General features: G+C 36.2%; 54 protein-coding genes (2 of these 54 running past the window's edge). 39 read left to right on the top strand and 15 right to left on the bottom strand.

Annotation, left to right across the window (positions count from 1 at the left end):
• From RCJ93_RS04360 to RCJ93_RS04345, 4 genes are all read left to right on the top strand, one after another.
• A protein-coding gene (locus RCJ93_RS04360) for an acyl-CoA carboxylase subunit beta (RefSeq protein ID WP_446738482.1) crosses the window boundary here: on the top strand, window positions 1-1,159 show its 3' portion. It extends 398 nt beyond the left edge of the window; 1,159 of the gene's 1,557 nt are visible here — the last part of the coding sequence; its start codon lies beyond the left edge, outside the window; it ends in the stop codon at window positions 1,157-1,159.
• A 236-nt stretch (window positions 1,160-1,395) separates the two neighbouring features.
• The gene (locus RCJ93_RS04355; RefSeq protein WP_150284236.1) at window positions 1,396-2,517 is read left to right on the top strand and encodes a M20/M25/M40 family metallo-hydrolase; all 1,122 of its coding nucleotides are present in this window, start codon (window positions 1,396-1,398) and stop codon (window positions 2,515-2,517) included.
• Window positions 2,518-2,531: 14 nt separating this feature from the next.
• Complete coding sequence (locus RCJ93_RS04350) at window positions 2,532-3,002, top strand: chemotaxis protein CheW (RefSeq protein WP_150284237.1); 471 nt, start codon at window positions 2,532-2,534, stop codon at window positions 3,000-3,002.
• Between the two features lie 179 nt (window positions 3,003-3,181).
• Entirely contained in the window at window positions 3,182-4,558 is a 1,377-nt protein-coding gene (locus tag RCJ93_RS04345; RefSeq protein WP_190323403.1) for an amino acid permease, read from the top strand.
• Here RCJ93_RS04345 and RCJ93_RS04340 read toward each other — a convergent pair.
• Window positions 4,555-5,181 carry a LysE family transporter gene (locus RCJ93_RS04340; RefSeq protein WP_066786755.1) on the bottom strand — a complete coding sequence of 209 codons (627 nt, stop codon included), beginning with the start codon at window positions 5,179-5,181 and terminating at the stop codon, window positions 4,555-4,557. The two genes, RCJ93_RS04345 and RCJ93_RS04340, sit on opposite strands and share 4 nt — an antisense overlap.
• Window positions 5,182-5,295: 114 nt before the next feature.
• Between RCJ93_RS04340 and RCJ93_RS04335 the strand changes: the two genes are divergently transcribed.
• From RCJ93_RS04335 to rnz, 4 genes are all read left to right on the top strand, one after another.
• Entirely contained in the window at window positions 5,296-5,637 is a 342-nt protein-coding gene (locus tag RCJ93_RS04335) for a hypothetical protein (RefSeq protein ID WP_150284238.1), read from the top strand.
• Window positions 5,638-5,727: 90 nt separating this feature from the next.
• Window positions 5,728-6,558 (top strand): MBL fold metallo-hydrolase, encoded by an 831-nt coding sequence (locus RCJ93_RS04330; protein ID WP_446738481.1) that lies wholly within the window; start codon window positions 5,728-5,730, stop codon window positions 6,556-6,558.
• Between the two features lie 98 nt (window positions 6,559-6,656).
• Window positions 6,657-7,904 carry a DNA polymerase IV gene (locus tag RCJ93_RS04325; RefSeq protein WP_150284240.1) on the top strand — a complete coding sequence of 416 codons (1,248 nt, stop codon included), beginning with the start codon at window positions 6,657-6,659 and terminating at the stop codon, window positions 7,902-7,904.
• A gap of 3 nt (window positions 7,905-7,907) precedes the next feature.
• Window positions 7,908-8,855, top strand: coding sequence for a ribonuclease Z (rnz, locus tag RCJ93_RS04320; RefSeq protein WP_446738480.1), 948 nt, complete (start codon window positions 7,908-7,910; stop codon window positions 8,853-8,855).
• Between the two features lie 396 nt (window positions 8,856-9,251).
• Here the strand turns inward: rnz and RCJ93_RS04315 are convergent, their stop codons facing one another.
• Window positions 9,252-9,596, bottom strand: a complete 345-nt coding sequence (locus tag RCJ93_RS04315) for a hypothetical protein (RefSeq protein WP_066786769.1) — start codon at window positions 9,594-9,596, stop codon at window positions 9,252-9,254.
• 201 nt (window positions 9,597-9,797) lie between these two features.
• Here RCJ93_RS04315 and RCJ93_RS04310 point away from each other — a divergent pair, with 201 nt between their 5' ends.
• From RCJ93_RS04310 to RCJ93_RS04295, 4 genes are all read left to right on the top strand, one after another.
• Window positions 9,798-11,324 carry a DEAD/DEAH box helicase gene (locus RCJ93_RS04310; RefSeq protein WP_446738479.1) on the top strand — a complete coding sequence of 509 codons (1,527 nt, stop codon included), beginning with the start codon at window positions 9,798-9,800 and terminating at the stop codon, window positions 11,322-11,324.
• Window positions 11,325-11,355: 31 nt separating this feature from the next.
• Window positions 11,356-12,135, top strand: coding sequence for a YqhG family protein (locus RCJ93_RS04305; RefSeq protein WP_446738478.1), 780 nt, complete (start codon window positions 11,356-11,358; stop codon window positions 12,133-12,135).
• 147 nt (window positions 12,136-12,282) lie between these two features.
• On the top strand, window positions 12,283-12,780 hold the full coding sequence (locus tag RCJ93_RS04300; protein WP_446738477.1) for a DUF1648 domain-containing protein: 498 nt from the start codon (window positions 12,283-12,285) through the stop codon (window positions 12,778-12,780).
• A 27-nt stretch (window positions 12,781-12,807) separates the two neighbouring features.
• Window positions 12,808-13,083 (top strand): DUF2087 domain-containing protein, encoded by a 276-nt coding sequence (locus RCJ93_RS04295; RefSeq protein ID WP_446738476.1) that lies wholly within the window; start codon window positions 12,808-12,810, stop codon window positions 13,081-13,083.
• Window positions 13,084-13,114: 31 nt separating this feature from the next.
• Here RCJ93_RS04295 and RCJ93_RS04290 read toward each other — a convergent pair whose 3' ends face one another.
• Window positions 13,115-14,482 (bottom strand): amidase, encoded by a 1,368-nt coding sequence (locus RCJ93_RS04290; protein ID WP_446738475.1) that lies wholly within the window; start codon window positions 14,480-14,482, stop codon window positions 13,115-13,117.
• Window positions 14,461-14,664: a hypothetical protein gene (locus tag RCJ93_RS04285; RefSeq protein WP_446738474.1), complete on the bottom strand. Its 204-nt coding sequence runs from the start codon at window positions 14,662-14,664 to the stop codon at window positions 14,461-14,463. The genes RCJ93_RS04290 and RCJ93_RS04285 overlap by 22 nt, the downstream gene beginning before the upstream one ends.
• A gap of 278 nt (window positions 14,665-14,942) precedes the next feature.
• Here RCJ93_RS04285 and RCJ93_RS04280 point away from each other — a divergent pair, with 278 nt between their 5' ends.
• The 7 genes from RCJ93_RS04280 (at window position 14,943) to RCJ93_RS04250 (ending at window position 24,160) form a co-directional block, all read left to right on the top strand.
• On the top strand, window positions 14,943-17,015 hold the full coding sequence (locus RCJ93_RS04280) for a catalase (protein ID WP_446738473.1): 2,073 nt from the start codon (window positions 14,943-14,945) through the stop codon (window positions 17,013-17,015).
• Between the two features lie 154 nt (window positions 17,016-17,169).
• Entirely contained in the window at window positions 17,170-18,015 is an 846-nt protein-coding gene (locus tag RCJ93_RS04275) for an MBL fold metallo-hydrolase (protein ID WP_150284249.1), read from the top strand.
• A 99-nt stretch (window positions 18,016-18,114) separates the two neighbouring features.
• Entirely contained in the window at window positions 18,115-18,720 is a 606-nt protein-coding gene (locus tag RCJ93_RS04270; protein WP_150284250.1) for a hypothetical protein, read from the top strand.
• A 148-nt stretch (window positions 18,721-18,868) separates the two neighbouring features.
• The gene (locus tag RCJ93_RS04265; protein WP_150284251.1) at window positions 18,869-20,290 is read left to right on the top strand and encodes a polysaccharide pyruvyl transferase family protein; all 1,422 of its coding nucleotides are present in this window, start codon (window positions 18,869-18,871) and stop codon (window positions 20,288-20,290) included.
• Window positions 20,291-20,437: 147 nt separating this feature from the next.
• Complete coding sequence (locus RCJ93_RS04260; RefSeq protein WP_150284252.1) at window positions 20,438-21,250, top strand: metallophosphoesterase; 813 nt, start codon at window positions 20,438-20,440, stop codon at window positions 21,248-21,250.
• Between the two features lie 86 nt (window positions 21,251-21,336).
• The gene (locus RCJ93_RS04255) at window positions 21,337-22,236 is read left to right on the top strand and encodes a patatin-like phospholipase family protein (protein WP_150284253.1); all 900 of its coding nucleotides are present in this window, start codon (window positions 21,337-21,339) and stop codon (window positions 22,234-22,236) included.
• A gap of 211 nt (window positions 22,237-22,447) precedes the next feature.
• Entirely contained in the window at window positions 22,448-24,160 is a 1,713-nt protein-coding gene (locus tag RCJ93_RS04250; protein WP_446738472.1) for a methyl-accepting chemotaxis protein, read from the top strand.
• Window positions 24,161-24,219: 59 nt separating this feature from the next.
• Here RCJ93_RS04250 and RCJ93_RS04245 read toward each other — a convergent pair whose 3' ends face one another.
• Entirely contained in the window at window positions 24,220-24,438 is a 219-nt protein-coding gene (locus RCJ93_RS04245; RefSeq protein ID WP_446738471.1) for a hypothetical protein, read from the bottom strand.
• 129 nt (window positions 24,439-24,567) lie between these two features.
• Between RCJ93_RS04245 and RCJ93_RS04240 the strand changes: the two genes are divergently transcribed.
• The 8 genes from RCJ93_RS04240 (at window position 24,568) to RCJ93_RS04205 (ending at window position 36,076) form a co-directional block, all read left to right on the top strand.
• A complete protein-coding gene (locus RCJ93_RS04240) occupies window positions 24,568-24,807 on the top strand; it encodes a hypothetical protein (protein ID WP_147193571.1) in 240 nt (79 codons plus the stop codon).
• A 172-nt stretch (window positions 24,808-24,979) separates the two neighbouring features.
• Window positions 24,980-27,415: a bifunctional diguanylate cyclase/phosphodiesterase gene (locus RCJ93_RS04235; RefSeq protein WP_150284256.1), complete on the top strand. Its 2,436-nt coding sequence runs from the start codon at window positions 24,980-24,982 to the stop codon at window positions 27,413-27,415.
• A 168-nt stretch (window positions 27,416-27,583) separates the two neighbouring features.
• The gene (locus tag RCJ93_RS04230) at window positions 27,584-27,916 is read left to right on the top strand and encodes an antibiotic biosynthesis monooxygenase family protein (RefSeq protein ID WP_150284257.1); all 333 of its coding nucleotides are present in this window, start codon (window positions 27,584-27,586) and stop codon (window positions 27,914-27,916) included.
• Window positions 27,917-28,159: 243 nt separating this feature from the next.
• Entirely contained in the window at window positions 28,160-29,176 is a 1,017-nt protein-coding gene (locus tag RCJ93_RS04225) for an NADP-dependent oxidoreductase (RefSeq protein WP_190323404.1), read from the top strand.
• A gap of 203 nt (window positions 29,177-29,379) precedes the next feature.
• Window positions 29,380-30,054 (top strand): VOC family protein, encoded by a 675-nt coding sequence (locus RCJ93_RS04220; protein WP_150284259.1) that lies wholly within the window; start codon window positions 29,380-29,382, stop codon window positions 30,052-30,054.
• Window positions 30,055-30,340: 286 nt separating this feature from the next.
• Window positions 30,341-31,558, top strand: coding sequence for an MFS transporter (locus RCJ93_RS04215; RefSeq protein ID WP_150284260.1), 1,218 nt, complete (start codon window positions 30,341-30,343; stop codon window positions 31,556-31,558).
• A 471-nt stretch (window positions 31,559-32,029) separates the two neighbouring features.
• Window positions 32,030-34,003 (top strand): thioredoxin domain-containing protein, encoded by a 1,974-nt coding sequence (locus RCJ93_RS04210; RefSeq protein ID WP_150284261.1) that lies wholly within the window; start codon window positions 32,030-32,032, stop codon window positions 34,001-34,003.
• 213 nt (window positions 34,004-34,216) lie between these two features.
• Window positions 34,217-36,076 carry a dynamin family protein gene (locus RCJ93_RS04205; protein ID WP_446738470.1) on the top strand — a complete coding sequence of 620 codons (1,860 nt, stop codon included), beginning with the start codon at window positions 34,217-34,219 and terminating at the stop codon, window positions 36,074-36,076.
• Between the two features lie 14 nt (window positions 36,077-36,090).
• Here RCJ93_RS04205 and RCJ93_RS04200 read toward each other — a convergent pair whose 3' ends face one another.
• Both RCJ93_RS04200 and RCJ93_RS04195 read right to left on the bottom strand, forming a co-directional pair.
• Complete coding sequence (locus RCJ93_RS04200; RefSeq protein ID WP_446738469.1) at window positions 36,091-36,333, bottom strand: hypothetical protein; 243 nt, start codon at window positions 36,331-36,333, stop codon at window positions 36,091-36,093.
• A gap of 93 nt (window positions 36,334-36,426) precedes the next feature.
• A complete protein-coding gene (locus RCJ93_RS04195; protein ID WP_066786822.1) occupies window positions 36,427-36,798 on the bottom strand; it encodes a nucleotide excision repair endonuclease in 372 nt (123 codons plus the stop codon).
• Between the two features lie 149 nt (window positions 36,799-36,947).
• On the opposite strand from RCJ93_RS04195, the gene RCJ93_RS04190 reads away from it, so the two are divergent.
• The 3 genes from RCJ93_RS04190 (at window position 36,948) to RCJ93_RS04180 (ending at window position 39,234) form a co-directional block, all read left to right on the top strand.
• Window positions 36,948-38,405 carry an aldehyde dehydrogenase family protein gene (locus RCJ93_RS04190; RefSeq protein WP_446738468.1) on the top strand — a complete coding sequence of 486 codons (1,458 nt, stop codon included), beginning with the start codon at window positions 36,948-36,950 and terminating at the stop codon, window positions 38,403-38,405.
• 114 nt (window positions 38,406-38,519) lie between these two features.
• Window positions 38,520-38,984, top strand: a complete 465-nt coding sequence (locus RCJ93_RS04185; RefSeq protein WP_446738467.1) for a hypothetical protein — start codon at window positions 38,520-38,522, stop codon at window positions 38,982-38,984.
• A gap of 64 nt (window positions 38,985-39,048) precedes the next feature.
• A complete protein-coding gene (locus tag RCJ93_RS04180; RefSeq protein ID WP_066786829.1) occupies window positions 39,049-39,234 on the top strand; it encodes a hypothetical protein in 186 nt (61 codons plus the stop codon).
• Between the two features lie 97 nt (window positions 39,235-39,331).
• On the opposite strand, the gene RCJ93_RS04175 is transcribed toward RCJ93_RS04180, so the two are convergent.
• The 5 genes from RCJ93_RS04175 to RCJ93_RS04155 all read right to left on the bottom strand — a co-directional run bounded on the left by RCJ93_RS04175 (window position 39,332) and on the right by RCJ93_RS04155 (window position 42,420).
• The gene (locus RCJ93_RS04175) at window positions 39,332-40,492 is read right to left on the bottom strand and encodes a cation:proton antiporter (protein ID WP_150284266.1); all 1,161 of its coding nucleotides are present in this window, start codon (window positions 40,490-40,492) and stop codon (window positions 39,332-39,334) included.
• Between the two features lie 143 nt (window positions 40,493-40,635).
• The gene (locus RCJ93_RS04170; protein WP_446738466.1) at window positions 40,636-40,962 is read right to left on the bottom strand and encodes an AzlD domain-containing protein; all 327 of its coding nucleotides are present in this window, start codon (window positions 40,960-40,962) and stop codon (window positions 40,636-40,638) included.
• Entirely contained in the window at window positions 40,959-41,684 is a 726-nt protein-coding gene (locus tag RCJ93_RS04165) for an AzlC family ABC transporter permease (protein ID WP_150284267.1), read from the bottom strand. The genes RCJ93_RS04170 and RCJ93_RS04165 overlap by 4 nt, the downstream gene beginning before the upstream one ends.
• Before the next feature lie 229 nt (window positions 41,685-41,913).
• Complete coding sequence (locus RCJ93_RS04160) at window positions 41,914-42,009, bottom strand: YjcZ family sporulation protein (protein WP_084246876.1); 96 nt, start codon at window positions 42,007-42,009, stop codon at window positions 41,914-41,916.
• A 189-nt stretch (window positions 42,010-42,198) separates the two neighbouring features.
• Window positions 42,199-42,420 (bottom strand): KTSC domain-containing protein, encoded by a 222-nt coding sequence (locus tag RCJ93_RS04155; RefSeq protein WP_066786838.1) that lies wholly within the window; start codon window positions 42,418-42,420, stop codon window positions 42,199-42,201.
• 258 nt (window positions 42,421-42,678) lie between these two features.
• Here RCJ93_RS04155 and cyoE point away from each other — a divergent pair, with 258 nt between their 5' ends.
• The 4 genes from cyoE (at window position 42,679) to RCJ93_RS04135 (ending at window position 47,689) form a co-directional block, all read left to right on the top strand.
• Window positions 42,679-43,611: a heme o synthase gene (cyoE, locus tag RCJ93_RS04150; protein ID WP_150284269.1), complete on the top strand. Its 933-nt coding sequence runs from the start codon at window positions 42,679-42,681 to the stop codon at window positions 43,609-43,611.
• A 151-nt stretch (window positions 43,612-43,762) separates the two neighbouring features.
• Window positions 43,763-44,227 carry a MarR family winged helix-turn-helix transcriptional regulator gene (locus RCJ93_RS04145; protein WP_066786843.1) on the top strand — a complete coding sequence of 155 codons (465 nt, stop codon included), beginning with the start codon at window positions 43,763-43,765 and terminating at the stop codon, window positions 44,225-44,227.
• On the top strand, window positions 44,224-47,340 hold the full coding sequence (locus tag RCJ93_RS04140) for an MMPL family transporter (protein ID WP_446738465.1): 3,117 nt from the start codon (window positions 44,224-44,226) through the stop codon (window positions 47,338-47,340). The genes RCJ93_RS04145 and RCJ93_RS04140 overlap by 4 nt, the downstream gene beginning before the upstream one ends.
• A gap of 184 nt (window positions 47,341-47,524) precedes the next feature.
• Window positions 47,525-47,689 (top strand): hypothetical protein, encoded by a 165-nt coding sequence (locus RCJ93_RS04135; protein ID WP_158512568.1) that lies wholly within the window; start codon window positions 47,525-47,527, stop codon window positions 47,687-47,689.
• Window positions 47,690-47,743: 54 nt separating this feature from the next.
• On the opposite strand, the gene RCJ93_RS04130 is transcribed toward RCJ93_RS04135, so the two are convergent.
• A complete protein-coding gene (locus tag RCJ93_RS04130; protein ID WP_446738464.1) occupies window positions 47,744-49,006 on the bottom strand; it encodes a glycosyl hydrolase family 18 protein in 1,263 nt (420 codons plus the stop codon).
• A gap of 173 nt (window positions 49,007-49,179) precedes the next feature.
• On the opposite strand from RCJ93_RS04130, the gene RCJ93_RS04125 reads away from it, so the two are divergent.
• The 5 genes from RCJ93_RS04125 (at window position 49,180) to RCJ93_RS04105 (ending at window position 54,166) form a co-directional block, all read left to right on the top strand.
• Complete coding sequence (locus RCJ93_RS04125) at window positions 49,180-49,731, top strand: glycerol-3-phosphate acyltransferase (RefSeq protein ID WP_446738463.1); 552 nt, start codon at window positions 49,180-49,182, stop codon at window positions 49,729-49,731.
• A 2-nt stretch (window positions 49,732-49,733) separates the two neighbouring features.
• Window positions 49,734-51,290 (top strand): GNAT family N-acetyltransferase, encoded by a 1,557-nt coding sequence (locus RCJ93_RS04120; protein ID WP_446738462.1) that lies wholly within the window; start codon window positions 49,734-49,736, stop codon window positions 51,288-51,290.
• A 137-nt stretch (window positions 51,291-51,427) separates the two neighbouring features.
• Window positions 51,428-51,649 (top strand): hypothetical protein, encoded by a 222-nt coding sequence (locus tag RCJ93_RS04115; protein ID WP_150284274.1) that lies wholly within the window; start codon window positions 51,428-51,430, stop codon window positions 51,647-51,649.
• Window positions 51,650-51,771: 122 nt separating this feature from the next.
• Complete coding sequence (locus tag RCJ93_RS04110) at window positions 51,772-52,770, top strand: tetratricopeptide repeat protein (RefSeq protein WP_446738461.1); 999 nt, start codon at window positions 51,772-51,774, stop codon at window positions 52,768-52,770.
• 142 nt (window positions 52,771-52,912) lie between these two features.
• Entirely contained in the window at window positions 52,913-54,166 is a 1,254-nt protein-coding gene (locus RCJ93_RS04105) for a dicarboxylate/amino acid:cation symporter (protein WP_446738460.1), read from the top strand.
• A 224-nt stretch (window positions 54,167-54,390) separates the two neighbouring features.
• On the opposite strand, the gene RCJ93_RS04100 is transcribed toward RCJ93_RS04105, so the two are convergent.
• Window positions 54,391-55,692, bottom strand: coding sequence for an aminotransferase class I/II-fold pyridoxal phosphate-dependent enzyme (locus RCJ93_RS04100; protein WP_446738459.1), 1,302 nt, complete (start codon window positions 55,690-55,692; stop codon window positions 54,391-54,393).
• 230 nt (window positions 55,693-55,922) lie between these two features.
• Window positions 55,923-57,671, bottom strand: partial view of a methyl-accepting chemotaxis protein gene (locus RCJ93_RS04095; RefSeq protein ID WP_446738458.1) — the 3' portion only. 312 nt of this gene lie beyond the right edge of the window; only the last 1,749 of its 2,061 coding nucleotides appear in the window; the start codon falls outside the window, past its right edge; it ends in the stop codon at window positions 55,923-55,925.

The following is a 57,671-nucleotide window of genomic DNA, read 5'->3' as shown; positions in this document are numbered from 1 at the left end:
CCGCATTCAAGAAGGTGTGTTATCGCTTGATGGCTATGGACATATCTTCTATCGGAACTCTATTTATTCAGGCGTCATCCCACAAATTTCCGTTATTATGGGACCCTGTGCAGGGGGAGCGGTTTATTCACCTGCTATTACGGATTTTATATTTATGGTTGATAATACATCCCAAATGTTTATTACAGGACCGAAAGTTATTGAAACTGTGACAGGCGAAAAAATTACTTCAGAGGGACTCGGCGGTGCTAAAGTCCATAATACTATTAGCGGCAATGCTCATTTTCGAGCGTCTGAAGAACCGGATGCATTGGAACAGGTGAAACAGTTACTTAGTTATTTGCCGCAAAATAATAGAGAGAAAACGCCAACTCAACGACGGGAAGATTCTTCAAACGACGATAATTTCCGTTCAGAATTACTAGACATTGTACCAGTTGATCAAACAAAAGCTTATGACGTTAGGAAAGTTATTGAACAAGTGGTGGATGCAAATTCATTTATGGAAGTGCAAAAAGAATTTGCGAAAAATGTGGTTGTTGGTTTTGGACGAATTGATGGTGAATCAGTGGGCCTTGTATGCAATCAGCCTAAAGTACTTGCTGGCGGGCTTGATATCGACTCATCCGATAAGCTGGCACGTTTTGTTCGTACATGTGACTCTTTCAATATTCCGATCATTACATTTGAAGATGTATCTGGCTTTTTCCCTGGAGTCAAACAAGAGCACGGCGGCATCATTCGTCATGGAGCAAAAATTCTCTTTGCCTATTCAGAAGCGACGGTACCTAAAATAACTGTTATTCTAAGAAAAGCTTATGGTGGTGCTTATGTAGCGCTGAACTCTAAATCTATTGGAGCAGATATGGTATATGCATGGCCAAATGCTGAAATCGCAGTAATGGGAGCGTCTGGAGCAGCTAATATTATCCATGCCGCTGAAATTGCAGGTGCAAGTGACCCAGAAGCAATGCGTACGAAAAAAATAGAAGAATATAAAGAAAAGTTTGCCAATCCTTATGTGGCAGCATCACACGGCTTAGTAGACGATGTAATTGATCCGCGAGAAACACGTATAAAGCTTATGCAATCACTTGAAATGCTTCGCTCCAAGCAAGAAACACGGCCATATAAAAAGCATGGCAATATTCCTCTATAACAAATAATAATAAATGTTAATGTTGCCTCTTGAGGCAACTACATAGGTGTTTGGACTGAATTATGATAAACTATTTATTGAAACTTTACACAGTGGGAATATTATTTTTCCACTGTGCTTAAAGCATACCCATCCTAACAGTTAAGGCAGTTATTTTTCATTAGGAATTTTGACTTCGTAGTAAGTTAAGGGTTTAAAGTACCATTTTTATTACATAGATAAAGGAGTCTTGCAACATGCCAAGCCGTATTGTAGAAGAATTTATGGAATTAGTTCAAATCGATTCCGAAACATATCATGAGGAAAAAATCTCGCCTGTTTTGATTAGTAAATTAGAAGCATTAGGTTTTGATGTTTTTGAAGATGATTCAGCGAGCCGCAACGGCCATGCATCAGGAAACTTAATCGCAACATTAAAAGGCTCATTAACAGATGTTCAGCCGATTTACTTCACATGCCATATGGATACTGTTGTCCCTGGTGTAGGTATTAAACCAGTGATTAAAGAAGATGGATATATTTATTCAGATGGTACAACTATTCTTGGAGCAGATGATAAAGCAGGAATTGCTGGACTGCTTGAATTAGCTAAACGCTTAAAAGAAGAAAATATTGAGCATGGCGACATTGAATTCATCATTACAGCTGGTGAAGAATCAGGCCTTGAAGGAGCAAAAGAATTAGACCGTAACAAAATCACTGCAAAATATGGTTTTGCAGTAGATTCTGACGGTAAGGTAGGGGGCATTGTTACAGCAGCTCCATTCCAAACAAAAATCTTTGCTACATTAAAAGGAAAAACAGCGCACGCTGGTGTAGAACCTGAAAAAGGTGTATCTGCTATTACTATAGCAGCAAAAGCAATTGCCAAAATGAAGTTAGGCCGAATCGATTCTGAAACAACTGCAAATATAGGTCGTTTTGAAGGCGGTAAAGCTACAAATATTGTCTGTGATGAAGCATCTGTATTAGCAGAATGTCGTTCACTTGTAGAAGAAAAGTTAATTCAACAAGAAAATCATATGAAGGAAGCATTTGAAACAGCTGCAAAAGAATTGGGTGGCGAAGCAGAAGTAGAAGTTGCTCGTATGTATCCTGGCTTCAAATTTGGTCCGGATGATTTAGTTGTACAAATTGCACAAGAAGCTGCAAGCAATATTGGCCGTGAACCAAAATTAATGCAATCAGGTGGCGGCAGCGACGCCAATGTAATTGCAGGCTTTGGTATACCAACAGTTAACTTGGCATTGGGCTATGAAAATATTCACACAACATCCGAAAGAATGCCTATTGAAGAGCTAGAAAAATTGGCTGAGCTTCTTGTAGAAATCGTAAAATGTTCTGCTAAAGTGAAATAGAGGGAAAGCAAGCTATGAAAGTTATCGTTTTTTCATGTGGAAAAGAAGAATATGCAGTGCCGGTTGAACGTGTGGACGCAATAGAAAAGGCGGAACATATTACGCCTATTCCGCATCTTCCTGAGTATTTAGTTGGTTTTTCAAAGATTAGAGGCGAATTGCGTCCCATTTTAGATTGTGAGCGCATTTTATATCAGAGAAATGCCGATTTATCGACTGCGAAAGTGATAGTCATTCAATCAGACGAATTAATATTTGGTTTGATGGTGGCAGATGCTAAAGAAATTCTAGACATTGAAGAATCTGCTCTGAAACAAGTTGGACTTGTTAATTATGCCAAAACTCAATTCTTTGAGGCAGTAGCAAACCTAGATGATCGATTGATTACATTGATTTCGCCAGATGTGCTAGTTGATACATTGGAAGGAATTAAAGATATTAAAGCCTACTTGCAACACCTTAAAGACGAAGAAGTCCAAATATAAAACCATTATTATTTTGAGCCATAAGCTTCCATTGCTTATGGCTCTTTTTGTTTTTAGTTCATACAACTAATCGCGATGATATGAGCCAATCTGCTTCTTCTTCTATACTAACAAGAATAAAGCGTATAAATTTAAATATATTGCTTAAAATAGGCGTGATAAGAAAGGCAGGGATTCTGATGGAAATTCCTTCACGTATTGGGTCGCAAAGCAATGATAAAAAGGAAAAGAAGCTATCATGGTGGCAGCTATCACTTGTTGGAGTAGGAAGTATAATTGGGACCGGTTATTTTCTGGGTTCGGGAATAGGTATAACAAAAACAGGGCCGTCTATTATGATTGCTTTCATTTTAGCAGGCTTAGGTACTTATATTGTAATGGATGCTCTTGGTAAAATGTCTGCGCATAATCCACAAAAAGGTTCATTTCGCTCGTATGCTAAGATAGCTTACGGCAATTGGGCAGGATTTAGTAGCGGATGGGTATATTGGTTTTCAGAAATTCTTATTACCGGTAGTCAATTGACTGCCCTTTCATTACTTACTCGTTTTTGGTTTCCTTCTATCCCTTTATGGATTTTTGCTTCAATTTATGCAATTCTCGGTGTGCTAGTCGTAGTGATTGGTACGAAAGGTTTTGAAAAAATTGAAAATATATTTGCTGTCATTAAGGTAGCTGCGATTTTCATGTTTATTATTTTGGCCATCGCAGTTATATTCGGCTTATTTGGCGGCAGCAAAAATGATTTTAGCATGCCGAGTAATTTTAAAGAATTTTCTCCTTATGGGCTTATGGGGCTATGGGGTGCACTTATATTTGGCTTTTATGCATTTGGAGGTATTGAAATCATGGGTATCCTCTCCACAAGGCTAAAAAATAAGGAAGATGTTAAGAAATCAGGCAACGTGATGTTAGCTATACTTACAACTATATATTTAATATCCATTTTCCTCGCATCCTCGTTAGCGGCATTGGAAAAATTCAATGCAAAAGAAAGCCCATTTGCTATCGCATTGGATCCATACCAGTTATCTTTTTTTCCACATGTTTTTAACGGAGCTATTATTATTGCCGGTTTTTCAACAATGGCAGCATCATTATTTGCAGTAACAAGCATGTTAGTAACGATGTCTGAAGATTCAGATGCCCCAAAAATCTTTTCTAAACAAGGAAAACTGAAAGTGCCTCCATTTGCTCTTGGATTGACGATTTGTGGATTGATAGCTTCTATTATATTTTCAAGGATTATGCCAGACCGAGTATATGAATACATCACTACTGCCGCCGGTCTTATGCTTTTATACAATTGGCTCTTTATTTTAATTTCTTTGCCAAAGATCGTGAAAGCAACCAGTTTTGATCATATCAAACGCTTTGTTGGCATGGCGTTAATCCTTGTAGCAATAAGCGGGACATTGCTTCATAAGTCAACAAGAATGGGTTTTTATATGAGTTTATTATTTGTAGCTTTTGTTGCAATTGTGCTGATTATTCGCCATTTCACTCAGAAAAAAGGTACCAAAAAGAAAGTAAATAGTTATCCAAAAGGCATTTAGAAGAACATTAGTTTTATGGCTTGAATGCCAAAATAAAGACCGAATCCAATTAAAGATAATCCGGAAATGAAAGAAATGGCCACTAACAGCTTTCCAGCAACAAATTTTTTAAAGCTGCTAGCAGTCAAAGCCATTGTCACATCCCACAGCAATAATCCTAAAAAGATAGCGAAACTATAGAGGGCAATGTGCATATTATCATTTTCGGAAATGGTCTTTGCTAATATCGAACCATAAATACCTAACCAAAATAGGATTGTTAGTGGATTTGAGATGGACATAAAAAAGCCAGAGAAGAACGATTTTGACAATGAAGCGTTATTTTTTTTTGTTGTAACTTGTACATTACCAGCACTAACCATACTCTCAATGCCTGTATAAATAAGCACAAAACATCCAAAAGACCATAATAGAGTTTGCATAAAAGGCGTATCAAGAAATTGTACAACCCCTAAATAAACCACAAGCATATAAATCCCATCAGCAAGAATAGCACCTAAACCAACGAACCATGAATGCAAGAAGCCGAATTTCAACGCTTTGTCCAACTGTGCAGCATTTACAGGACCAATTGGTGCAGCTAAGGATAAACCTAGAAAAATATAGCTAAAAAAAATCCCCATTAAGTATCTCCTTCAAGAAAAGTGTTTAGTACATGCTATTCAAAAGCTGTCTATTCTACAACTATTATTTAGAAGAATCTATGATGAAATTAATTAAAGGGAGTTGAAAATAGAATGCCACTATATGTTTACCAAACGTTTGAAATCAAACAAGAAAAATTCAAGGAAGCTGTTGAGAACTTGCAGGAATTAAAAAAATACCGCAATGAAAATTATCATCACATAGTCGATATTCTACTGCCGATTGTGGGAGAAGATTACACGTATGCACTTTTAGCAACATATGATGGCTTGGCTGAAATGGAACTACAAAATAAAAAAATGTACGATGATGACAAATATTTAGAATTGGTTGGTTCATTTTTCTTGGAGAATGTTGTTCAGGGCAGTATGAAGACAATGGTTTACCGCTCAATGAACGATAAAAAAGAGCAGCAAGGAAAAAAGGAAGAATAAATTTAATATCCATGGACTCAGTGGGGGCAATGATTCTTTTCTGAAAGAAAGGGTAATAGATCACAAACAGAATTAGAAAGGAGATTAAGTATGGAACAAGAGATGAAGTATGGCAATGATTATAAATTCATCCCTGCTACTTCCATTGCAAGTGGTAAAGGGGTCGAGGTGCTCCCTGATCTTTATATGTATACAACACAGATCGCAAATATTTGCTTAGTTGGCGAGCCGAATAGCAATGAGTTTGTACTAGTAGATGCCGGGGTTCCAAAGCAAGCTGACAAGATTATTGCAGAGGTAGAGGACCGTTTCGGAAAAGAGAATAAACCAAAGGCGATTATTCTTACACATGGCCATTTCGATCATGTCGGATCTATTATTGAACTGATCGAAAAGTGGGAAGTTCCAGTATATGCACATGAATTGGAGATGCCTTACCTAACAGGTGCACTGAATTATCCCCATCCCGATGCTAGCTCAGATCCTGGCTTAGTTGCAAAAATGTCTCCTATGTTTCCGAACGATGCGATTAACTTAGGTAATCATGTACAAGCATTGCCAACAGATGGGAGTGTGCCTTTCTTGCCTGAGTTTCGTTGGATTCATACACCAGGACATACGAGAGGTCATGTCTCATTCTTCAGAGATAAAGACCATGCCTTAATCGCAGGAGATGCGTTTATAACAGTTAAGCAAGAATCCCTGACAAGTGTGATTTCTCAAAAAGAGGAAATTAGCGGGCCACCAAAATATCTGACGCAAGACTTTGATGAAGTATTAAAGTCGATAAAAAAGTTAATACAATTAAAGCCTGAAGTGGCAATCACAGGACACGGCGTAGCAATGTCAGGTCAAGAATTAAGAGATGGTCTGGATCACTTTGTCCATCATTACGGTGAATATGCAAAGCCTAATCAATAAATCATGAGCAAGCGGAAATCTCGCTTGCTTTTTTATCGAAATAAAACTGAAAAATTTGGTATACTAAAGAGAGAACGTGTGATCGATGGAGGGATTGTATGAATGGTCGTGGAAGGATTATATTTCATATCGACATGAATAGTTTTTATGCTTCTGTTGAACAAGCATACCATCCTGAACTAAAGGGGAAGCCTGTAGCCATTGCGGGTAATCCTAGCGAACGGAAAGGGATACTCGTTACTTGTTCTTATGAAGCAAGGGCGAAAGGCATTTTTACGACAATGGCTGTATGGGAAGCAAAGAGACAGTGTCCCAATCTTATTGTGCTGCCACCTAACTTTGAACGATATCGCCATGCGTCAAAAGCGATGTTCGATATCCTACGCTCATACACCGACCTTGTTGAGCCTGTATCGATCGATGAAGGCTATGTAGATGTAACGGAAATTGCACATGGAATTGAAGCAATACAACTTGCAAAAATGATCCAAACACGTATATTGCATGAGCTTGATTTGCCTTGTTCAATTGGCATAGCGCCTAACAAGTTTTTAGCTAAAACGGCTTCTGATATGAAAAAGCCCATGGGCATTACAATCTTACGGAAGCGCGATGTAGAAAAAATGCTATGGCATTTGCCTGTCATTGAGATGCACGGTGTTGGCTCTAGCACTTCCAACAAACTAAAAGAAATCGGCATTGCAACAATTGGCGATTTAGCGAGAAGCGAAGATTATTTATTGAAAGCGAATCTTGGCAAAAATGGTCTTCGTTTAAAGAAAAGAGCACAAGGAATAGATCAAAGGGAAGTCGATCCTAATTCTATCTACGACACTAAATCAGTTGGGCACTCCATGACATTTCCTTCTGATTTAATGATTCTTTCAGAGCTTCAAACTGCTATAGAAGAACTATGTATGCGCGTAGCTAAAAGGTTGGATGCGAAGAAATTAGCAGGGCATACGGTCTCCATTTTAATTAGAGATGCTGATTGGCATAATTATACACGTAGCAAAACTTCACAAAACGCTATTTTTAAGAAAAAAGATATTGAAGTAATCGCACTCTCCCTCATTGAAAAACATTGGAATGGAAATCCTGTACGCCTGCTTGGTGTGACAGTTAGCAATGTAGTAGATCAGTCAAACACAGTAGAACAACTATCTCTTTTTACATATGAACAATACGCAAAAGAGGAGCCAATTCGTAAAGTTGTTGAACAATTGCAATATAAATTCGGCAAGGATATGATTACAAAAGGCATTAAACAGGCAAAAAAACCTACCTATGAATCAAAAACAAGCTTTAGCAAAGATTTTTTAGATGATCACCGAGAGAGGGGATAATAGATGCAAATCCAATTTTTAGGAACTGGTGCGGGCATGCCATCAAAAGGAAGAAATGTGAGTTCGCTTGCCCTGAAATTATTAGAAGAAAGAGGGACTATTTGGCTTTTTGACTGTGGAGAAGCTACCCAGCACCTCGTATTACACACAACAATTAAACCACGTAAAATTGATAAAATCTTTATCACACACTTGCATGGCGACCATATTTTTGGACTGCCTGGATTTCTTGGATCTCGCTCCTTTTTGGGAGGGGATGGACCTTTAACCATATATGGACCAAAAGGCATTGAGGAATGGATTCTTCTTACCTTCAAAATTACAGGCACACATTTGGGTTATCCTATTCGCTTTGTAGAAGTGAATGAAGGAATTATATTTGAAGATGAGCAATTTATAGTTACGGCGATGCTATTAGAGCACGTGGTACCAAGCTATGGTTATAGAATTGAGCAAAAACAGCAAAAGGGTACTCTTCTCATGGATAAAGCTGTTGCACTTGGCGTACCTAAAGGGCCATTATTGGGAAGACTTAAGAATGGAGAAGACATTGTATTAGAGGATGGGACAGTTGTCAGAAGTATAGATGTTACCGAAGAGCCTAAGAAAGGGTTTACTGTCACCATTTTAGGGGACACGATGTATTCTGAAAATAGTATCAGACTTAGTGAAGAAGCCGATGTTTTGATTCATGAAAGCACGTTTGATGCTTCTCTTGAAGAAGGAGCGGCTGCTTACGGGCACTCAACCAATCTAATTGCAGCCAAGGTTGCACAAAAAGCAAGGGTTAAAAATTTGCTATTAAACCATATTAGTGCGCGTTACTTATCTGAAGACGCATCAAAAATGGTTTATGAAGTAAGAAAGATTATTCCGAATGCTTATATTGTGAGGGACCTCGATGAATTTACCTGGCTACACGGAGAATTAAAACAATCATTAAAAAAATAATATGATTAATTTTAGTTGAATGCTGAAATTCAGCAAATGAAATGGAAAAATGCCCAAATATGCATTTGGGCAAATTGAAACTGAAAAAGGTGGGAGTGTCTATATTTTGAGCCTTCAGACAAAGGGCGTTGCCTGAAGTTATAGGAGGAATTTTCCAAGTGACTAAACGCGCAAATGGCTTCACCAAAGCCATGGCTGTTATCACTTGGATTATTAGTAGTATATTCATTTCACGAGAAGCTGTTTGTGCGGTTGTCTAGTGATATCAAATCAATTCTGTTATAACAGGTACTCTAGTTACCTTAGTTGAACCATAAATTAGTAAAAACATTAATACAACTAGCATGACAGCATTCGAAAAAGCTCCACTTCCAAAAATATTATTATTCATATTATTCAAGAATCATCACCTTTTTGTGTGCGTTGTTGAAAAACATCAAAAACATCGTTCCATCCATTAGTGCCATGCGAAAAATTATTAGGGTTATTATTTTTATTATCATCACCAGTCTTAAATTTCCCTATTAATGTCACTATAAGTGCTGGTGATTCACGGAATAGCTGAACTCCATCCACTTTTAACTTCCCTGAAAGTAATAAAGCAGCTACCACGACATCCAATGGTTTACCACTTGTTAAATCTTCTAAGCTATAATCATTTACGGCCGGATGTTTTTTGAAGTTGGAAGAGGATGAATTACTGCTTTTTCTTCTGTTTTCTGAATTATTATTTCCACTCATTCAAAAAACACCTCCTTTTTATTGTGCAAATAAGAATTAAAACGAAATGAATACATAATTATTTATGCTTCCTTCCTCTCCTTAGTATATGAGTAGGACGACAAATGAATTGGTTTAATGCCTGCTTAATTTATTAAGGAAATAACATAGTTTATGCGATATTGGCACATGTTAAGACAAAAGAATATAAGAGGTGATCGCATGAATGTGGAAAAATCGCCTAATTGGGAGGAAGAATTCGCTGAAAGGCTCAACACACAACAGTGGGATAGCTGGAAACTGTACAAAATGTGCTACGATGTTGTTAAAACGAATCTTATCACTGAATTTACTGGCTTAAAGTCATTGAAATATTTGCCCAACGTAACACCGCTTGAACATCAGCTAGAAGCCGCCCAGACGGTGATCGAAAGGATGAACGGTAAAGCTATACTCGCGGATGAAGTAGGACTCGGTAAAACAATTGAAGCAGGTCTAATATTAAAAGAATACCTCATGAGAGGCCTTGTTAAAAAAGCTCTAATTCTTGCACCAGCATCTCTTGTCAATCAATGGTCTGATGAGTTAACGAGTAAATTTTATATACCGGCCATCCCCTATAGAAAGAACACTTCCATTGAGCATACAGATATTCTCGTCATGAGTATGGATACTGCCAAAAAAAGTCCTCATAAAGAGGCTATCTATGCAGAGGCATATGACATGATTATTATTGATGAAGCGCATAAACTTAAAAACCATAAGACTAAAATCTACGAATTTGTTCAAAGCTTAAAGAAAAAGTTTTGTCTATTATTAACAGCTACCCCGATTCAAAATGACGTATTTGAACTTTTCAATCTCATCTCACTTCTAAAACCCGGTCATCTAGGCAACTTCGATATGTTTCAATCATCATTTAAAGCAAGCAAGCATGATTTAGAAAATGACGAGTTTTTAAAGGAACTTGTTAATCAAGTAATGGTCCGAAACAGGCGTCAGGATACTGGCATTGAGTGGACAACAAGAAAAGTGCATAATATCCCTGTTGAATTTACTGAAAAGGAAAGAGCAGTTTATGATTTAATACTTCAGTTGAAAGACATCTCACCTGTCTTTACAGGTTCCTTTTCTATGATTACATTGCAAAAAGAAATGTGCAGCAGTAAAGAAGCTACATGTCTTACACTAGAAAATATGATGAAAAACTGTAATACGAAAGATGAAATTGCATTCGTCGAAGAAGTAATACAACAATTAATGGCACTCCAAACGAATGCTAAGGCTGAAAAAGTGTTAGAGATTGTACGTAGTGCCGAGGATAAGGTGATTATCTTTACAGAATACCGTGCAACCCAGATTTTTCTTCAATGGTTCTTGCATAATAACGGCATAACCAGTGTACTATTTAACGGTAAATATAATAAAAGTAAACGCGATTATATGAAATATTTGTTTAAGGAAAAGGCGCAAGTATTAATTGCTACGGAAGCAGGAGGCGAAGGGATTAACCTTCAATTCTGCCACCATATTATTAACTATGACTTACCATGGAATCCAATGAAACTAGAACAACGGATCGGTCGTGTACATCGCTTAGGACAAGAACACGATGTCCAAATCTATAATTTGGCAATAGCAGATACGATTGAACAAAAAATATTGGATCTTCTGCATTTGAAAATTGACGTTTTTGAAAAAGTTGTCGGAGAGTTAGATGATATCTTAACTTATAAACATCCAATTTAGGTTTAGGAAAATGTTAGAAAGGAGGAAAAGCATGTATTCTTCACAAGTAAACGAATATCTGAGCCATTTTTTTGAAGAAACAGACTGTTCTATTATCGAAAGGCATCCTCATTATATTACGGCTCAATTGACAATCGACATGGACAAACGAATTATGAATCGGCCTTATTATTGGAAATATGTTGAGAGTACGAATGGGGTTCCTTGTCCTGCCCAACTCACATGTATTACACATCCAGAAGAAGTTTTGGAAGATGTAAAAGGGGAGATCGTACGATTTGGTTCTTATCGGCTTAATCAAATCTTTCGTGTAGCACAGCAACTCGGTGCATATGTCCATTTATATGAAGCTGTTGATGATAATCAGGGCCAAATATTTTTAACGCCTTTTCTCGGTGTAAACTATAAAGTTTCCTATTACTGTGATCAAACAAAAGAAATGCTTTTTTCTTTTGGCTTGAATTTAATGACTGGGGAAGTAATCGAACAATTCCATGAACAGATTCAAGAACTGTCATTTGTCCCGGAAATACCGCATGCTGCATTTCCATTACAATATATTATAAAACCGCTCAGAGGAATAGAACGACTTGATGAGTTACTTTATAATATCATCCAAGGCGATGACCATAATTGGGCAGAGAAAGCAAAACAAAAATGGGTTCGAGATCAAAGGGTTCTCGATTACTTCTATAATGACGTAGAAGATAAACCTGAGTGCTACGAAATCGAAAAAAAAGCCCTAGAGGAACGGTATGCGGCGAAAATTAAATGTGAAATTATTAATGGCGGTATCTTTTATTTGAAATAAGTTGGAGCTCAATACACTATGCTGTATTGGGCTCTTTCGTATGGGGATATTGAAATAAAAACAAAATTTTTAATCAATTGTGTTATAATTGGATTATACATACATAAATTCCAACTAAATCATAATAAAGGGGTGAGAAGAAATTTCATGGGAAAAAGACCAAAAATTCACCTGCCTAAAACTAAAAATGAAAAAATATTTGATATGTTTGGCTATTTGTTCTTTGCTGGGTCAATTATCTTTCTAGTGCTTGTATGGGGAAGTTTGCCGGAACAGGTTCCTGCTCATTACAATGCAGCAGGCAAGGTGGACCGCATGGGCTCAAAATGGGAACTTTTTTTATTGCCGGGGATTAGCTTGATCATCTTCCTTATTATGTTGCCAATTGAAAAGCACCCGGAAATCCATAACTACCCCGCAAGATTAAACGAAGAAAATGCAACAAGCTTTTACTTAATCAGTAGGCAAATGCTCAACCAAATAAAAAATATCTGCCTAATTCTTTTCTCTCTGATTGCATTTGAGTCCGTTTCCATTGCGATGGGATGGTGGAAGGGGTTTGGTATATGGTTTCTCCCTGCCGTTCTTGCATGCACAATTATACCATTAGTTGCGGGGATTATACGGCAACAGAAAATCCAGTAAAGATGTAAGTGAGTAGGGGAAATGCTTATGAATAAAACTATCCAAGAGCGTTACTTTAAAAAAGGACAGCTGCTGACAATACCTAAAAAAGAAAAAAACAAATTGCAGATTCTAGAAATCATCATTCAACGCTTTAAAAAAAATAAAATATACACAGAAAAAGAAGTAAATGAAAACCTACAGCAAATGTATGATGACTTTGCTATTTTGAGAAGATACTTTGTGGATTATGACTATCTGCGAAGAACAAATGATGGCAGCCAATATACAGTCAATTCAGATGACGCCCTATATAACAAATAAAAAGGACATGAAGCTCATTTCATGTCCTTTTTTATATTATAGTTTCAAAAGCATGCCCTGTTTGTAATAGTAATTCCTCAGAGAGATGATTCCCGATGATTTGCATGCCTACAGGAAGTCCTCTGGGATCAAAACCTATCGGCACAGTTAAGCTCGGAGTACCCGTTAGGTTGACAGGAGCAGTAAACGGCATACAACGATTTTCCACATCTAAATTCTGAGATACCCAATCCATACTCCAAGCAGGTGTTTCTATAGGTATGGCTGGGCCTATTAGAAGGTCGACATCTTCAAATATTTGCTGAAGAGCGTAAGTCATTTTTCTTCTTGCTTTTTGAGCCTCTAAATATTGTGTCGAATTGGTTAAGGCTCCAGATAAGAGCGTGGCATGCACATCGGTGGAGTAATCTTTTGGATGAGTCTTAAGCCAGTCAGTATGATAAGCAGCCGCTTCACTTACTACTGTTGTGAAACCTGCAAAAGTTGTCAATTCCAATTCTGGTATCTCAATGTTTACTATATTTGCACCTAAAGCATTTAAGTTGTTCACCGCAAGAAGGAATAGTTTTTCGACCTCAGGATCTAATCCTCTGAGATAGTATGAAGGAATGCCGATCTTTATCCCCTTTATTCCCTTTGTTAAGTTTTCTGTATAGTTCGGTATCTCCACCCGAATGCTTGCTGTATCGAGCGGGTCATAGCCTGCCATGTATTGGAGCATAAGAGCTAAATCTGATACAGAACGTGCCATAGGACCTGCTGTATCTAATGACATAGCAGTAGGAATAATACCGTACTTGCTTATTAAACCATAGGTCGGCTTTAGACCATAAACGCCGCACATGGAGGCTGGGACACGTATAGAGCCAAATGTGTCAGAACCTGTTGCAATCGTTGTAAGGCCAGCAACTAAAGAAGCAGCAGCTCCACTGCTGGAGCCACCTGGCATGTAATCATTATTCCATGGGTTGTTTGTTGAGCCAAACGTTAAATCAGTACCTGTAACTCCGGCTCCCAATTCGTGCATATTTTGTTTACCCAACATAATGCTACCTGATTTGAGCAATTTTGTTACTACTGTTGCGGATTGATTAGGAATAAAGTTTTCAAGAAGTTTAGAGCCAGCGGTAGTTCGAATACCCTTTGTACAATAATTATCTTTTATCCCAATTGGAATACCATGTAGGGGACCTTTATAGATTCCCCGCATAATTTCATTTTCAGCTTCTTTTGCTTGAATTAAGGCGAGTTCAGGTAATGGCGTGATATATGTTCTTAGTTCTGTGTCATATTTCTCTATCCTATGGAGAAATAGAGAAACCAACTCTACAGGGGATATGGTTTTTCCTTGAATAAGTGGAGCCAGTTCAGTGGCTGTCATTTTGAAAAGTTCTGGCAACAGATCACCTCCTTATCGAAAATAGTTATTGGTGATACTGCGTGAAGATCAGGAAATGCTTGAAGAGAGATCTGAGAATGACGGATAGTAGTAAGGATACTTTCAATATATGGCAATTCTGTTGGTGCAAAAGGATACCCCTGTAAATACAAAGAATGCTCTATGAAGTTTTGGTTAGACATATATAGTTACCCCCTATTTATCAGTTGATATTACTATATGTTTTGCCTATAGATGGGTGCATGTCGAGTTTGTTTCTAGAGTTAAATAACTAAACAACTAAAATTTTGATAGTAAAATATTTATGTATGCGTTTTAAAAGAACATAGCTGGGTAAAAAATATTGAGCTAGTAATATAAACAATATTGTTGGGCAGGTGATTTCATTCTTTTGAAAAAGTTTATTGTCCAAAATTTAGGGTAAATTCAAGAATGTAGAAGAAAATATTTCAGGAACAGGATGGGTGATTTTGTGGAACAAGATAAATCAACTAAAATGAATGTAAACGAAAACAGTAAGCATGAACAATTGGAAAAATACCGCGTAAAAAATGGCGGCAAGCCATTAACAACAAATCAAGGTAGAAAGATGGCGAATGATGCAGAATTATTAACTGCGGGTGTTCGTGGACCTTCTTTGCACCATGACTACTATTATTTTGAAAAAATGACTCAATTTGTACATGAGCCGATTCCTGAAAGAAAGGTCCATGCGAGAGGATATGGAGCGCATGGTGAATTTGAGTGTTATGAATCAATGAAGGAATTGACAAAAGCGGGTTTCTTGCAAGAGGCCGGCAAAAAGACACCATTATTTGTTCGCTTTTCAACTGTTCAAGGGAGCAGAGGATCAAAAGATACGGCACGAGATTTACGATGCTTAGGTGTTAAATTCTATACTGAGGAAGGTAACTATGATTTAACAACAATTGCGATGCCTGTCTTAATTAATACGGATCCTATGAAATTCCCAGATGTAATTCATGCATATCAACCTGAACCTCGTACGGGTATGCCTCAAGGGGCAGGTGCACATGATACATTTTGGGATTATGTTGCAAACAATCCAGAAGCCCTTCATATGGCTTTATGGGTAATGTCGGACCGCGGTATTCTAAGAAGCTATCGTATGATGGAATCATGGTCGATCAATACGTACTTATTTGTCAATGATGAGGGAGTCGCTACATTTGTTAGATTTGTTTGGAAACCTGTTCTAGGCGTACACTCAATATTGCAAGATGAGGCACAAAAAATTGGCGGGATAGATCCAGATTACCATCGCCGAGACTTAAGAGAAGCGATTGATAAAGGTGCATACCCAGAATACGAATTAGGAGTACAGCTGATTTCACAAGAGGATGAACACAAATTCGACTTTGATATTCTCGACCCTTCAAAATTCTGGCCAGAGGAGCTTGTACCAGTTAAGCTCATAGGAAAAATGACTTTAAATAGAAATGTTGATAATGAATTTGCAGAAATCGAACAAGTTGCTTTCAATCCAGCAAACGTAGTTCCAGGCATCGATTTCTCCAACGACCCTGTATTGCAAGGCCGACTAATCGCATATCAAAGTGCACAATACCACCGTCTTGGTAGTGCTAACTTCCAAGATCTGCCAATAAATAGACCGGTTTGTCCGTTCCATAATAACTCGCAACAAGGCTTTATGCGGTATCCAATTGATGTAGATCAAACTAAATATCATAATAATTCATTAAATGATAATTCGCCTTACACAACACCACCAGAAGAAGGCGGCTATGAGCATTACCCACAAAAGGTAGATGGAACAATTACGAGAGCACGAAGTGATTCGTTTACTGATTACTATACGCAAACAAGAATATTCTGGAATAGTTTAACTGAGATTGAAAAACAACATACAATTAAAGCCTTGAGCTTCCAAATTGGTAGCGTATTAAGTAAATCTGTACGTCAACAATGTGTAGATCAACTTGTAAATGTTGACCAAGAAATGGCCTATATTGTAGCAGACAATCTAGGCGTAGATCGTCCAAGTGGTACACATGTTCCAGTAGACACAAGCTATCCATCTCTTAGTCAATATACGAATATGAATAGTTCAGCTTATACGCGTAAAGTAGGTGTATTAATTGGCAATGGATTCAATGGAAAAGAAGTATCAGAGGCGTTGAGTTCACTAGAGGAAAACGGCGTATTTGTGGATGTTATTAGTGATAAGCTTGGAGAAGTTAAGGGAGATGACGGTACGTCAATTATGGTCAATAAAACGTTCCTCACTTCAAGTCCATATTTAGTTGATTCTCTATATGTTGTTGGTGGTACTTCAACAGACCAACCTATGTTTGATGGCGAAATGGCCATATTCGTTCAGGAAGCTTACAAACATTACAAACCAATAGGAGTAGCATCAACAGGTAAAGCTTACATTCCAACAACTCAAAATAATAACTTATCAGGTGTAGTATTTGCTGCAAATAATCCAAACTTCCATAAAGAATTTGTAAATGCAATTGCGATGGAACGCTTCTGGGATCGCACATAAAAAAATAGTAGATAAAGAAACTGGCTGCCTTACAGCCAGTTTCTTTGCTTTGGTCAATAATCCCTAAAATTTAAATCAATACGTACATACTATCAGGTCTAAAAGCCAACCCAAAAAGTAAAACAAATATTGAACAAGTATAGGAGGAGTTATAGTGGATAAAGAATTAAGCTATGGCAGTGACTATAAGCATATACCAATGAGTTCAATGGGCAATGGCTTGGGTTTAGAAGTGCTTTCAGATTTGTACTGTTATACAATTCAAATTGTAAACATATGTCTTTTGGGAAAAGCAGGCTCAGATGACTTTGTATTAATTGATACTGGAACACCAGGTGCAGCAAATGAAATCATAAAGCTTACAGAGGAACGCTTTGGTTCAAATAAAAAGCCAAAAGCAATTATTTTAACGCATGGTCATTTTGATCATGTTGGTGGAGTAGTCGATTTAGTCAAGCATTGGAATGTTCCGGTATATGCTCATTCGCTAGAATTACCTTATTTAACTGGAAAACAAAGCTATCCAGAGCCAGACTCGACTGTGGAAGGTGGTATGGTGGCCAAAATGTCACCTATGTTCCCAAATGAACCAATAAACCTAGGAGATCATGTACATGCTTTGCCTTCTGATGGGAATGTACCGCATATGCCAGAGTTCAGATGGATTCATACACCTGGGCATTCACCTGGACAAGTATCCTTCTTTAGAGATAGTGATAGAGCATTAATCGCAGCCGATGCTTTCATTACAGTGAAGCAAGAATATTTGAATAAAGTACTGACGCAAGAACAAGAGATCAGTGGTCCGCCAAGATACTTAACAACGGATTGGAAAGCCGCAAAGGAATCGGTTTTAAAATTAGCAGCATTAAAACCATCAGTTGCTGTGACAGGGCATGGTCTTCCTATGGCAGGCGAATTATTAACGGAGAGTTTGGAAAAGCTTGTGAAAGAGTTTGATGAAATCGCCGTACCAGACTATGGGAGATACCTTCAATAAAACAGATCCTCTTATCAGTCAATGATAAGAGGATTTTTAGTTTCTACATAAAGGAAAATAAGGTAAAATTAAAATAATACATATTCGGGGGTGATTATTATGATGTTATTCATGTTATTGCTTTATCTTATCTTATTAGCTGTCCTCCTTTACTTTACTGCAAATTTTATACGACTTGTATATAAATTGAAGGGTCCTGTAATTTTTCCATTAACCATTCAAGACCAAGAGAATATAAAAATATTTCCACAGAGAAAAAATGCTCGTCAATCCCTTAAAGCAATAAAAGAAAGTGCGTTCTTATACGTAATAGCTTTAATGATTGCATATGGTGCGTTAATCTATAGTTATTTAATTTCAATCAACACATTTATTTTAGCTGTTATCCCAATAATAAATATAAAAAACCTTCTTAATCTATTTGCAATAGTTGACGAAGGTTTAGTAATAGGAAACAAATATATTCCTTGGAGAAAAATGAAATCATTTAACTTCCAACCTATCGACTTTAACCATCCTTATTATGGGTACAGTAAGGAGATTAATAACGGATATGAATTAGTTATAAAAAAGCAGCTTTTTTCAGTTAGCTGTATTGTTACGGATGAGGATACTAAACATAAATTACAGAATATTTTAAAACAAAATGGGATAGCTGGATTGGATGAAAGCATCTCAAAAAAAGAGACAGTATTAAACCAGTAAGTTTGATTTAATGCTGTCTTTTTTTATTGGGTACTTAGTTTTAATAAAGCCTCTAGCAATTGAGCTAGTTAGACAACACTTTGAATATATGATAACGTAGTAAACATGTCGAATAATGCATATTTTTGAAAGGAAGATCAAGAAAAGAATGAAACATTATTTAATAAGAGCTGGTATGTCTCCTTATGAAAACTTTACTCCGGCTTATGAAATTGTCCATAATTCGATTGGCAGCAACGTTGGGAATCTAGTGTATGCCTATAGTATTTTCAGAACATTAACCACAGAGGACGTCAAACTGACGCCTGATTACTATAAAATCAATCCAAATAGAGCAGATTATATCAATGCAAATTATGATGGCTATATTATACCGCTTGCGGATGCTTTCAGACCAAGCTTCGCACCGAAACTTAAGAAATATGCCGAATTGATTAATCGCTTGACGATACCTGTCTATGTAATTGGGGTAGGGCTTAGCATTGATTTTGAACCAAATCTTAATCAGTCGTTTGAATTTGATCAAGACGTTAAGGATTTTGTAAAAGCAGTTCTTAATAAATCTTCGATTATTGGTGTCCGAGGCGATATTACTGCAAGATATTTAACCAAATTAGGGTTTACAGAAGGGAAAGACCATACAGTAATTGGTTGCCCATCAATGTTTGGTTTTGGTCGAGATTTGCCGATCCGCAATACTACAATCACGCAGGATTCAATGGTAACGATTAATAACTCGCCAAAATCTCCTAAACATGTTTTAGACTTTATTGACCGCAGTGCCCACGCTTTCCCTGACCACTATTATATTCCACAATGGCTACGGGAACTTCGAATGATTTATTTAGGCGGACCTGACCTGCCTGGTAAAGGATCAAACTTCCCTTATAAAGTAGCACATCAACTATATCAAGAAGATCGTGTCCGTTATTTTACGAATGTTCCATCCTGGCTTGAGTTTGTGGGACAAGCTGACCTAAGCTTTGGAGCTCGTCTTCATGGTAATGTAGCAGCAATCTTAGCTGGAACGCCTAGCATTATCATTCCTAAGGACGGCCGTATGAGAGAACTGGCGGAATATCATGATTTCACTTACTTATGGGCCAATGATATAGATGATAATACTAATATTTTGGATGTGGTGGAGAAAGCAGATTTCCAAAAAGTTAGTAGAAGGGCGCCAGAAAACTTTGATCGCTATATAAACTTTTTGAATGAAAATGGGCTTGACCACGTATTTAAAGAAGATCCAAATGTAAAAAATACAGTATTTGATCAAAGAATTGAAAAGGTAGATTACTACCCTGCAGTCAAATCATTTGTTGCATGTTCACATGAAGAATTGATTGGACGATGGGCAGGAATTTTTGAACAAGAAAAAGCTGTTGAAAAAAGTAAAAGCGAAAAAAAAATTGCTCAGCTTCAAAAACAAATTCAAAAACAAATCCCGCAGCTTCAAAAAGAAATCAATACACTGCAACAAGAAGTGAAAGTACAAAAGGCTACGTTAAATCGTAAATCAGTGCAATTAGCATTAAAGGCAGCAGGGTTATTTGGTAATAAGAAGTAAGCTGGTGAAGCGCTTCTTAAAATTAATAATTCACCTGTACGATTCCGTGATAGAAAGTGTTAAAATTTCATATTCTATAATGGCCATGTTTCGTCCAGCTATTTAGGAGGAACAATAGTGCTATAATGCATGAAAGGTTGAGTAGAGATGAAACGCTTTCTAAAACTCTTGGCAGCATTTGGTTTGATTGAGGGATTCCTTTATCTAAATCAGCAGTGGCTCCAATTATCAACGTATAGGATTCGAGTTAACAAGCTTCCAAGTGAATTGGAAGGATTGCGGATTGTTCAAATATCAGATTTGCATCATGCTCGATTTGGAAAGAATCAAAGACATCTAATCGATCATGTGAATGGTCAAAATCCAGATATAATTTTTATCACTGGTGATTTGGTGGACCGATTCTTTTTCAATGAAGTGAGAGGTCTTAACACAGTAAAGTCCTTATTAGACATTGCACCTGTTTATCTCATAACAGGCAATCACGAAGAGTTAATTGAAGGCTGGTTTGACCTTCGCGACCACCTCAAAGAAATGGGCGTTCATATCTTAGCTAATCATTATGAATTGTTCCAACATAACGGCAAGTATCTTCAAATCGCCGGAATAGAAGACCCAGCAGGCGGGAAAGATCCAGAAGTAATGTTAGATAATGCGCTTGCTGGGATTGACTATTCTTTACCTATTCTTTTGCTTGCACATCGTCCAGAACACCATAAACTTTATGCAGAGCGTGGAGTTGATGTAACATTCAATGGCCATGCACATGGCGGCATTATCCGCATTCCGTTTATCGGTGGTTTGATTGATCATAGCTATCGATTATTCCCTTCGAGAGTGGAAGGTGTCCATAAAACAGGAAATATGATTCAAGTAATCTCTCGTGGATTAGGAAATAGCGGGTCAATGTTTCGTCTGTTTAATCGACCCGAAATTGTTGTAATAGATCTTTTAAGCTAGAAAGATTTTCTGTTAAAGAAAATCTTTTTTTATTTGTTCTAAAATCACTTACCTTCTATTACAGTGTAATGAGGAGGGACTGCACTTTGCTAGTTGATGGCGTTTTCTCGGGTGGAGGAATTAAAGGCTTTGCTTTTGTGGGTGCTCTTCAAATGCTTGAAGAGAATGATATATATTTCCATCGTGTAGCAGGTACAAGTGCAGGCGCTATTGTGGCCTGTTTTTTGGCAGCCGGATATACAGCAAATGAAATTGAAACCATGCTTGATGAATTAGATGTAAGTACTTTTCTGGATCAAAGAAAAATGATGTTTAATCTACCTTTCATGAAATGGATTAATCTCTATTTTCGAATGGGGATTTACAAAGGGGTAGAGCTTGAAAGATGGTTTTATGAAAAGTTATCAGAAAAAAACATTTATACGTTTAGTGATCTTCCAGAAGGTTCGCTACGCTTGATAGCATCCGACTTAACGAATGGAAAAATGATTGTGTTTCCAGATGATTTGAACACCTATAATATAGAACCTGGATCTTTTTTAGTCTCTAGAGCTTTAAGGATGAGTTGTGGTGTTCCGTTTTTCTTTGAGCCTGTCAAACTATATGTTGGGCAAGGCGAATCTATTGTTGTAGATGGCGGAGTGCTCAGCAATTTTCCAATCTGGCTGTTCGATGAGGAGGTCAATAAGGAGCGGCCTGTTATTGGCATTAAGCTAAGTAATTCACGAAAGGATATGGAGCCACATAAAATTCGAAATGGATTACAGCTATTTGAGGCGCTTTTTGCGACGATGAAGGATGCGCATGATGAGCGATATATTTCTCGTGTACATGAAAAAAACATTATTTTTTTACCAGTTGAGAAATTTAGCGCTACACAATTTTCTTTAGATGGAGAAACGAAAGAATTACTAATTGACATTGGTAAGAAACGCACAATTGATTTCTTAAAAAGCTGGAGTGGCATGTATTCTTATCAACATTAACAGCATTTTAATAAATAAAATATAAAAATATGAGAGATTGGGAAATCCAGTCTCTCTTTTTTTATGAAAACGAGACGATTGTATGAGTTGTCACAAACTTTTCTCACATAAAAGCTATATTTTAAGCACTACTTTCGTTATAATAAAATTTGGAAATTATCCAATTGATTATGATTATTGGCTGTTTAATAGAAATGAGGAAAATTCAACTATGAAGTTTACAAGAAAATTAACCTTTCAACTAGGTTCTATCATTGCTGGCATATTGATTGTGATGATGGTGATTTCTTCAATCGCTACATATAAAACTGCTTACGATAAACTATATGAAGCGGCAGGCATAGAGGCTTATGGCTGTGCTAATATTACAACTGGTTTAATAAAACCAGAAGACGTGAATCAAGCATTATCCGGGAATCAAGAAGCAAAGAACCGGATCAGTGAACAGCTTAATTGGACAACAGCACATAAGGATATTTTTGAATCACAGTATATCCTTGATTTAGAAGGAAACATTCTAGCATTAGATCAAAATTTAACGGACAAGGGTTTTCATACGGGAGATTCCTTTCACATTGACAAAAGTGCAATGAGTACCCTACTTAGTATGAAACATTCCACTTATACAGAGCCGTATACATACGGAGGGCTGAAACGTTTATCTGGTTATGCCCCTATCTATAAGGATAATGATCCGACGCAAGAAATTATTGCTGTTAGTGTAATAGATTTTGATGCAAATATTGTTAGTACGAGAACATGGGGTGTGGTGAGTAAAGGAATTCTAGTAAGTATAATTCCTATGCTTTTAGCGGCAATCGTAACATTTTTCTTAATTCGCCGTAAGACGAAGCCAATTTCCCAATTAATTTCACAGGCAAAAGAAATTGCTTCAGGTAATCTTTCTGTTGCCAATAACCAAATTAAAAGTAATGATGAAATTGGCGATCTTGCTCAAACACTAAATCAAGTGAACGATAATTTGGAACAGATGATTGCCACGATGCATACTACATCACATCAGTTGAGTGAAAATGCGCAAGAGACTGCAAGTTCGTTAACTGAAATGAATAATGCCGTACAGATTGTTGCGCATAATATAGAGGACGTCTCGATAGCTGTAACTGATGGGATGCACCATACAGAAAACGCTTCGACTGTATTAATATCGCTTGCAGAAGAGTCGATAGAAATGAAGCAAAGAGCTGATCAAACTGTAGAAAAATCAAATCAAACAATGGCAGTGGCCAAGCAAGGTGAGCAACGTGCCATTGAAATCAGCCGTGATATGGAGAGAATCAGGGGCGGTTCCCAAGAAGTAAGCCAAACAATATCTGATTTAGTCGAATCTGCTTCACAAATCCAAACCATTACGACAAGCATTTCAGGCATTGCTTCACAGACAAATTTGCTGGCGCTGAATGCATCGATTGAAGCTGCTCGAGCAGGTGAACATGGAAAAGGTTTTGCGGTAGTAGCGGAAGAAGTGCGTAAGCTTGCCGAACAATCAGATGGCGAAGCATCACAAGTCGAAAAGCTCGTACAAGATATTATGAAAAAAATTCAGTATGTACTGGAATCAGTAGAAGACAATACCAAGCAGATAGAACAAGGTGCAGAAACGGTTAGTCAAACTGTCACAGCATTAAGCGAAATAGCAGTCTCAGTTGCTGAAACTGTAAAGGAAACAACGGTAATATCTAATTTAATGGCAAAGGAAACGGATCAGGCACAGCATGTAGCTGAGATGATCCAGGAACTTGCTACTTCCATTCGCGGTATTGAAAACACGATGAACAGTATCTCTGCGGCTGCAGAAGAAACGACTGCTGGGATTGATGAAGTATCCACTCGTTCAAGTACCACCAATGAGATGGCATGCCAACTTGAAAATCATGTAATGCAATTTCAATTGAAAGAATAAAGAAAATCCCCCATTGAGATAAATGGGGGATTTTCTTTCATAACTATAGCATCCAACAATTACTTTTTCTTTTTTCCGAATTGTACAGCGACAGCAGAAGCTTTCTTTTTTACCTCAAAATGAACATTAACATTCACCGATTTTTCGTTATTGTATATAATTTCTAACACTTTACCTTTTCGTCCTTTAATGCGCAAATCATCCCCAACTTTTGGCAGTTGCCTTAAAAGTTGGCTTAATACTATATTTTTTCCGTCTAAAAAATGAACCGTATACATTCATGCACTCCTTTTTGCTAAATTCTCTTTTTATTTTATGTAAGACTTAAGAGAGAATAGAACGAAAGAGGTATAACTTATCCATTCAAAAACAAACTACTAGTGAACACATTTGAATGGAGGATAACTATGGCAAAACAGGATAATTCAAATCACAGAAGATCAAATAGCAGCGCGCGAATTAACAGTATGATTGAAAATACAAAGAAGAATATTCAAGAAGCAGAAATTAGTATGGAATTTGCAGGGAAAGAAGAGTTAGAACATCTTCAAGAAAAAAATGAGCGCAGACGAACAGAGATTTACCGGAAAGAAGAAGAAAAAAGAGAAAAAGCGGCTGAAAAAGCTTGGCGCGATAGCTTCGATTAAAATAGGAAAACAAGACAAGCAGCAAATGATTGCTGCTTGTTTTTACGTACAAAATATTTTGATTTTGATTTCAAAAGCGGAAAAACTCTGTATAATAAAAAAGTGCAATTTTAGCATATGAAAAAGATTATTACGACTAGTAAACAATTTTTTATCAGAAGGGATTTAATATATGAATATGATGGGACATTACAATAGTGCCCTTTTAGTGTTATCTGTAAGTATAGCTATAATTTCTTCATATACTGCCTTAAATATTATTATTAGGCTTATGTCGTTAAAAGGAGGGCTTAAGCAGTTATGGTGGTGGGTTGGAGCTGCTACTTTTGGTGCAGGCATCTGGTCAATGCACTTTATTGCAATGCTTGCGCTTAAATTGCCTATGCCAGTATCCTATAGTGTATTTTGGGTATCTTTATCTTTTATATTAGCAATCCTTGCAAGTGCAGTTGCTTTTCTAATTGTTAGCCGAGGACTTAAAAGAAAGATTTATATACTAATAGGTTCATTATTTATCACAACCGGTATTGTATCGATGCACTACATAGGTATGAAGGCGATGAATATGGGGGTGGATATTTCATATGACCCTATTCTATATCTATTATCATGGTTGATAGCATTTGCAGCTTCAGTCGTATCCTTATATTTATTTTTTTATTTCCAATCTAAAACAGTTGGGATGCAATTGCAAAAATGGATGAGCTCTGTAGTCATGGCGGGTGCAATCGCAGGCATGCATTTCACAGGAATGGCAGCTATGAAAATGAAACCAAACCATGAGATGCTCCATTTCAAGAGAACGGCTATTGATAGTGGTGTTTTAGCCTATACAGTAGCCGGCGGTATGCTGTTCATCTTTGCTTGTATTATCGGAGGTTTTTATTTAGATCGTCGTTTTCAACAAACGTCTACTGAATTGGAGTTCAAAGATAGCATATATCAGTCGATAATTCTTACTGCCAGTGATGCTATTGTTTTATGTAATTCAAGGGGCATCATTATTTCCTTTAATAAAGCAGCAGAAATCATTTTTGGTTATAAAGAAGAGGAAGTCCTTGGAAAGCAGCTTGAAATTATTATTCCCTTGGAATATCGTGAAGCACATCGTAAAGGAATAGATCGTTATCTTAGAACAAAAGAGCCGCATGTAATAGGTCGAATGGTAGAATTAAAAGGATTACGAAAAAATAATGAAGAATTTCCATTAGAATTGTCTCTTTCTGCATTAAAAAAAGGCGATGAAACATATTTCAGCGGCATTCTGCGCGATATCTCAGAAAGAAAAAGAACAGAAGAAAAAATAACGGAATTAGTTTATCGCGATCCGTTAACAAATTTACCGAATCGTAGGCTATTAAATACGCATTTAACGATGTGCATTGAACAAGCTGCAATAAGCGGTCAAATGCTAGCAGTATTGTTTATCGATTTAGATCGCTTTAAATATATCAATGATACATTAGGCCATGATGTAGGTGATGCATTTCTGATTGAAGTAGCTAAACGAATGGAAACATGTATACAAAAAAAAGATATGCTTGCACGTCAAGGGGGCGATGAATATATTATCGTTGTGTCGCATACTACACATCAACAAGTCGTAAGTTTGGCAAAAGAGATTTTGGAAAAACTCAACCGTCCGTTTTTACTTGGCGAGCATGATTTGTTTATTACTGGATCGATTGGTATAAGTATGTATCCCTCAGATGGAATGGAGCATGAGATTCTTATTAAAAATGCAGATACAGCTATGTATCGAGCAAAAGAGCTTGGAAAAAACAATTATCAATTCTTCACAGCTGAGATGAATAATATGATGGCGAAGAAAATGAATTTAGAAATAGGTCTGCGAAAAGCTATAGAAAATCATGAATTTGAGTTATATTATCAACCACAAATTGGTGTGAATACAGGCAAGATGACAGGAGTGGAGGCGCTAATCAGATGGAATCATCCAGAAATTGGCCTGGTACCGCCAAACGATTTTATCCCACTCGCTGAAGAAACAGGGTTAATTATTCCGATGGGTTATTGGATTCTACGAGTTGCCTCACGGCAAGCAAAAAAATGGATAGACCAAGGCTTTGATAATTTAAGAATGAGCGTGAATATTTCCTCAAGGCAATTTCAACAACCTGATTTCGTTGAAACTGTCCAGACAATACTATCAGAGACAGGATTGCCAGCAAAAAATCTTGAATTAGAGCTTACTGAATCGATTGTTCAAAATCCAAAATCTGCGCTCCCTGTGATGGAACAGCTAAAAGCAATGGGTGTTAAACTGTCTTTAGATGACTTTGGGACAGGCTATTCTTCTTTGAGTTATTTACGCTCATTCCCGCTTGATACGTTAAAGATTGATAAGTCTTTTATTCGATATATCAATGAAGAAATAAAAGACGAGGCTATTGTTAAGACAATCATAAATATGGCCCATAGCCTCAAATTAAATGTGATAGCTGAAGGTGTGGAGACAGAAGAACAACTCTCTTTATTAAGCGACAATGACTGCCATGAATTCCAAGGTTACCTATTTAGCCGACCTGTGAAGGCAGATGAGTTACAAGAAATTTTAGAAAATCATAAAGACTATAAGACCGATTGATCTTTTCAATCGGTTTTTATATTTGTTCTCTATTTCAACTAAATGATTATCCAAGTGATAGATTCAATTGACTTTCTGTATACATTTGTATACACTAACTATATTGATAGATGAAAATTTTTAGATGAATAAGATACAAAAATCATATAGAAGAAATGGGGCGGAAAAATGTTTGTACAAATACGCAGATGGATTCTAACTGAAGGACATGCTAATAATATTATTGATCGTTTTTCAAAAAAACCAGGTGAAGGACCTTCATTAATTGAGCAACGCGAAGGATTTATCAGTAGAGAATTGTTATTGAAAAATACACGGCGTGGCGAAGAAGAAGTTGTGATGATTATTCGTTGGGATTCAGAAGAGGCATGGAAAGCTTGGGAGAAAAGTCCAGAGCATATTGCCGGTCATAAGAAGCAAATTAAAGAACATGGCGGCAAGCCCCCAAAACCTGAGTATGTTATTAGCATGGAAAATAGTAACTATACAGTTGTTGAATGACAAGAATGAAAGGAAGATACTCGAATGAGTGTCTTTTTTTTATGATTTTTCAGTAAGGAGTATTATTGTATAACAAACTCTTGGAAGGATAATTTGTAATTTAGCTTAGAGATTATCAATGTCCAAAGCACGTTTATTGACTTCTTAATGGACAAGAGTATACTTTTATTTTAACGTATGATAAAAATATTGCATTAAAAAACAATATGAATGAAATATGTAATAATTGAATGGAGGATGAATATGAATCAACAAATGCAAAAACAAATTACTTTAAAACAACGTCCTGTTGGGATGCCGAAAATGGATGACTTTGATTTTATTGATACGCCAATCGGGACAACTTCAGCTGGGGAGGTATTAATCCGTACAGCTTATATTTCGGTTGATCCATATTTACGCGGTAGAATGCAGGATACCAAATCATATATAGCTCCGTTTGAGTTAAATAAGGTAATCACTTCGGGTGTTATTGGCCAAGTAGTTGATTCTAAGTCGGAAAGTTTTTCGAAAGGTGACGTAGTACTAGGTAATCTTGGATGGCAGGAATATTCTATTGTTAATGAGAAAGAAATAAAAAAAATTGATAAAAATTTAGCACCAGTCACAGCTAATCTAAGTATTATAGGCATGACTGGATTAACAGCATACTTTGGTCTACTTGATATTGCGAAGCCAAAATCAGGTGAAACTGTTGTTGTATCTGGAGCTGCAGGCGCAGTGGGGTCGACTGTTGGACAAATTGCTAAAATAAAGGGAACACGAGTAATAGGAATTGCTGGAACAGATGAAAAATGTCAATATTTATTGAATGAACTAGGATTTGATGAAGCCATTAATTATAAAAAAGAAGATGTTCCAACAGCTTTAGCTAAAGCATGTCCCGAAGGAATTGACATCTACTTTGATAATGTGGGTGGCACAATTTCAGATGCTGTATTCCCGCTTCTTAATAAATTTGCACGAATTCCTGTTTGTGGAGCTATATCAACCTATAATGATGTAGAAGTGGATATGGGGCCTCGAGTTCAAACAGCACTTATCAAAACAAGTGCCCTTATGAAAGGTTTTACACTAGGTGATTACTCCGACCGAATTGGAGAAGGGTATAGTGCACTTGCAGCATGGTTAAATGAAGGGAAACTCAAATACGAAGAGACGATCGTAGAAGGGTTTGACCATGTTATTGATGCGTTTCTTGATCTATTTAAAGGAGCAAATTTAGGTAAGCAATTGGTTAAAGTTTCGGATATAGACTAATAAACAGTGTATCTCGTAAGCAAAAAGCATTCCCTCGATGGGAATGCTTTTTTGCTTACAAATAATAGAGTATCATAGAAAATCTCAAAATAATGAAATAAGGAATTATGAAGAATATTCTTCTGACTTTGTTCAGTCTTAGGTCTAGTATTATTTGAAAATATAGAATGTTATATTTTATTTATCGAAAGGAGGAAGAATATTTGAATATCAATCAAGTAATACTTAAGACGAAGCGACTAGAAGAAATGAAAAAATTTTATAGGGATATTCTAGAATTACCTATAGAAATCGTTACAAATGGTAGCTTTAAAATAAAATTTGGTCTTACAATAGTTGAGTTTACCAATGTTCATGAGGCAGAAGAACCTTTTTACCATTTTGCATTTGATATCCCTAAAAATCAATTTCAAGCTGCTAAGGAGTGGGTTAAACAAAAAGTAACGCTTTTAAAAGAAGAAGATCAAGATGAAGTATATTTCGCAAGTATAAAAGCAAATTCTTTATATTTTGAAGATCCATCGGGGAACATAGTAGAATTTATTGCAAGATTAGATAATCCATCGACCCATGTTCCCTTTACTGCAGCAAATATTATAAAAATGTCTGAAATAAGCTTAGTTGTTAAAGATAAAGTGCAGGCTGCAAAACAATTAAGGGAACTTTCCATTGTTGAAAGGGATGGAGAAGAAGTAACGAATGATAATACATTATCTTTTATGACAAAAGGAGATTTGCCAGTCTATTTATTATTAGTAAATCCGAAAAGAAGATGGTTTTTCTCTAATAAAGTAGCTACTGTGTTTCCTTTAGATATAATGTTAGATTCTAAAATTAATATTGGGGTCAATGATGACAATAATTTTTATATTAAATAATCAAAGTAAGCGGTACTGTTTTGAACGCATCCATATAGACAATATAGCTTTTACCAATACCAACCTTATCAGGTATAAACTGATCATGAGAAGTAGTTTCTAATATATTGTAGACCTTAGTCCAGTTTATGAAGGGAAAAACCAAATATCTTTGCTAATTCTAATTCGATAGATGATCAAAGTAGTATGCAAATTACAAATTAAAAGATGGGGAAATGATAAATACGACTCGAAAATCTGTTGTTATTTATCAAATAAAGCCTATTCAATGAAAGGATACTAGCGATTGAAAATTCCCTATAAGGATATTCTAAGTGAAAAAAACTTTACTTTTTTGTTATTTGGAAGACTCTTTAAAAGAAGCTCTTTAACATTGTTTAGTCTGGAACTAATCTGGTTAACAATAAAGCTGACTAATAGTTCACCATTCTATTTGTCTTTGATGATTATGGCGCAAACTTTACCATTTATTGTTTTTGGTATTTATGGTGGAGTAAAGGCGGATAAATGGAATAAGAAGAAAATAACAGTTATATCTGATTCTCTTAGTGCGATATTAATTCTTGCTATTCCAATATTATTTTTTTTAGGATTTATAAATTATTTTATTTTAATATGTACAGCCGTCCTAATTAGCATTCTTAATTGCTTTTCAGAACCAAGTTTTCGTGCTTTGTTACCTGAACTAGTTACAGATATTAAATTACAGAGAAGCAACGCTCTTTTAGATTCAATTCAACGTGGAGCTAGTATTCTAATCCCAGCTTCAGTAGGAATAGTTGTTAAATTTACTGATCAAATACACATTTTCACTCTAGCATTCATTTTAATGAGTATTTCGACTGTATTTCATTTGTTAATTAACTATCAAGTTCCTCAGTTTAATACTAGTCAAAGTGAAGAAGGAACAGTAAGTGAAATTAAATCGACTTTAGCTTATTTAAAGTCAAACAGAAGTATTCTCATTATTATACTTGTTCAATTTATAAGCATACTGATAAATACAGGGCTGTGGCGTGTGGGATTACCTATTTATTTAGATAAAAATTTAGAGAAAGATATTTCAACCTACGGAATTATTACAGGTATACTTGGTGCAGCAGCATTTGCTACTTCTATTATGCTTGGTACATTGAAAAAACTTAATCCATTAATAATTTTTAATATAGGGATTATCCTATGGGGGAGTGGTTTGTTAGTAATTGGTTTATCACCAACGATTTTTATGATCTATCTAGCAACGATTCTTATTGGAGTAGGTCAGGCAAGTGAAGGACTTGGAAGAATTGTATTAATCCAAAAACAAGTACCAAATAATATGCTGGGTAAAGTGTTTAGTATATCATCATCTATTAATTATACAAGTGACACAGTATCGTTGGGTATTATGAGTAGTGTCTTAGCGATTCTTTCTACAACTAGTGTATTTTGGGCTGGTGGAGGAATTATACTAACTATTGGTTTGATAGGTTTTAGTTCATTGAGAAAACAAAATAATTACTGAAAAAGGAAAATCTACGTTAAGGGCTGAATAGTTTGATAAGGCTTTTTAATAATGATAAAGATAATCTTACTAATCTTTAACTATTTAAATACAGTTCACTTAATACTAGGATGTAGAATTCAGCCTGTACTCTCACTTTAAATCAACAGGGTGAAAAGGGTATAGGCGTCATTAAACTCTATAAATTGATGCGTATTACATAAAGGAGCTCCTGTTTCCATCTTGAAAAATTCAAACGTACCAGGAGAAGTGTTAATTATATGTTGAGTCCATATAATAATACCTCCAAATAATTATAGATTATAACATTGAACTGGAAATTAATTTTCATATATCTCATTAAAGAAATCAGTATATAGTATTGAATTGAAGGACAAATATGAAGCGAATAATGATAGGATTATTGGGTAAACTTTATTTAAGGGAGGCAATGCCTCTCTATTTTTTATATGAAAGAAGTGATGAACAAAAATGCCAAATGAGAAAAAAGCTAATAGACTGATAAATGAGACTTCTCCTTACTTACTACAGCATGCATACAATCCTGTTAACTGGTATCCATGGGGGGAAGAGGCTTTTGCCGTAGCTAAAGAGGAAGATAAGCCTGTCCTTGTTAGCATTGGCTACTCGACTTGTCATTGGTGCCATGTCATGGCTCATGAATCATTTGAAGACGAAGAGGTTGCATTTTTATTGAATAAATGGTTTATCTGTATAAAAGTCGATAGAGAAGAGCGACCGGATATTGATTCAATCTATATGAATGTTTGTCAAATGATGACCGGCTCCGGCGGATGGCCACTTAATGTCTTTTTAACGCCAGATCAGAAACCTTATTTTGCAGGGACTTATTTTTCAAAATACAGTATGTATAAAAGGCCAGGGATGATGGAAATTCTGCCTTATCTCGCAAAGGCATATCATAAAGAACGAGATAGAGTTGATGAAGTAGGAGCGCAAATTATGGATGCTCTTTCAGATCTGTCTAAACCTGAGAAGTCTGCAATACATGAGGATGCTGCTGGTAAAGCATATGGCCAATTAAAGCAGGGGTACGACAAAGTCTACGGCGGTTTTGGAACAGAACCTAAGTTTCCAAATCCAAGCCAACTATTATATTTACTAAGGTATTATAATATGACAGGAGAAAAAGAAGCTTTGGAGATGGCCACTAAAACATTGAATGCAATTTATCGAGGCGGGATATATGATCATATCGGCTTTGGTTTTGCAAGATATTCAACGGACCGGATGTGGCTTGTACCACACTTTGAAAAAATGTTATATGATCAGGCGCTTCTAATACAGTGCTACACAGAAGCATATCAAATAACGAAAGACGAAAAATACAAACAGATTGTCTATGAAACAATTAAATTTATAAAACGTGAAATGCAACATCCAGATGGCGGTTTTTATAGCGCAATTGATGCAGATAGCGAAGGAGTTGAAGGTAAATATTATACATGGGATTATGATGAAGTTATAGACATCCTTGGTCCAGAAATAGGAAAGGCATTCGCAGAGGATTATGATGTGACACTAGGAGGTAATTTCGAAGAGGTTAATATACCAAATTTAATTCATACACAGAATAGAAAATTATCAACAGAAAAGCAAGAAGAATGCCGATTAAAATTATTAAAGGCTAGAGAAAAGCGAGTCTATCCTCATGTAGATGATAAAATATTGACTGCATGGAATACGTTGTTGATTGCCGCATTAGCAAAGGCTGGTGGAGTGTTTGAAGAAAAAACCTTTATTGAATTGGCGCAAGAAGCGGATGCTTTTTTACAAAAAAACGTAGTAAAAGAAAACGAACTATATGTTAGCTATAGAGAACAAAAAGTTTCTCAACCTGGATTTTTAGATGATTATGCAAACTATCTATGGGCCCTTAATGAATTATATCTTGCTACTGGTAAAAATGAATATCTTAAACGAGCACATCATATGGCAGATCAAACAATTGAGAACTTTCATGATGCTGAACAAGGAGCATTTTTCCTTACAAGTCATGCTGCAAGCCCTTTGATTGTAAGAGAAAAAACGGCAATCGATAATGCCTATCCGGTAGGGAATAGTACGCTTGCCGTTCAAATGTTTCGACTAGGAAAGCTTTTGGAAGATGATAAATATCGTAATTTGGGAGAAGGGATTCTTCAAACATTTGCCTCTGACATTAATCGTTATCCTGGAGGTACATTTTGGCTGCTTCAAGCTTTACTTGCCTACCAAGGGCCATCAAGTGAAATCCACATCAACAATCCAACTAGAGGTATAAAGAATGCTCTTTTTTCCTTCTATCGACCGTTTGATGTTTGGCATATAAAAGATGAAGGACCATTTGAAATGCAAATATGCGAGGATTATGCATGTCAACTGGCGATCCATAATGAAGACGAAGCTCTCAAAAAATTAAGATATACCAACATCGCCGATTAAAAAAATCGGTGATGTTTTTTTGGATAGTAATACATGCTAGTAAAAATTTATTGATTTAATAAGAGTATAAAGTTATAGCAATGAGATATCATAAAAATAGGTTTGTTTATCATTTAATTAACATATTTAGAAACAAATTTCGAAAAATAATGTCGAATTTACTGATATATCATGTATACTATATAATGTAGAAAAAGAGCGAGGGGATGAAAAATGGTGGATAAAGACCTACAAAATGTGAGTAAATTAAAAGTAAATGTGCCTACCCATGGAGTTTCTCAAAAACCCCTTGATGATATCCACCAATTCATAGGCAAGATAAAAAAAATCCACCTATTACTCACTCAGAATACATACATAAAAGATACAGCAAAAGCATTAGGGTATATTATTGATGATGCGGTCCAAAATCCGACCATTCTATTTGTTGGCATGAGAGGAACGGGCAAAACTACTCTCTTGAACACTTTATTAAAAAGACCTATTTTAAGTCATTTGAAAGAGGCGCATTTAGCAGTGAGTTCTATTTTTCGATATGCCGAAAAGGAAGAGGTACGTGCTCACTTTTATGATGGACAAGTAGCGTCATTTGGCATTGAACATGTGGGGCTATTTACTTCTATTGATACCTCAGGTGCCAATATATTGCGTGAAGGGTTGGATTTTATTGAAATATTTATTCAAAATCCGCTCTTAAAGACTGTGACCATTATGGATGCTACGCTAGTACAGTTTAAAGGGAATAGAACTGCTTATATAAAAGAGAGCTTTTTACAGCGGGCAGAGGATATTTTCTGGATTGTAAACGCTAATAGTGAGATCCAGGAAGTGGAATTAAACTTAATAAAGAAGAGCTCAAACCATATAAAGCCGTTATTTATTTCTAACTTTATGAGCCCAACTGGTTCGGTTTTAGAAGACCAACAGATTGAAAACTATATAAGAAAAAGGGTATCTGTATCTGCATTACAAGCAAATCAAGCACTCGCTCATAATGACAAAGATCAGTGGCAGTATAGCAATATTGACATGATATATAAAGAAATAGAGCAATCAGCGAGCGATCGTTCAAAACGAATACCTTTTATTATTCAACGTTTGGCTCATTGGCTCAAAAGATTTCGAGCCGAATTAGAAATTATAGAAGAAAGAGAACCCTATAACTCATCATTGCAAACATTAACAAGTTTTATAGAAGAAATTGATGAAATAAAATATACTCAGTATAAAGAAAATCAATTTGTCGCTAAGATGATATCAGAATATGAAAAATTAAGTTGCTTATTTAAAGAGATTCATACACTTTATCAGCTCGTGCAAGCATTAAAACAACACGATTTATTTAAACAAGACAGTACTTTCAGAAAATTTAAGGAATTGGCAGAACATTATCTTGAAAAAGTAAGAGATTATCGGAAAATGCGATATCAGTATACTGTTCAATTTGATATGCTAGATCAAAAATACAAAAGGATAAATGGACGATCTATTTTATCTTTTTTATTCGGCAAACGGGAAGAAGACCAGTATTTTATTAATCAAGCGAAAGAACTGAACGAAACTCAACAACTACTTGAACGAAAGTACAAGTCCGTGCTACATCAAGAAGAGCTTTTGATAGAATTGGTTCCTAAAATATTAACTCAGCTCAACCAAACGGTCCGCAATAAATTAGAAGAGATACTTAAAAGTATTTCAGCTGTAGAATATGAAAGACTTGCAGCTCATACAAAGATTCAGCAAGCTATTAAGAAATTAAATACTTTTGATGATATTGTAGAAGCAAAGCAATTGGTTATTATGTTGGCTAAAGAAGAGTTATTAAATAACTCAATGTGGAAGACAATAGAAGAAAGAGATAGAGTAGTAGAGGATATAAAAGCAATTGAAAGTGTACGCTTAGATTATTCAATTTTTATACAAGAGTATGAAAACTTGAAACTAAAAGAACCAAGCCAAGTACAGTCTCTTGTTGTTGTAAAAAATCCTTATTATGCTTTGTCCTTAAAAGATGGGGATATACGAATGCCTTTAGAACCACCACCACCTTTTTTAGAATTGAATACAGATTAAGAAGGAGCTGCATTTTATGCGCTCCTTTTTACTTTTGTTGCTATAAAAAATGCACCTGCAGCAGCAATCGCCCCAAGTAAAAAAGTAGGGAAGAATACAGGACCTGAAAATACAACATTGCTTGGCAAAGATTCGCTTGCTAACCATGCCTCCGTTAAATTAGGCGTATACCAGGCAGTAAGAAGGATACCAGATGTAAAGTGGCAGACAAAGTATAGGACGATAAAGGCAAAAAGAAAAACTATCCATTTTCTCACAAAAACACCTCCTTTTAACGTATTACGTACTAGGAGGTGTATATGTTTCAAATGATTTTCAAATGTTTATATTTTCCCTTATTAGGCAAATGATTAATAGAACACTTTATCCGTGTTGTACTTCGCGCGAAGCTTATTAATTGCATATGTTTCGTAGATTTCTCTTTCCATTGGGTCATCAATGATGAATGCTTCAATTTTGTGCACTTCATCACGGTGATCTTTTAGTGGAGATACATTATCTTCAAAGTGTTTTTTTAATCGTGGGCGCATTTTGCGTGCTTTACCTACAAATAAAAGCTCGTTGGCATCATTAAAGAATAGCAATAACCCACCTTTATCACGAGGAACCTTATGGAAGTCTATAAACCCAAAGACTGAAGGGATGATTGCTTCTCCTTCTTTTGGATTTTGTTCACGTTGGCGAATCACTACATCAGGTTTTGGCATTTCAATTTTAATCAAAATAATTCACGTCCTCTTACATTAATAGAAGTTTATACTAGCACAGTTAAGCAAGAAAAGCTACTCGTCTAGTTGTATTGTAGTATTACATCCTTTATATATCACATACTACAATCGATGCAGAGACTATAAAAAGGAGTTATACAACTATGAATAAATATACTGAACTTAATAAGAGCTTTTTAAACGGTCAATGGGAAGAAGGGGAAGAAAACAACACTTTCGATATAGAAAATCCATACAACAATGATGTATTAACCACCGTCAAACTGGCATCAAAAAACCAAGTTGAAGTAGCCTTTGACAATGCTAAAAAAGCGCAAAAAGAGTGGGCAAAAGATTCACAAAAACGTCGTGATGTCATGAAAAAAGCAATCCAATATTACAAAGATAATAAGGATGATATAATCGATCTTTTAGTTATTGAGTCAGGAAGCAGTGTTTTAAAGAGTAATATTGAATATAATAATACGGTCGCCGTAATGGAAGAATCATTAAAAATGGTTGATAAATTAGGACAAGTTACTGAAACGCCTTCCATTATTGAGAATAAGGTCAATTATTCTTATCGTTTACCGCTTGGCGTCATTTCATCCATTGCTCCTTTTAACTTTCCAATGTATTTATCGATGCGTACGATTGCTCCAGCGCTTGCGCTTGGTAATGCGGTCGTTCATAAAGCAGACTTGCAAGTGGGGCTTTGCTCAGGTTCATTGATTGCTAAAGCATTCGAAGCAGCGGGAATGCCAGCTGGTGTTTTCCAATCAATATTGACGAAATCCTCTACGATTGGCGATACAATGATCGAAAACAAAAATGTAGCACTAATTAGTTTTACTGGTTCTACAGAAGTCGGCAAACGGATTGGCTCTATTGCAGGTGGTCTTTTGAAAGGTGTTGCTCTAGAATTAGGAGGAAACGGACCATTTGTAGTATTAAAGGACGCAGATATTGACCAAGCAGTAAAAGCGGCAGCATTTGGGAAGTTCCTACATTCGGGCCAGATTTGTATGATTACCAACCGCATTATTGTTCACAAAGATTTGTATGATGAGTTTGTAGAAAAATTCGTTGAAAGAGTTAAAAATATTCCTTATGGAGATCCGAGTGATCCTAAAACAATCATTGGACCGTTAATTAACGAAGGTCAAGTAAAAAAAGGTGTTGATAATATCCAAAAGGCGATTGATGCAGGTACTGAGGTATTGCTAAAAGGTGAAAGAATAGGGAACGTGTTAACACCAACTATTTTCGGACATGTTAAAAATGACAGTGAACTCGCACAAACAGAATTATTTGCTCCTATTGCTCCAATTATCAAAGCTGATAGTGATGAAGAGGCTATTGAGATGGCAAATGACACACGATATGGGCTAAGCTCTTCTATATTCAGCAGTAATATAGAAAAAGCAACAGATTATGCATTATATTTGGAATTTGGTATGACTCATGTCAATGATCAACCTGTCAACGACGAACCAACAGTGCCATTTGGAGGTATGCGTGACAGTGGTGTAGGTCGATTCGGTAATCCAAGTGTTGTGGAAGAATTTACGTATCAAAAATGGATTTCTGTTCAAACAAAACCGCGAGAATATCCATTTTAAAAAAGAAGCCGCTTGAATGAAACATTCAGGCGGCTTTTCTAATTGAATTAAGATAAAATGGTATTGAGTGGAGAAAAAATATGCATATAATAGAAAATATGGAGTTGATAATTAGTGGAAATTCAATTTGTACCCGGTAATCTCGAGCTTTTAAAAACACCCTATTATGCAGATTTCTTCTATGAAAATATCATCATTTATTTTAATGAGGAGGATACAACAGAGGCAGTATTTCAATCAGCAGTACATGGCACTTTTCTACTTAAACTAGGCGAAGCATTGATCAATCTTGTGAAGACAAAAGAAACACAGATGGTCGAATCTATTGGTACTACCATTTCTTATCGTATTTCACAATCGGATCAAACAATTTATATCGTAAAATATAGTGGCGAAGAAGAGATAGAAAAACACTTGTGCCAATATGATTTGTTTTTTGAAGGATTAACTCTTGCAACCAAAAACTACTTACATACCATCAAAAGGGAGAATCCAAGAATTGTTTTGATTGACCAATACCAGCTACTGGCGAGTTGCTTTATCAACTTTGATCAAATGAGACTATTAGAGCTCCACTAAGTTTTTGACCTGGCTCCAAAGAGATTATATAATAAGCTTCAGGAGCATAGAAGGAGTGGGTCTTTTGCAAGAGAAATGGACATTTATGGTAGACGGCACAGCATATTTCTGCAAAACGATGGAAGAGGCGATCTCAGAACTACCCATTGAAGAAATTGATGGGGAAGAGTATGTAAAGATCAAACATAAAGATCTTAAAAGATTAGTGGAATTTTATTTAAAAGAACATGCATCAGATATTCAATTTTAAACATCTCATACGTTTCTTTACCTAGTATTTTCAGCTTAATAATGATAGAAAACCCAAGAATATAGTTATTCTTGGGTTTTAGCATTTTATAATGGTTTTAAACTGAAGTTCTTTTTTCTTTAATGGAAATAATCCATTTTAATAAAGGCGGTGTTACAACAGTAGTAAAGACAACCGCAATAATCAGTGGTGTATAGTATTCTTGAGTAAATAACCCTTTTTCTAAACCAATACCAGATGTGATTAACGCGACTTCTCCTCGAGAAACCATGGCAATCCCAATTAAAATCGCTGATATTGTTTTAAAACCTGTAATTCGTGCGCCAATGCCTGCACCCACAATTTTCGTTAGAACAGCAACAACACATAGAATAACAATCAGCCCAATATGCTCGCCAATTCCTTTAAAGGTAACGGCAAGACCTATGCCTGCAAAGAAAACGGGAATAAATAAAACACCTACTGTTGGTAAAAGCTTTTCTTCAAATTCGATCCGAGATTTGTCTGCTGCGAGAGAAAGACCTGCAAAGAATGCACCGATAATATTACTTATACCCATGAAATCGGCGAAATATGAATAAGCAAAACAAAGTACGACTGCAAAAACTAGCGAAATATCTGTAGATTTAAATTTTGCTACAATTTTAGAAATGGCAGGAACAACTTTCCAATTCGCAAGAATAATGACCGCAAAGAAAATTACTTGCTTCAATAACACTGTTGGGATCGATACATCTCCCCCGACAGTAATGCTGATAACGATTGCCAGTAAAATCAGGCCAAGTATATCATCAGCAATAGCTGCGCCTAACACTGTAGCACTTTCTCGTGTTTTTAATTGATTGAGCTCACGGAAAGTCTGTACGGAGATACTAACCGAAGTAGCTGTCAACACAATACCTAAAAATAATGAATGTGTAGGATCCATGCCAAAGCTTTCACCGATTAAATAGCCGCCCACAAGTGGCAGCACTACTCCGAAAACTGCAACTGTTAATGCGGATTTTGTGTTAGAGGTTAAATCTTTAATATTTGTTTCAACGCCAGCGAAGAACATTAAAAATATAACACCAAGTTCACTAAAGGTATGTAATAATTCATTATCATTGATATTGCCTATCAATCCCAAAACTGCAGGTCCGATAATAATCCCCACAATTATTTCACCGAGCACACTTGGTTGTCCAAATCGAACAGCAATGGCTCCCGCTATTTTTGTTGCGAGTATAATAATTACTAATTGAAGTAGTAACTCCAATAATCTGCCCCCTTAACAAAAAGAAGTTTAAAGATTCGAATAATTGAATACCTAAAGACTCCTTATGTACTTTTATTTTATCTAGTTAAAACATTATGTTTCAATAATATCATATAATGTGTACCTTTGACTAAAATAAACACTCAGATTGGCAGATATATTCGTATAATTGCCATAGATATTACCCCACCTAATACAGTTACAGATAAACTCTTTGTCCATATTGCCAAGAGAAGCGTTGGAATAAAAGCAATTACAACAGACCAGTTAAGAGAAGTTATTCCTTCACCAGAAACAAGCAAATTTTCTACAACTAACGCGCTTAAAATACATATTGGAATGAAAGAGAGCCATTTCATTACTATGACCGGAAGCTTTACGTGTTTTACAAAAAGAAATGGAATAATTCTTGGGAGCCATGTAACAATTGCACAGCCAATAATTGTCCATATCATTATATTCATACTCATCGATCCATCACCACCCCAATAGTAGCTGCGAAGATTGTTGAAAGTATAACAGCCAAATGTAATGGCATAAAATAGGAAAAAACATACATTAGAATTGCAACAGTTCCGATTAAACATAAGTTTTTTGCGAGCCTTGTTTTTCCAGCGCTTTGCAATTGCAATACGAGAAGCGCTACAAACATTGCTATTAAAGCAAAATCAAGCCCCCACTTTTCAGGCGCTGTAATCCATTTGCCAAGCAGTGCACCTCCAAGACATGATACAATCCAAGCTGCATAGGCGGTAATATTAAGCCCATCCAGCCATCTTCCACTCATTTCTTTTGTCTGCATTAACTTGGTGATTGCGACGCCAAAAGTCTCATCAGTCAACAATGAGCCAAAACCAATGTTGCGCAGGTAGCTGTATTTCGTGAAATAGGGCGCAACAGAAAGACTCATAAGAAAGTGTCGAAGGTTTACAATAAAAATCGTGAAAATAATCACAAGAGGTGGAGTCCCGCTAAGAACAAGCGCACAAAAGATAAATTGTGCTGAACCTGCATAGACCAATATGGTCAATAAAGCAATTTCTATCATGTTTAATTGTGATGATGAGCCCACAATGCCAAATGCCACCCCAATACTTATGTATCCTAACAGTGTAGGAATGCAGTCTCGTATACCTTGCAAGAAAGGATGTTTTACATGCTCATATTGGACATTCTCTACTGAACTGTTCAACGAATCACCCCTTTTATTATATTCTCTTTATCATACATAACTTTATGGATGTTTTATAGCACTTTTTTCGTTACACCCCTTTTAAAAAATTCAGGTTGAAAGAACAAATAAAAAGGAGAGCGTTTATCGCTCTCCTCCCTATTTAGAGTGCCATATTAACTTTATATGTGTTTAGTTTGAGCGCAGTTAAACGACTACACTACTATTTTTGTGGATGACTTTGGAATAATTAACAAGCTCCACCGCCGCCGTAACCGTAACCCATGTAAGATGCTCCGACAATAATTAACAAGATGAATAGAACAACTAGTAATGTAAAGCCCATATTTATGCACCTCCTTTTGAAAAGGTATTAATATAATATGCATCTCGCTTTACACTCATTGGGTAAATGTGTAAGTATTCAGGCTAAAATGCATTTAGTATTCTAAATAATGCACCACCAACTACATCCACATCCCGCTGACTGTTCTTTATCTTATGTAGAGCGGGTGGAACTTGCTTGGGTGAATGATTAGGATTGGTTTTGAAGTCGAACGTAACGATACTTATCTTTAATGTATTGTTTAAAAATTCTTTCAGGGTGATTAGTTTCAACTAAGTCTTTATGAACGAATGGTGGAACGCCATAATATTCAAAGATACCATCTTTTATGAATTGAATCCGTAAAATCATTGCGCTCTCGTCATATCCAACTGCTTCTAATTTTGAGGAATCTAACTTTATCCATTGCATTATGAATGCCCCCTTAATCACAATTATATCTTCATCAATAAGGTAACAGAATTTTTAAATAATTTAAAGCGTTTTTTTGCTACTGAGTATTCCAGACAAAAGAAATATAATCAAGTTTGAAATAGATTCATGGCATTCTTGTGAATTAAAATAAAAAGATATATATCAAAGGCGAATTTTGTTACAATAAAAGTATTGTTGTCATTACTATTCTTATATATAGTTTATTTTAGTTAGTAAAGGAATGAAAATAGAATAATGGGGAGCAAACATAAATATAAACAGAGAGAAGCAGAAACGCCTCCTTCTTTCATGCAAATTTTAGCGCAGACAGTAAAAACAGGGATAATTAAGTCGAATTTAATTCCAATGGTTGCCGGTTTAACACTCGCACTATATACGTATAAAATTAATCCATTTGATCATTGGCTTCGTATAGTTTCAGCAATCATTGGCTCTGCTTTAGTTATTGCTGCAGCAGGGGCCTTTAACAATATCTACGATAGGGATATAGATGCTATTATGCAGCGTACCCAAAAACGGCCAACAGTGACTGGAGATATTAGAATCGGTACAGTGTGGTTTATTGCTATTGGATCAACGATTGTTGGGTTGCTCGCGCTTTATTTAGCGACACCGCTTGCAGCATTGCTAGGCTTTACGGGAATTTTCTTTTATGTATTCCCTTATACTATTTGGACGAAACGCTATACAGTCTATAATACAGAAGTCGGTAGCATCTCTGGAGCTATGCCTCCGTTAATTGGTTGGGCAGCAATCCATCCAAACATTATGCATCCGGCTATTCTTGGTTTATTTGTAATCACTTTAATTTGGCAAATGCCGCACTTCTATGCAATTGCAATTCGTAAACAAGACGATTACAGTGCTGCTGGGGTTCCTATGCTTCCTGTAGCGAAAGGTATGAAACGCACATATATAACAACAAATATTTATTTAATTCTTCTCACAGCAAGCTGCTTTTTGCTTGGAACTCTAAGCAAGGGTTTAATGCTAGTAGCTTTATTGCTAAGCATAGCTTGGCTTGTTATGAATATTTATGGTTACCATAAAAAAGATCCTAAAAAGTGGGCAACTTTACTATTTGTTTATTCACTTCTTCATATGACGGTCCTATTTTCAACGGTTATTATATACTCTATAGTTGGACTGTATTTAAAATTCCATTAAAAAACGGCAATGCCAAATTCGGCTTGCCGTTTTTTTTTTGCTGTGTTCAAAGATGTAATATTTTGAAAAACAATTGACAATTTTATTGTTTCTTTTTATAGTTTAACAGATGAATAGTTAAATTGTTGAACTAAATAGTGAGGTGAACAGATTGGCTTATGACAATATCCAAGAGCTTATTGACCAATATATCAAAACTTCTTTCCAAGTGAATCGAATGGGTGAGTCACTTGTAAAAGACCAGCTAAGTAAAGAATTGACGAATGACCAGCATTATACGCTTAGATTTATATTTCAGCATGACCGCTGTACATCAACAGATCTAGCAGAAGCTTTTCATGTCAATAAAAGTGCCATTACGGCAATTATTACGCGCTTGACGGATAAGGGGCTAATTGAGAGAACTCGAGATGAGAATGATCGGAGAGTGGTATATTTATCTCTAACAGAAAAAGGCAAGGAGCTCTATCTTGAAACAGAAGAAAAAATTCATCAGCTAGTCAAGCATTTCATTACAAAGTTTGATAGGAAAGAAATTGAGAGCTTTATGCATACATATGAAAAGCTTTCCCATATTTTAATCAATATGAATAATAAAGAAGGTGAAAAAGAATGAAGGCAATCATAAAAGCAAGATGGTTTGTTATCATTGCATGGATAGCAATTGCAGCTGTATTAATGATGACAGCACCGAATATGGCTAATCTTGTAAAAGAGAAAGGTAGCATTGATGTTCCGGGCAGTTATTCTTCTTCCATGGCAAAGCGTATGTTAGATGATATGCAAGACAATGATAAATCACAAGTAGCACTTGTATTTCATAATAAGAAAAAATTGTCCACAGAGGACACAAAAGAAGTAAAGCAAGCCATTCAGAAGTTAGAAAAGGATAAAAAACAACTGGGTATTACTGATATAACTACTCATTTTGATGAAAAAGCTTTAAAAGATCAACTCGTTTCAAAAGATGGGAAAACAATCATGGCTTCACTGTCGATGGAAGTTGGTGACCGCAATCCTCAAAAGGTAATGAAAGCACTCTATAAAGAACTAAAGAGTGTGAAAATAGAACATTACTATACGAGCAGCTGGATGATCGATGAAGACCTTAATACAAATTCGCAAGAAGGTTTAAAGAAAACAGAGGGCATCACAGTTGTATTTATTCTAGCTGTATTGTTATTAGTGTTCAGATCTCTCATAACACCATTAATACCGCTTATTACAGTAGGATTTAGTTATTTAGTATCTCAATCTATCGTTTCATTCCTTGTTGATAAATGGGATTTCCCAATTTCTCAATATACACAAATTTTCCTTGTAGCAGTTTTGTTTGGTATCGGAACGGATTACTGTATTTTGCTTTTTAGCCGTTTTAAAGAAGAACTTGCTGAAAAAGAAAGCGTTGCAGAGGCAATAGTTGCTACGTATAAAACTGCAGGAAAGACGGTGTTCTTTAGTGGCCTTGCCGTAATGATAGGTTTTGCAGCAATTGGGCTATCAACATTCAAGCTGTATCAATCTGCAGCTGCTGTTGCTATTGGAGTAGCTATTCTTTTGCTTGCCCTCGTTACAGTCGTCCCATTCTTTATGGCGGTTATGGGAAAAAAGATTTTCTGGCCATCAAAAGGAAAACTTGAACACAAAGATAGTAAATTTTGGGGGATTGTCGGGCGCTTTGCATTAACACGACCGTTAATTGCTCTATTAATAGTAGGAGCCGTATCTATTCCGTTTTTAGTAGCTTATGATGGCAATCTCTCTTATAATTCGCTGAATGAAGCAGGTGATGATGTGCCTTCAATTAAAGCATTTGATATTATTGCGGATAGCTTTGGACCAGGCCAATCTATGCCAACTCAAATTGTTATTAAAAATGATGAAGCAATGGATTCTGCGGAGTATTTAGGATTAGCAGAAAAAATCAGTAAAGAAGTAGCTAAAAATGATGATGTTGACTTTGTTCGATCTGTTACACGTCCGACAGGAGAAAAAATAAAAGATTTAGCAGTTGCAAACCAAGCTGAAGGTTTGAAAGAGGGCGTGGGGAAAAGCAACGAAGGCATCAAAAAAATCAGCGACGGCTTGAAATCTGCAGGTGGAGAGTTATCAAAATCTGGTCCACAATTGAAAAAAGCCACAGATGGTATTGATGGTCTTATCAATGGTACAGACCAATTAAAAAATGGTATGGGTCAAGTTCAAACAGGTTTAACAAAGATTGAGAAGGGCATCCGAGACGGATCAATGGGTGCAGGCGAGATTAATAAAGGGCTTGGGGATATCAAAAATAATTTGGTTGCTATGTCTGATGGGAGTAAAAAGCTTCTAACAGGCTATCAACAAAGTGCACAGAGTTTATCAAAATTGAAAGAAGGCTACCAAGCAATAGGGAATAATCTTTCTAAACTAGCACAAACTATGGGAGCATTAAACCCATCATTTACTAATTTAGAGAAGGGAAATCCAGATTTAAATCAAAATAAAGATTATCTTACAATAAAACAAACAGTGTCTACTGTACAACAGAGTACGACAGCAATAGCCGGAAGTCTTGGAAAATTAACCGGCGGCTTGGGGCAAGTACAAACTGGGCTAAATCAAGCTAATGCTAATTTAGAACCAATGGCAAATGGTCAAAAGCAAATGGCGGAGGGGCTTGGAAAGCTTATCCAAGCAGTAAGTTCACTACAAAGTGGTTTAAACCAAGCTGCAAATGGTCAAAACCAAATTATTGGAAATATGTCTACTTTTGAAGGTGGGCTTTCTAATTTGAAAAATGGCCAGCAACAATTATTAAATGGATTTTCAAATTTAGGCGGACAGATGAGTCAATTGACAGATGGTCTAAATAAAAGTGCTACTGGATTAAATAAAGTCCATAAAGGGCTCAAAGGGGCTCAAGGTTATTTAGATGGATTAGCTTCATCGCCAGATGATATGGCAGGCGTGTATATACCAGAAGAAACGATTCACAGTAAAGAGTTTGAACCATCTCTTAATGCCTATATGTCAAAAGACCGCAAAACTATGACATTGGATGTTGTCTTTAAAGAAAATCCTTATTCAAACGAAGCGATTGCGCAAATTGATCCTATAAAAAAAGCAGTCGCCAATGCTACAAAAGATACGAAGCTTGAAAATGCTAAAGTTGCAGTAGGAGGAATTACAAGCACCTATAACGATATGGGCAAAATGTCAGATGCGGACTATACTAGGACGGTCATTCTTATGCTTTCTGGTATTGCATTAATCCTTCTTTTATTACTAAGATCGATTATTATGCCGCTCTATTTGATTGCTTCATTAATCCTAACTTACTATACTTCAATGGCTATTACAGAATCTATATTCGTGAATTTGCTTGGCTATGACGGTATTAGCTGGGCAGTCCCATTCTTTGCATTTGTAATTTTAATCGCGCTCGGCATTGATTACAGTATCTTCTTAATGGACCGATTCAATGAATACAAAGATCGATCAGTGGGTGAAGCAATGCTAGAGTCCATGCGCAAAATGGGCACTGTCATCATCTCAGCGGCCGTTATTCTTGGAGGTACGTTTGCTGCTATGATGCCAGCAGGTGTTCTATCATTGTTAGAAATAGCAACGGTTATTTTAATTGGCCTAGTGTTGTATGCACTAGTGATTTTACCGTTGTTTATTCCAGTGCTTACTAAAACATTTGGGAAAGCTAACTGGTGGCCGTTTATAAAAAAAGAGGACTAAATCTCTAATTCTTTCTTTGATAAAATAAAATCTGATTGGATACAGAATTTAGCAGAATTCGGTATCCAATTTTTTCACTCAATAATAAAGGTTAAAGTCTTAAAAATAATCAACAAGAATTATATATCCTTCATATGATAGTTAGAGTAGTAGGTTTTTATTCTAATTTTGAGGGAGGGGGAATATGTATTTACTCTTGCTTGTCGTGCTGATTATTATCATTCTGATTCTCATTTTGCTCAACAAGCAAAATAGAATGTTAGTTATCTTTTTGGCCGCTGTACTTGTTATTTTAATTATTGAAAGTATTGCGGTTATAAATGATATTATTCAGAATTTCCCTTCATAGTTAATGAAAAAATCGAGATAGAAAAAGCAGGGAAATGATTCCCTGCTTTTTTCTTTATAAAATTCTTCGTATGCGGAAGAATTCATTAAATAATACGGCTGATTGTGTAAATGGCAGGCCAAGATGCCATGATCCAATTCCTCTTAATCGTTTGTCAACAATCATTTGTAGTTTTTGAGCAAGTGCCCTTGCATCTTCAAACCATACCCTATGCTCAGCACCAGTTGCATCCCAATAAGTAAAGAACGGTTGCTGGTACTCTCTTGAATAGGAGATAGGTACATTATGTCGCATAGCCGTTTTGATTGCCTCAGCCACTGATACAGCTTTTGCACTGACTACTTGGCCGTTTGCAACAGTCCAATCATACCCATATCTAGGGACGCCTAAGAGAATTTTTCTTGCCCCGATTGTTTGAATCGCATAATTTACCGTTTTTCTTACTTCTTGAATAGGAGCTACAGGACCAGGATCACTACCAAGCTCATGCCAGTCGTAAGCCATCAAGAATACAAAATCAACAGCTGCTCCAATTCCCCTATAATCATATCCTCTTCTCCAAGGCGGATCGTTTTCTTCTGTTTTAAACGGTAAAGCAACAGATAGTGAAAACCCTCCTGGTTGAATGCGAGTGCGAAGTTCTCTTAAAAAAGTTGTAAAGTTATCACGCTGTGAAGCAGGGATTTGTTCAAAATCTATATTGACGCCTGAATAATTTTTGCTTCGGAGTAGGTTATAAATATTTGTAATCAAACGCTGTCTAACTGTGGCATTTGATAATATAGTGACGGTCAATTCGGGATCAAATCCTGTGCTTGTCAGGTTTGTAACCACTGCTATAGGTGCAACAAAATTGTCCCGGGACATATTAACGATGCCTTGATCGTTCAGCTCGCTCAAGCTGCCATCCGCTAGAACATGGTGTTCGAAAATGCCATAATAGGTGTTCAGTGGAGCATATGTTTGTGTAATTAATTGATTACTTTCAGGAGTGGAAACAGTAATATAGCCAAAACTATAGGCGCTGTATTTTTCTCTTGGAGGTAGATACAATGTTTGCCCGACAGATAGTTCATTAGACTGAAGTCCATTATAAGCTTTTATTCGATCAGCTGAGACCATCGCCATTTGAGAAATTGTAAAAAGTGAATCTCCAGGTTGGACTACATACTGGTCTGTTGGAATCAATAAATCTTGGCCCGGAACGATTGTATCACTCGATAATCCATTGATAGTTCTTATACTATCCATGGTTACTTGATATTTTCTGGAGATAGAAAAAATAGATTCTCCAGTTTTTACAACATAAATAAACAAATAACCCCCACCTTCTCTTTCATTCTCATATACAACATATGCGAAAAGAAAAAATTTGCGAAAGTTTTATTGTAAAAGCAAGGGTTTAGGGTACTAATAGCGAATAAATATAAAAAGAACCTAGAAGGCAGGTGAAAAAGCAACTATCCTTATAATTGGAATTGCTGAATTAAATGATAATACTTTTCTATCTTTTGAGTTCTTATTTAATAGGAAGTATCATGGCAGCATGGTTTATCGGCAAATGGTATGGTGTATCTCTTGCTAATCTAAACAGCGGTAATTTAGGAGCAAGGAATGCTGGTAGAACATTGGGGAAGCTTGCGTTCCTTTACACTTTTATAGGAGATGCAGCTAAAGCAGCTGTAACAGCCAGGATAGGTCATATACTAGTGCTTGATGAGTTTGTAATTGCTTGTGGTGTATGTCTATGTATTCTAGGGCATCTTTTTCCAGTTTGGCTCCATTTTAAAGGCGGGAAAGGGGTAGCAGCATTGATTGGTGGTGTGGCCGTATTGAATCCAATGCTTTTAATGATATTGGCTACTTCTACTGCTATCGCTCTGCCATTTTTCAAAAACCTTACAAGGGGCATGATTTTTGGTTTTGTGGCTTGCAGTTTGGTTATTCTCACCTTCCATATACCTGTCTATACACCGTTATTGTTGAGCTTTTTGCTCATTACATATAAGCACCGCAAAAACCTTAGGGAAAGAGTGAGTTAATCATGTATTATTGCAAAATAGCAAGAACAGATAAAGAATTCGATGAAATTGCTCGGTTTAATTATCAAACTTTTGTTGAAGAAATCTCTCAACATTCGCCAAATAATGATGGGAAATTACAAGATCGATTTCATAATGAAAATACATATATATTAGTATATCGAAATAACGATATTGTAGGTATGCTCGCTTTTCGCGATCAACGTCCCTTTTCATTAGATGAGAAAATAGGGAATGTGGAAGATTATTTAGATAGCAGTGACTGCGAAAAGCTTTGTGAAATTCGCTTATTAGCAGTGAAAAAACAATTTAGGAACGGCCGTGTATTCAGACAGTTAGCAAAAGCTATTTATACGTACGTATATGAAAGAAATTATTCTGGAGCTATAATTTCAGGTTTTACAAAGGAAGAGAAGCTTTATAAGCACTTAGGTTTTACACCTTTTGGTTCTGAAGTCGGAACATCACAAGCGAAATTTATACCTATGATTTTAACTCGAAAAAATTGTGCTCAAATGGCTGAAAAAATTCTTTTGAAACAACATTATTTTTATCCAGGTCCAGTTTTACAAACAAGTTCTTTGACCAACACTAGCTTGTCTCATAGGTCGGGGAATTTTAAGAATCTTTATCAAGAGTTATTGGATCGGCTTTTACAAGAAGCACAAGCGAAATTTGTTACAACAATTGTTGGTTCTGGAACATTAGCAAACGATGCAATGCTTGGACAAATGAAAGCTGACTTCCAACAGCAAAAGGGAATCATTCTTTCAAATGGGGAATTTGGAGAACGTCTCATCAGGCAAGCAAGACACTGGGATTTACAATTTCATAGTTGTTTATATCAATGGGGTGAGACATTTCAACTAGCGGAAATTGAAGAAAGGTTTAAAACAGGTGAGTATCGGTGGATAGCCCTTGTACATGGTGAGACATCAACAGGTGAATGCAATAATCTCCAAGCAATCACGAGGTTAGCGGAACAATACCAAGTAAAGGTTTGTGTAGATTGTATTAGTACATTTGGCGCTTTAGCTTTCTCAATGAGAGGTCTCTATATGGCATCTGCTGTAAGTGGGAAAGCACTCGGTGCATTAAGTGGCCTTTCCTTTGTATTTTTAAATCAGGTACCACAAACTAACGATGCGCCACTTTATTTAAATTTAGCACATTATTTTTATCATCCAATCCCATTTACAATTCCAGCATTCCTCGTATCTAATACAGTGGAGGCATTAAAGGAATATCCAGAACGATATAAAATATTGAAGAGTCGCTTAGATAGTGTAGAGGATTCCAGTATATCTCGTTATAAAATATGTGTTTCTTCAAATTATCCGACCATTATGTCCTTTGTTTTTCCGCATTCTCTTCAAAACTTTAGTGATGATGCTAAATTAAACGGATTCTTTTTACATGATGAAAGTGTATACTTGAAGGAGAGGCATATCTTTCAAATTTCCACTATCGGACCAGATTTTGAAGTAGCTTTTGAAAATTTAATTCAATTTTTTGATCAATATATAAATACTTCGTTAGTTCCACAAACAAGTGATTAAAAAAAGTTAAACAAATTGTGATAACACAATCCATTTTATTATTTCATTTATCAGATGCATACGTGCTGCCGGGCGGTCGCCAAGAATCCCTACTCCTTTCATTCATATATTATGGTATGAAGAAAGGAGGGATTGGATTGGCTATGACACCCTTTAATGGCGAAGAATATAAGAATGTTACAGATGTACCCCCTCCGCCGCTCATTAAAGCAGTTCAGACAACAATGGGGCCGCCTCCATTTAAGCCAAATGCTACAAAAGCAATAACACAGGATGAAGTATCAGATGAATCACCTATGGAACAGCAACAAAAAACTCAAGGCCAAAAACCGTGGCTTCCATTGTTCAAAAAATTTTAAACAGCGGAAGATACTTAGTTCTTAATATTAGTAATAGAAACTCAAATAAAGGTAAGGCTATGTGAGTATGGAATTCTTGCGTAGCCTTTTACTATGTAAATAAGAAGGAGAACAATCCCCAAATGAATTTAGAAAAATTGAAACGGTTAATTGAAATAAAAGAATACCAAACTATCCTTAACAATATTTCACAAATAGAATTGAAAGAATGCTCACTTAATGAGTTAAAAGAGATATTAGCATCTTTCAAAGAGGAAAGTCTCGATAACAACTACATATTGCTCTTCCGGCAGTTCATTCAACTGACTGTATACGATAGAAAATATAGTGAAATTATACATCGTGATTTTCTTCTATTGTTACAGGCTTTTCTTGAGCAAAAAAAGACTGAAACTAACAGCTATTGGAACACAAAAGAATTACAGGAAGCATGTCATCTATATCAAAAGGCCATGAACGGCGATTCTGTATCACAATTATTACTCGGTCGATTCTATAAAACTATTCGCCAAGATGATTGGGCATTTGTATGGTATGAACAAGCTGCAGCTGCAGGGAATCTGGATGCGATCTATTGGCTAGGCAATTTTTATTATGATGGAGTGGTTGTAAGAGAAGACTGGGAGAAGACTTACCTTGCTTATAAAGAAGCGGCTTTAAAAGGACATGCTGATGCGATGAATAACTATGCAGATATGTATTTACGAGGAGAGTTTGTTGAAAAAGACGAACACCGCGCATTTGAACTCTTTTCAATTGCTGCAGATAGGGGCGTTGCAGAGGCGATGTATACGCTTGGTTATATGTACGAAAATGGAGTGGGAGTCGATATAGATAAAACCAAATCGCATCATTGGTTTACACAATCAGCACTTGCAGGGGATGTGTTTGCTGCTAATCGTCTAGGTCATGAGGCATTTCAAAATGGCAATGGGGTAGAAGCGATGCGCTGGTATCAGCTTGCGGCAGATCAACAAGATGTAGATGGAGAGTTCAATCTTGGTTTTTGCTACGAAGCAGGGATTGGTACATCAGTTAATTTTAAGAAAGCAAAATATTGGTACCAAAAAGCAGCGTTACAAGGAGATCAAGAAGCAAGAGAAAAACTTAAGCTCTTATAAGAAGCCGAGTGAATGTAATATATATCCTTTTATAGAATATGATTAGAAAATTTGGATTTTTGTTTACAAAATTCGATGTAATGATATATAATTTTATTAATATTTTAATATATTAGAATATTCTATAAAAGGAGGCGTAAAGATGAAGTTGGCTAGAAATATTTTAATCGCGTTAGTTGTCGGCGCAGTTGTCGGTTTAGTGATGAATTTTGCAGCCCCATCCATTTTTCCTAAAGTTGATCAGTATTTCTTTTCCCCACTTGGAACGATCTTCATTAATTTAATTAAAATGCTTGTTGTTCCACTTGTATTCTTTTCTATTGCACTCGGGACGGCAAATATTGGCGATCCAAAGAAACTTGGGAAAATTGGCGTAAAGGCAATTGTCTTTTTCTTAGCGACAACGGCGATTGCTATTATTATTGCAATTGTGTTGGCTTCAGTTATAAAACCAGGAACAGTCGGCACTTTTGCAACAGATGGGCTTCAATACGAAACAAATGAAGCTCCTGCAGTAACTGATACATTATTAAACATTATACCTGCAAATCCTGTTCTAGCATTTGTTGAAGCCAATATGCTTCAAATCATATTCTTCTCTGTTTTTATCGGTATTGCACTGGCATTCTTAGGTGACCGGGTAAAAACTGCATGGAAAGTTATTGATGAAGGTAATGAAATCATGATGTACTTAGTGACATTAGTGATGAAATTTGCTCCGTTCGGTACTTTTGGCTTGATTGCGTCGGCCATTGGAAAACAAGGATTTGATGCAATTAAAGCAATGGGCCTTTATATGATAGTTGTTATTTTAGGGTTGATTGTGCATTTTATTTTCGTCTATGGTGGAGCGGTAAAATTTATGGCGAAGAGGAATCCGATTCAATTTGTCAAAGATTTCTTCCCAGCAATGACTGTCGCATTTAGTACATCAAGTAGTGGAGCAACATTACCGCTTGCAATGGATATTGCACAGAAGAAACTAGGTGTACCTAAATCGATTTCAAGTTTTGTACAGCCACTTGGAGCAACTGTCAATATGGACGGAACAGCTATTATGCAAGGAGTAGCAACTGTCTTTATCGCACAAGTATTCGGGGTGGAATTAACAATTATGCAATTAGCTACAGTTGTTATCATTGCAGTTTTGGCAAGTATTGGTACAGCTGCTGTTCCTGGAGCAGGCTTAATTATGCTCGCAATGGTGTTAAATGCAGTTTCTTTGCCGGTAGAGGGGATTGCTCTCATTATTGGTATTGACCGAATTCTAGATATGGCGCGTACAGCTGTAAACGTTACAGGAGATGCCGTGTGTGCAATGTATGTGGCCAATACAGAAAGTGATTTGGGAGAGGAGAGTGCTGTAAATGAAACTCAATTGCAGCAAGCTCAATAAAAAGTGGTAGTTTTTATGACTATTACAGATGTTTGTCAGAAAAAATATTAGTCCTTCTACAAAATCAATTTTAATTGATTGGTAATCGCATCTACAGCGGAAGTTTTTTGCAAGTTCTCTATTATGATTGAATTCAATTATAATAAAATAAAAAGAAAAACCGGGCATATGTGAATTTTTATCACATGAAGCTCGGTTTTTTATTTTGGTTTTGCCTCTATAAATTATTTAGTCGCTTCTAAATCTTTAATTCCTTGATAGATGCATTCATATAATTCCTCAATATTTTCTTCCTCAATGCATGAGAATGCAACGCGCAAATCTGTATCGCTAAGCGCGATTGTGCCTACTCCATAGTTGTCTAACAAATGTAAGCGGAGTGTATCCGCGTCAACAGATTTTAGATTTAAGCACATGAAATAGCCAGAATTGAATGGATAGTAATCCCATACAGCGTTAAATTTGCTATTATTTAAGACTTCCTTAACACGATTGGCGCGGGCTTTCATGATATCAAATTTCTCTTGTTTTTGAGCTTCAAATTCTGGACTTTGTAAAGCATGAAGCAAGAATGTTTGAGAAGGATGCGAACCGCTTGAAATTGTTGCACGGATAATCCCCATTGTTTTATCTTCTAAAGCAGCTAAGATTGCTTCACTTTTATTTCCGTAAGTGATAAAACCAACTCGGAATCCCCAAATGTATTCTTCTTTTGTAGCGCCATCTACTTTAATTGCTAGGACGCGTTCATGCAAATTGCTCAATGCACCAAATAAAGACTCATGTAAAGAATCCTCAAAGAAAAGGGAGAAGTATGCGTCATCTGTAACAACTACAACATTGATACCAGCATCTGCTGCTTTATGGATAGCAGCCACAATCGCATCGCCTTCATCTTTTAGTGGTGTATAGCCTGTTGGATTGTTTGGGAAATTCAATAAGACTATGGCTTTGCCTTTCTCTTTTTGCGCCATAATCGCATCGTACAATCCATCTGCATTAAATTTATTTTCATTATTATATAAAGGGTAAGTGACAGTATTTGTATGGCGTCGAATGCCAAACACCATATCATAGTTTTCCCAATTTTTATCAGGGATAATAAGCGCATCGCCTTGATCTGCAAATAAATCAGCAACAGTGCTCAAACCATGTGTCAATGCATTCGTCACAATGGGATTGCCAAAGGATTTGCCTTCTAATGAAGGATTTTCCACTAGCATTTTTTTACGCCATTCTGCACGAAGTTGTGGTTTGCCAGCAGGTGGGGCATAAGGATAAAGGTCAGAAGGCTTATAAGCGGATAAAGTTTCTTGAATTACATTTAAATGCATCGGCTGTCCATTCTCAAGAGCAGTTCCGATAGTCGCATTAAATTTATGAGCCTTTTTCCCAGCTTCGGCTGATTGGCTTAGGATTCCTTCTTTTGGATAATATAATGCTTTTCCTAAATCCGATAGCATCTCAAATACAAATGGATTTTCTGATTGAATTTTTTCATTTAATTCTTTTGCTAAACTATGCAAAATTGATCGCCTCTTTTTCTCTATGCTAACGATATTATACATGATTTTATGATGAAAAGGATGGGGGATAGCCAATAATATTGTTATTACTTGAATTTTTTTAAAAAGATAAACCTCGATAGTCTATTTAAAATAAATACAAAAAGAAGCTACAGAAAATGAAGAAATTAAAAGAGAAAAAAAGCAAAAATATGTTAGAGCATTGCCCCTCATATTTTTGCTTTTTATTTTTATTGATTAGTTTTAAATTTAGCTAATGCTGTTTGTAGATCTTCTGCCATTTCACTTAGAGTCTTAGCTGAAGAAGAGATTTCTTCCATAAAGACAGATTGCTGCTCCGCAGCGCTTGCAATGCCTTTAGTATGTTCAAAGGTATTTCTGGTTACTGATGAAATATCATTCATAGCTGCAGTGACTTCTTCTGTACCGGCAGAAATTTCTTCTGCTGCAGCTGAAACTTCAGAAACTTGGTCAGCTATAGTCTGGAATGCATTTGTCATCTGTTTAAATGAACTTCCCGCTGTATTAAGAATAGCAGAGCCTTCATCGACATCTCCTACGCCTTTATTCATTAACTTGGCAGCAGTCGCTGTAGACGATTGCACTTTTTGAATGATAGCAGCGATATGAGAAGAGAATTCCTGTGATTCTGCAGATAATTTTTTCACCTCTGCTGCCACTACTGCAAATCCTTTACCGTGTTCGCCTGCTCGAGCGGCTTCAATTGAAGCATTTAAAGATAATAATTGTGTTTGTGAGGCAATATTGGTGATACCTGATACCATTTCATCAATATTTTTCGAATACACTTCTAACTTTTGGATCTCGCTTGAAGCATCACCAACTGAGTTTCTAATTTGTTCCATTTGGTCCATGGCATGTTGGATATTATTATAGCCTTCTGTTGCTTCATTTGCTGACATGTTTGTCTGTTCAGAAACATTTGTTGTTGACTCTGCAACTCGCTGAACGCCGTTAGCCATTTCTTCCATTGAGTAGGATGTTTGGTCTGCACCCTCAATTTGTTGTTCAGAACCTTTTACAATTTGCTGAGTCGAAGAAGCTACTTCATTTGAAAACTTCACGGTTTCATCTGAGATAGCAGTCAATTCTTCTGAAGAAGCGGCTAATTGTCCAACAGAGTCGTTCACTTGATTAATGGTGTCAGCAAATGAATCAATCATAAGATTAATATCTGTTGCCATTTGTCCAAGCTCATCGCTTGATTGTACTTTCAATCTAGGTGTCAAATCTCCAGTTGCTAGCACTTTAATAACTTTGGACATATACGGTATTGATTGAAGCATTTTTTTAGAAAGCAAATAGACAATTAAAATAAGAAGCAAGCCGCCGATTGCAAAGAATAAAATCATCTTTTTAACATACTCATCTAGACTAGCAAGTGCTATTTTTTGTGGTATAGACGTACCTACTGACCAGCCTGTAGCTGGTACCTGAGAGTAACCGACATATTGTTTCTGTCCTTTAACTGAAGCTAATTGTAGACCTTCTTTTCCAGTTACCATTTTTTGCCCGATTTTTCCCATATCGCCTGTTAAATCAGACAATTTCTTTTCTAAAATTAATTTTTTATCAGGATGATACAAAATGGTTCCATTATTATCTAGTAAAAATGAATAGCCACCTTTACCTAGTTTATAGGACTGCATAATTCCAGGAAGATCATCTAAAAACAAATCAATTGCAACAAATCCTAACGTTTTATTGCCATCTTTTATTTGTTTAATGGCACTTAAAATAACCTTGCCAAACACTTGGTCCATATAAGGTTCAGTAAAGTATACATCATCATCTGCCAAAGCAGGCTGATACCACGGGCGCGTTTTAATATCAAAACTTTTATCCTGCAATAAATCGTTGTTCCCAATTAAGAAGTTCCCATCGATACTGGCAACCCATACCATAGCAATAGACTCATCAGCTTTAGGTATCCTGTCAAGTGATTGCATGACCGTTTT

The sequence above is a fragment of the Rummeliibacillus sp. BSL5 genome, assembly GCF_052928305.1.
This window is presented reverse-complemented; position numbering and strand designations above follow the sequence as displayed.

Bases quoted from the DNA above. Each gene is read 5' to 3' on its own strand.
- RCJ93_RS04355 (WP_150284236.1), top strand. From the start codon at position 1,396: ATGCCAAGCCGTATTGTAGAAGAATTTATGGAATTAGTTCAAATCGAT.
- RCJ93_RS04350 (WP_150284237.1), top strand. From the start codon at position 2,532: ATGAAAGTTATCGTTTTTTCATGTGGAAAAGAAGAATATGCAGTGCCG.
- RCJ93_RS04345 (WP_190323403.1), top strand. From the start codon at position 3,182: ATGGAAATTCCTTCACGTATTGGGTCGCAAAGCAATGATAAAAAGGAA.
- RCJ93_RS04340 (WP_066786755.1), bottom strand. From the start codon at position 5,181: ATGGGGATTTTTTTTAGCTATATTTTTCTAGGTTTATCCTTAGCTGCA.
- RCJ93_RS04335 (WP_150284238.1), top strand. From the start codon at position 5,296: ATGCCACTATATGTTTACCAAACGTTTGAAATCAAACAAGAAAAATTC.
- RCJ93_RS04330 (WP_446738481.1), top strand. From the start codon at position 5,728: ATGGAACAAGAGATGAAGTATGGCAATGATTATAAATTCATCCCTGCT.
- RCJ93_RS04325 (WP_150284240.1), top strand. From the start codon at position 6,657: ATGAATGGTCGTGGAAGGATTATATTTCATATCGACATGAATAGTTTT.
- rnz (WP_446738480.1), top strand. From the start codon at position 7,908: ATGCAAATCCAATTTTTAGGAACTGGTGCGGGCATGCCATCAAAAGGA.
- RCJ93_RS04315 (WP_066786769.1), bottom strand. From the start codon at position 9,596: ATGAGTGGAAATAATAATTCAGAAAACAGAAGAAAAAGCAGTAATTCA.
- RCJ93_RS04310 (WP_446738479.1), top strand. From the start codon at position 9,798: ATGAATGTGGAAAAATCGCCTAATTGGGAGGAAGAATTCGCTGAAAGG.
- RCJ93_RS04305 (WP_446738478.1), top strand. From the start codon at position 11,356: ATGTATTCTTCACAAGTAAACGAATATCTGAGCCATTTTTTTGAAGAA.
- RCJ93_RS04300 (WP_446738477.1), top strand. From the start codon at position 12,283: ATGGGAAAAAGACCAAAAATTCACCTGCCTAAAACTAAAAATGAAAAA.
- RCJ93_RS04295 (WP_446738476.1), top strand. From the start codon at position 12,808: ATGAATAAAACTATCCAAGAGCGTTACTTTAAAAAAGGACAGCTGCTG.
- RCJ93_RS04285 (WP_446738474.1), bottom strand. From the start codon at position 14,664: ATGTCTAACCAAAACTTCATAGAGCATTCTTTGTATTTACAGGGGTAT.
- RCJ93_RS04280 (WP_446738473.1), top strand. From the start codon at position 14,943: ATGGGTGATTTTGTGGAACAAGATAAATCAACTAAAATGAATGTAAAC.
- RCJ93_RS04270 (WP_150284250.1), top strand. From the start codon at position 18,115: ATGATGTTATTCATGTTATTGCTTTATCTTATCTTATTAGCTGTCCTC.
- RCJ93_RS04265 (WP_150284251.1), top strand. From the start codon at position 18,869: ATGAAACATTATTTAATAAGAGCTGGTATGTCTCCTTATGAAAACTTT.
- RCJ93_RS04260 (WP_150284252.1), top strand. From the start codon at position 20,438: ATGAAACGCTTTCTAAAACTCTTGGCAGCATTTGGTTTGATTGAGGGA.
- RCJ93_RS04250 (WP_446738472.1), top strand. From the start codon at position 22,448: ATGAAGTTTACAAGAAAATTAACCTTTCAACTAGGTTCTATCATTGCT.
- RCJ93_RS04245 (WP_446738471.1), bottom strand. From the start codon at position 24,438: ATGTATACGGTTCATTTTTTAGACGGAAAAAATATAGTATTAAGCCAA.
- RCJ93_RS04240 (WP_147193571.1), top strand. From the start codon at position 24,568: ATGGCAAAACAGGATAATTCAAATCACAGAAGATCAAATAGCAGCGCG.
- RCJ93_RS04235 (WP_150284256.1), top strand. From the start codon at position 24,980: ATGAATATGATGGGACATTACAATAGTGCCCTTTTAGTGTTATCTGTA.
- RCJ93_RS04230 (WP_150284257.1), top strand. From the start codon at position 27,584: ATGTTTGTACAAATACGCAGATGGATTCTAACTGAAGGACATGCTAAT.
- RCJ93_RS04225 (WP_190323404.1), top strand. From the start codon at position 28,160: ATGAATCAACAAATGCAAAAACAAATTACTTTAAAACAACGTCCTGTT.
- RCJ93_RS04210 (WP_150284261.1), top strand. From the start codon at position 32,030: ATGCCAAATGAGAAAAAAGCTAATAGACTGATAAATGAGACTTCTCCT.
- RCJ93_RS04205 (WP_446738470.1), top strand. From the start codon at position 34,217: ATGGTGGATAAAGACCTACAAAATGTGAGTAAATTAAAAGTAAATGTG.
- RCJ93_RS04190 (WP_446738468.1), top strand. From the start codon at position 36,948: ATGAATAAATATACTGAACTTAATAAGAGCTTTTTAAACGGTCAATGG.
- RCJ93_RS04170 (WP_446738466.1), bottom strand. From the start codon at position 40,962: ATGAGTATGAATATAATGATATGGACAATTATTGGCTGTGCAATTGTT.
- RCJ93_RS04160 (WP_084246876.1), bottom strand. From the start codon at position 42,009: ATGGGCTTTACATTACTAGTTGTTCTATTCATCTTGTTAATTATTGTC.
- RCJ93_RS04155 (WP_066786838.1), bottom strand. From the start codon at position 42,420: ATGCAATGGATAAAGTTAGATTCCTCAAAATTAGAAGCAGTTGGATAT.
- cyoE (WP_150284269.1), top strand. From the start codon at position 42,679: ATGGGGAGCAAACATAAATATAAACAGAGAGAAGCAGAAACGCCTCCT.
- RCJ93_RS04140 (WP_446738465.1), top strand. From the start codon at position 44,224: ATGAAGGCAATCATAAAAGCAAGATGGTTTGTTATCATTGCATGGATA.
- RCJ93_RS04135 (WP_158512568.1), top strand. From the start codon at position 47,525: ATGTATTTACTCTTGCTTGTCGTGCTGATTATTATCATTCTGATTCTC.
- RCJ93_RS04125 (WP_446738463.1), top strand. From the start codon at position 49,180: ATGATAATACTTTTCTATCTTTTGAGTTCTTATTTAATAGGAAGTATC.
- RCJ93_RS04120 (WP_446738462.1), top strand. From the start codon at position 49,734: ATGTATTATTGCAAAATAGCAAGAACAGATAAAGAATTCGATGAAATT.
- RCJ93_RS04110 (WP_446738461.1), top strand. From the start codon at position 51,772: ATGAATTTAGAAAAATTGAAACGGTTAATTGAAATAAAAGAATACCAA.
- RCJ93_RS04105 (WP_446738460.1), top strand. From the start codon at position 52,913: ATGAAGTTGGCTAGAAATATTTTAATCGCGTTAGTTGTCGGCGCAGTT.